At 62.0% G+C, this 55,942-nt stretch carries 58 protein-coding genes (1 of these 58 cut by a window edge); 27 read left to right on the top strand and 31 right to left on the bottom strand.

The features are described from left to right. The 5 genes from queA to coaD all read right to left on the bottom strand — a co-directional run. A protein-coding gene (gene queA / locus EN885_RS19785) for a tRNA preQ1(34) S-adenosylmethionine ribosyltransferase-isomerase QueA (protein WP_128242555.1) crosses the window boundary here: on the bottom strand, positions 1-451 show its 5' portion. 665 nt of this gene lie to the left of the window's left edge; the window shows 451 of its 1,116 coding nt (coding positions 1-451); its start codon is at positions 449-451; its stop codon lies off the left edge, out of view. 12 nt (positions 452-463) lie between these two features. Beyond that, complete coding sequence (locus EN885_RS19780; RefSeq protein ID WP_128242554.1) at positions 464-862, bottom strand: hypothetical protein; 399 nt, start codon at positions 860-862, stop codon at positions 464-466. Next, positions 859-1,371, bottom strand: coding sequence for a peptidylprolyl isomerase (locus EN885_RS19775; RefSeq protein WP_091593716.1), 513 nt, complete (start codon positions 1,369-1,371; stop codon positions 859-861). The genes EN885_RS19780 and EN885_RS19775 overlap by 4 nt, the downstream gene beginning before the upstream one ends. Before the next feature lie 27 nt (positions 1,372-1,398). After that, positions 1,399-1,989: a peptidylprolyl isomerase gene (locus EN885_RS19770; RefSeq protein WP_128242553.1), complete on the bottom strand. Its 591-nt coding sequence runs from the start codon at positions 1,987-1,989 to the stop codon at positions 1,399-1,401. A gap of 75 nt (positions 1,990-2,064) precedes the next feature. Next, a complete protein-coding gene (coaD, locus tag EN885_RS19765; RefSeq protein ID WP_128242552.1) occupies positions 2,065-2,565 on the bottom strand; it encodes a pantetheine-phosphate adenylyltransferase in 501 nt (166 codons plus the stop codon). A 296-nt stretch (positions 2,566-2,861) separates the two neighbouring features. On the opposite strand from coaD, the gene EN885_RS19760 reads away from it, so the two are divergent. Continuing rightward, a complete protein-coding gene (locus EN885_RS19760) occupies positions 2,862-3,014 on the top strand; it encodes a hypothetical protein (RefSeq protein WP_095485300.1) in 153 nt (50 codons plus the stop codon). A gap of 58 nt (positions 3,015-3,072) precedes the next feature. Here EN885_RS19760 and gyrA read toward each other — a convergent pair whose 3' ends face one another. Together gyrA and EN885_RS19750 are read right to left on the bottom strand one after the other, a co-directional pair. Next, positions 3,073-5,874, bottom strand: a complete 2,802-nt coding sequence (gene gyrA / locus EN885_RS19755; protein ID WP_128242551.1) for a DNA gyrase subunit A — start codon at positions 5,872-5,874, stop codon at positions 3,073-3,075. 191 nt (positions 5,875-6,065) lie between these two features. Further along, positions 6,066-6,920 carry an AraC family transcriptional regulator gene (locus EN885_RS19750; protein WP_128335207.1) on the bottom strand — a complete coding sequence of 285 codons (855 nt, stop codon included), beginning with the start codon at positions 6,918-6,920 and terminating at the stop codon, positions 6,066-6,068. 120 nt (positions 6,921-7,040) lie between these two features. On the opposite strand from EN885_RS19750, the gene EN885_RS19745 reads away from it, so the two are divergent. The 4 genes from EN885_RS19745 to EN885_RS19730 all read left to right on the top strand — a co-directional run bounded on the left by EN885_RS19745 (position 7,041) and on the right by EN885_RS19730 (position 9,176). Beyond that, complete coding sequence (locus EN885_RS19745; RefSeq protein ID WP_128242550.1) at positions 7,041-7,577, top strand: hypothetical protein; 537 nt, start codon at positions 7,041-7,043, stop codon at positions 7,575-7,577. Between the two features lie 32 nt (positions 7,578-7,609). Continuing rightward, positions 7,610-7,987, top strand: coding sequence for a VOC family protein (locus EN885_RS19740; RefSeq protein WP_128242549.1), 378 nt, complete (start codon positions 7,610-7,612; stop codon positions 7,985-7,987). A gap of 164 nt (positions 7,988-8,151) precedes the next feature. Then, positions 8,152-8,781 (top strand): MarC family protein, encoded by a 630-nt coding sequence (locus tag EN885_RS19735; RefSeq protein WP_029352879.1) that lies wholly within the window; start codon positions 8,152-8,154, stop codon positions 8,779-8,781. After that, positions 8,778-9,176, top strand: coding sequence for a DUF4440 domain-containing protein (locus EN885_RS19730; RefSeq protein ID WP_245493111.1), 399 nt, complete (start codon positions 8,778-8,780; stop codon positions 9,174-9,176). Before EN885_RS19735 ends, EN885_RS19730 begins: the two co-directional genes overlap by 4 nt. 53 nt (positions 9,177-9,229) lie before the next feature. On the opposite strand, the gene EN885_RS19725 is transcribed toward EN885_RS19730, so the two are convergent. Both EN885_RS19725 and ssb read right to left on the bottom strand, forming a co-directional pair. After that, positions 9,230-9,655 carry an OsmC family protein gene (locus EN885_RS19725; protein WP_128242548.1) on the bottom strand — a complete coding sequence of 142 codons (426 nt, stop codon included), beginning with the start codon at positions 9,653-9,655 and terminating at the stop codon, positions 9,230-9,232. A 126-nt stretch (positions 9,656-9,781) separates the two neighbouring features. Then, a complete protein-coding gene (gene ssb / locus EN885_RS19720) occupies positions 9,782-10,306 on the bottom strand; it encodes a single-stranded DNA-binding protein (protein WP_127204120.1) in 525 nt (174 codons plus the stop codon). Positions 10,307-10,471: 165 nt separating this feature from the next. Between ssb and EN885_RS19715 the strand changes: the two genes are divergently transcribed. The 9 genes from EN885_RS19715 to EN885_RS19675 all read left to right on the top strand — a co-directional run bounded on the left by EN885_RS19715 (position 10,472) and on the right by EN885_RS19675 (position 19,122). Beyond that, complete coding sequence (locus tag EN885_RS19715) at positions 10,472-10,903, top strand: cupin domain-containing protein (protein WP_245493110.1); 432 nt, start codon at positions 10,472-10,474, stop codon at positions 10,901-10,903. A 63-nt stretch (positions 10,904-10,966) separates the two neighbouring features. Further along, on the top strand, positions 10,967-11,281 hold the full coding sequence (locus EN885_RS19710) for a metalloregulator ArsR/SmtB family transcription factor (RefSeq protein ID WP_128242547.1): 315 nt from the start codon (positions 10,967-10,969) through the stop codon (positions 11,279-11,281). Next, on the top strand, positions 11,278-11,775 hold the full coding sequence (locus EN885_RS19705) for an SRPBCC domain-containing protein (RefSeq protein WP_128242546.1): 498 nt from the start codon (positions 11,278-11,280) through the stop codon (positions 11,773-11,775). The genes EN885_RS19710 and EN885_RS19705 overlap by 4 nt, the downstream gene beginning before the upstream one ends. Before the next feature lie 21 nt (positions 11,776-11,796). Beyond that, positions 11,797-12,402 carry an ATP-dependent Clp protease proteolytic subunit gene (locus tag EN885_RS19700; RefSeq protein ID WP_095485308.1) on the top strand — a complete coding sequence of 202 codons (606 nt, stop codon included), beginning with the start codon at positions 11,797-11,799 and terminating at the stop codon, positions 12,400-12,402. 121 nt (positions 12,403-12,523) lie between these two features. Continuing rightward, positions 12,524-12,787, top strand: coding sequence for a hypothetical protein (locus EN885_RS19695; protein ID WP_128242545.1), 264 nt, complete (start codon positions 12,524-12,526; stop codon positions 12,785-12,787). Positions 12,788-13,612: 825 nt separating this feature from the next. Next, complete coding sequence (gene uvrA / locus EN885_RS19690; RefSeq protein WP_128242544.1) at positions 13,613-16,534, top strand: excinuclease ABC subunit UvrA; 2,922 nt, start codon at positions 13,613-13,615, stop codon at positions 16,532-16,534. Positions 16,535-16,571: 37 nt separating this feature from the next. Next, complete coding sequence (locus EN885_RS19685; RefSeq protein ID WP_128242543.1) at positions 16,572-17,042, top strand: GNAT family N-acetyltransferase; 471 nt, start codon at positions 16,572-16,574, stop codon at positions 17,040-17,042. 26 nt (positions 17,043-17,068) lie between these two features. Beyond that, on the top strand, positions 17,069-17,875 hold the full coding sequence (locus tag EN885_RS19680) for a DUF72 domain-containing protein (RefSeq protein WP_127291620.1): 807 nt from the start codon (positions 17,069-17,071) through the stop codon (positions 17,873-17,875). A 95-nt stretch (positions 17,876-17,970) separates the two neighbouring features. Further along, complete coding sequence (locus EN885_RS19675; RefSeq protein WP_128242542.1) at positions 17,971-19,122, top strand: GGDEF domain-containing protein; 1,152 nt, start codon at positions 17,971-17,973, stop codon at positions 19,120-19,122. 40 nt (positions 19,123-19,162) lie between these two features. Here the strand turns inward: EN885_RS19675 and EN885_RS19670 are convergent, their stop codons facing one another. The 6 genes from EN885_RS19670 to urtA form a co-directional block, all read right to left on the bottom strand. Further along, positions 19,163-19,339, bottom strand: coding sequence for a hypothetical protein (locus EN885_RS19670; RefSeq protein ID WP_095485313.1), 177 nt, complete (start codon positions 19,337-19,339; stop codon positions 19,163-19,165). 482 nt (positions 19,340-19,821) lie between these two features. Further along, the gene (urtE, locus tag EN885_RS19665) at positions 19,822-20,517 is read right to left on the bottom strand and encodes an urea ABC transporter ATP-binding subunit UrtE (protein ID WP_095485572.1); all 696 of its coding nucleotides are present in this window, start codon (positions 20,515-20,517) and stop codon (positions 19,822-19,824) included. Between the two features lie 70 nt (positions 20,518-20,587). Continuing rightward, positions 20,588-21,334 (bottom strand): urea ABC transporter ATP-binding protein UrtD, encoded by a 747-nt coding sequence (gene urtD / locus EN885_RS19660; RefSeq protein WP_095485315.1) that lies wholly within the window; start codon positions 21,332-21,334, stop codon positions 20,588-20,590. Positions 21,335-21,337: 3 nt separating this feature from the next. Next, the gene (gene urtC, locus EN885_RS19655) at positions 21,338-22,570 is read right to left on the bottom strand and encodes an urea ABC transporter permease subunit UrtC (RefSeq protein WP_127291614.1); all 1,233 of its coding nucleotides are present in this window, start codon (positions 22,568-22,570) and stop codon (positions 21,338-21,340) included. Continuing rightward, the gene (gene urtB / locus EN885_RS19650) at positions 22,567-24,183 is read right to left on the bottom strand and encodes an urea ABC transporter permease subunit UrtB (RefSeq protein WP_095485317.1); all 1,617 of its coding nucleotides are present in this window, start codon (positions 24,181-24,183) and stop codon (positions 22,567-22,569) included. Before urtB ends, urtC begins: the two co-directional genes overlap by 4 nt. Positions 24,184-24,308: 125 nt before the next feature. Further along, positions 24,309-25,619, bottom strand: coding sequence for an urea ABC transporter substrate-binding protein (gene urtA, locus EN885_RS19645; RefSeq protein WP_095485318.1), 1,311 nt, complete (start codon positions 25,617-25,619; stop codon positions 24,309-24,311). A 301-nt stretch (positions 25,620-25,920) separates the two neighbouring features. Here urtA and EN885_RS19640 point away from each other — a divergent pair, with 301 nt between their 5' ends. Continuing rightward, positions 25,921-26,316 (top strand): hypothetical protein, encoded by a 396-nt coding sequence (locus tag EN885_RS19640; protein WP_127291800.1) that lies wholly within the window; start codon positions 25,921-25,923, stop codon positions 26,314-26,316. A 67-nt stretch (positions 26,317-26,383) separates the two neighbouring features. Here EN885_RS19640 and EN885_RS19635 read toward each other — a convergent pair whose 3' ends face one another. The 3 genes from EN885_RS19635 to EN885_RS19625 all read right to left on the bottom strand — a co-directional run bounded on the left by EN885_RS19635 (position 26,384) and on the right by EN885_RS19625 (position 29,007). Beyond that, positions 26,384-27,955, bottom strand: coding sequence for a GMC family oxidoreductase (locus EN885_RS19635; protein WP_127291611.1), 1,572 nt, complete (start codon positions 27,953-27,955; stop codon positions 26,384-26,386). Between the two features lie 45 nt (positions 27,956-28,000). Beyond that, a complete protein-coding gene (locus EN885_RS19630) occupies positions 28,001-28,531 on the bottom strand; it encodes a gluconate 2-dehydrogenase subunit 3 family protein (RefSeq protein ID WP_127204127.1) in 531 nt (176 codons plus the stop codon). A gap of 80 nt (positions 28,532-28,611) precedes the next feature. After that, entirely contained in the window at positions 28,612-29,007 is a 396-nt protein-coding gene (locus EN885_RS19625; protein WP_127204128.1) for a VOC family protein, read from the bottom strand. A 262-nt stretch (positions 29,008-29,269) separates the two neighbouring features. On the opposite strand from EN885_RS19625, the gene EN885_RS19620 reads away from it, so the two are divergent. Continuing rightward, entirely contained in the window at positions 29,270-29,575 is a 306-nt protein-coding gene (locus EN885_RS19620) for a ribbon-helix-helix domain-containing protein (RefSeq protein WP_126106434.1), read from the top strand. Here the strand turns inward: EN885_RS19620 and EN885_RS19615 are convergent. After that, a complete protein-coding gene (locus tag EN885_RS19615; RefSeq protein WP_128242541.1) occupies positions 29,572-30,282 on the bottom strand; it encodes a DeoD-type purine-nucleoside phosphorylase in 711 nt (236 codons plus the stop codon). The genes EN885_RS19620 and EN885_RS19615 overlap by 4 nt on opposite strands. An 84-nt stretch (positions 30,283-30,366) precedes the next feature. Next, the gene (locus EN885_RS19610) at positions 30,367-32,937 is read right to left on the bottom strand and encodes a PAS domain-containing sensor histidine kinase (RefSeq protein WP_128242540.1); all 2,571 of its coding nucleotides are present in this window, start codon (positions 32,935-32,937) and stop codon (positions 30,367-30,369) included. A gap of 306 nt (positions 32,938-33,243) precedes the next feature. Between EN885_RS19610 and EN885_RS19605 the strand changes: the two genes are divergently transcribed. Then, complete coding sequence (locus EN885_RS19605; protein WP_164547196.1) at positions 33,244-33,984, top strand: flagellar biosynthetic protein FliO; 741 nt, start codon at positions 33,244-33,246, stop codon at positions 33,982-33,984. A gap of 99 nt (positions 33,985-34,083) precedes the next feature. Here the strand turns inward: EN885_RS19605 and dksA are convergent, their stop codons facing one another. Further along, positions 34,084-34,500, bottom strand: coding sequence for an RNA polymerase-binding protein DksA (gene dksA, locus EN885_RS19600; protein ID WP_006202025.1), 417 nt, complete (start codon positions 34,498-34,500; stop codon positions 34,084-34,086). A 264-nt stretch (positions 34,501-34,764) separates the two neighbouring features. Between dksA and EN885_RS19595 the strand changes: the two genes are divergently transcribed. From EN885_RS19595 to EN885_RS19580, 4 genes are all read left to right on the top strand, one after another. Next, on the top strand, positions 34,765-35,268 hold the full coding sequence (locus tag EN885_RS19595) for a histidine phosphatase family protein (RefSeq protein ID WP_128242539.1): 504 nt from the start codon (positions 34,765-34,767) through the stop codon (positions 35,266-35,268). Between the two features lie 64 nt (positions 35,269-35,332). Continuing rightward, entirely contained in the window at positions 35,333-36,811 is a 1,479-nt protein-coding gene (locus tag EN885_RS19590; protein ID WP_128242538.1) for a YcjX family protein, read from the top strand. After that, on the top strand, positions 36,808-37,899 hold the full coding sequence (locus EN885_RS19585; protein WP_128242537.1) for a YcjF family protein: 1,092 nt from the start codon (positions 36,808-36,810) through the stop codon (positions 37,897-37,899). The genes EN885_RS19590 and EN885_RS19585 overlap by 4 nt, the downstream gene beginning before the upstream one ends. 188 nt (positions 37,900-38,087) lie before the next feature. Then, a complete protein-coding gene (locus EN885_RS19580; RefSeq protein WP_128242536.1) occupies positions 38,088-38,642 on the top strand; it encodes a hypothetical protein in 555 nt (184 codons plus the stop codon). 96 nt (positions 38,643-38,738) lie between these two features. Here the strand turns inward: EN885_RS19580 and EN885_RS19575 are convergent, their stop codons facing one another. Continuing rightward, positions 38,739-39,005, bottom strand: a complete 267-nt coding sequence (locus EN885_RS19575; RefSeq protein WP_095485329.1) for a hypothetical protein — start codon at positions 39,003-39,005, stop codon at positions 38,739-38,741. A gap of 247 nt (positions 39,006-39,252) precedes the next feature. Here EN885_RS19575 and EN885_RS19570 point away from each other — a divergent pair, with 247 nt between their 5' ends. After that, entirely contained in the window at positions 39,253-41,088 is a 1,836-nt protein-coding gene (locus tag EN885_RS19570; protein ID WP_126106427.1) for a monovalent cation:proton antiporter-2 (CPA2) family protein, read from the top strand. 17 nt (positions 41,089-41,105) lie between these two features. Further along, positions 41,106-41,654 carry a DUF924 family protein gene (locus EN885_RS19565; RefSeq protein ID WP_128242535.1) on the top strand — a complete coding sequence of 183 codons (549 nt, stop codon included), beginning with the start codon at positions 41,106-41,108 and terminating at the stop codon, positions 41,652-41,654. 48 nt (positions 41,655-41,702) lie between these two features. Here the strand turns inward: EN885_RS19565 and folK are convergent, their stop codons facing one another. The 3 genes from folK to folP all read right to left on the bottom strand — a co-directional run bounded on the left by folK (position 41,703) and on the right by folP (position 43,513). Continuing rightward, the gene (gene folK, locus EN885_RS19560; protein WP_128242534.1) at positions 41,703-42,215 is read right to left on the bottom strand and encodes a 2-amino-4-hydroxy-6-hydroxymethyldihydropteridine diphosphokinase; all 513 of its coding nucleotides are present in this window, start codon (positions 42,213-42,215) and stop codon (positions 41,703-41,705) included. Beyond that, the gene (gene folB / locus EN885_RS19555; RefSeq protein WP_095485333.1) at positions 42,199-42,558 is read right to left on the bottom strand and encodes a dihydroneopterin aldolase; all 360 of its coding nucleotides are present in this window, start codon (positions 42,556-42,558) and stop codon (positions 42,199-42,201) included. Before folB ends, folK begins: the two co-directional genes overlap by 17 nt. A 112-nt stretch (positions 42,559-42,670) precedes the next feature. Continuing rightward, on the bottom strand, positions 42,671-43,513 hold the full coding sequence (gene folP / locus EN885_RS19550) for a dihydropteroate synthase (RefSeq protein WP_127291589.1): 843 nt from the start codon (positions 43,511-43,513) through the stop codon (positions 42,671-42,673). Positions 43,514-43,597: 84 nt separating this feature from the next. Between folP and EN885_RS19545 the strand changes: the two genes are divergently transcribed. The 3 genes from EN885_RS19545 (at position 43,598) to EN885_RS19535 (ending at position 45,292) form a co-directional block, all read left to right on the top strand. Then, positions 43,598-44,215 (top strand): DUF922 domain-containing protein, encoded by a 618-nt coding sequence (locus tag EN885_RS19545; protein WP_164759056.1) that lies wholly within the window; start codon positions 43,598-43,600, stop codon positions 44,213-44,215. A gap of 484 nt (positions 44,216-44,699) precedes the next feature. Further along, complete coding sequence (locus EN885_RS19540) at positions 44,700-44,918, top strand: AbrB/MazE/SpoVT family DNA-binding domain-containing protein (protein ID WP_280953365.1); 219 nt, start codon at positions 44,700-44,702, stop codon at positions 44,916-44,918. Continuing rightward, positions 44,918-45,292, top strand: coding sequence for a type II toxin-antitoxin system VapC family toxin (locus EN885_RS19535; RefSeq protein WP_095485336.1), 375 nt, complete (start codon positions 44,918-44,920; stop codon positions 45,290-45,292). Before EN885_RS19540 ends, EN885_RS19535 begins: the two co-directional genes overlap by 1 nt. 95 nt (positions 45,293-45,387) lie before the next feature. Here the strand turns inward: EN885_RS19535 and EN885_RS19530 are convergent, their stop codons facing one another. The 3 genes from EN885_RS19530 to EN885_RS19520 form a co-directional block, all read right to left on the bottom strand. Continuing rightward, entirely contained in the window at positions 45,388-46,416 is a 1,029-nt protein-coding gene (locus EN885_RS19530; protein WP_128242533.1) for an NAD(P)/FAD-dependent oxidoreductase, read from the bottom strand. Between the two features lie 206 nt (positions 46,417-46,622). Further along, a complete protein-coding gene (locus EN885_RS19525) occupies positions 46,623-46,943 on the bottom strand; it encodes a 2Fe-2S iron-sulfur cluster-binding protein (protein ID WP_128242532.1) in 321 nt (106 codons plus the stop codon). A gap of 100 nt (positions 46,944-47,043) precedes the next feature. After that, a complete protein-coding gene (locus EN885_RS19520) occupies positions 47,044-47,412 on the bottom strand; it encodes an Hpt domain-containing protein (protein WP_095485577.1) in 369 nt (122 codons plus the stop codon). 275 nt (positions 47,413-47,687) lie between these two features. On the opposite strand from EN885_RS19520, the gene EN885_RS19515 reads away from it, so the two are divergent. Next, positions 47,688-54,149 (top strand): kinesin, encoded by a 6,462-nt coding sequence (locus tag EN885_RS19515; RefSeq protein ID WP_128335206.1) that lies wholly within the window; start codon positions 47,688-47,690, stop codon positions 54,147-54,149. Between the two features lie 79 nt (positions 54,150-54,228). On the opposite strand, the gene EN885_RS19510 is transcribed toward EN885_RS19515, so the two are convergent. From EN885_RS19510 to EN885_RS19500, 3 genes are all read right to left on the bottom strand, one after another. After that, entirely contained in the window at positions 54,229-54,672 is a 444-nt protein-coding gene (locus tag EN885_RS19510; RefSeq protein WP_029352946.1) for an SRPBCC family protein, read from the bottom strand. 151 nt (positions 54,673-54,823) lie between these two features. Then, the gene (locus tag EN885_RS19505; protein ID WP_126106419.1) at positions 54,824-55,219 is read right to left on the bottom strand and encodes a DUF2314 domain-containing protein; all 396 of its coding nucleotides are present in this window, start codon (positions 55,217-55,219) and stop codon (positions 54,824-54,826) included. 150 nt (positions 55,220-55,369) lie between these two features. After that, the gene (locus EN885_RS19500; protein WP_128335209.1) at positions 55,370-55,939 is read right to left on the bottom strand and encodes an ABC-type transport auxiliary lipoprotein family protein; all 570 of its coding nucleotides are present in this window, start codon (positions 55,937-55,939) and stop codon (positions 55,370-55,372) included. Positions 55,940-55,942 lie beyond the last annotated feature (3 nt).

Raw genomic sequence — 55,942 nt, 5'->3', positions numbered from 1 at the left:
GCGCCTCGTCGAGGAATGGACCTGACAGGTCAAAGCCAAGCAACGCCTCGCCGGCCTCGCCCTTCTCGATCACCGTGGCATCGAGCTGGCCAAGAAAGCAGGAATTGGTGTCATGGCCGAAATGGATGCGGTCGCCAACGGCGATGCGCTTGCCCGGCCGCATGAAAGCCAGCCAGCGGTCGGGAGCCACCCGCATGTGCAGCGTAGCTTCGACTTGCGCCGCCGCTTCGCCGCGCCGCCTGATGCCTTTCAACTGCGCCGGAATGACCTTGGTGTCGTTGAAGACCAGCACATCACCGGCCTCGAGCAGGGTCGGTAGCTCGCGCACCGTCCGGTTCTCAAGCCCCTCACCCGGCCTGACAACCAGCATTTTGGCGCTGTCGCGCGGTTCTGCCGGTCGAAGCGCGATGCGCTCCTCCGGCAGTTCAAAGTCGAAAAGGTCGACGCGCAAGGAAATCCCAACTCAAGGTTCCGGGCAGGTCACCGCCCAGGCGCCAACACCGTCGATGCTCAGCGTGCCGCCCATTGCGAAATTGGACTGTTCGCTGGCTTTGACCAGTCGCAATTTGGCGACGATCGAGTTGATGCCCTCATCGGTGAGATCGATCGCCATGTGCTGGTCGTCTTCGAATGCCTGTCCAACGATGACTTTCGTCGAACCCGGCTGACCGTCAGTGGTCCAGTTCCTGCCGCCGGCATCTAGCCATACCCGCGCAACCGCGATGACAGCAGTATGCCCCATCAGGATGTCGATCGATGCCGCCTCGCCTTCAGCGCTGCAAACGATCGATTCCGTCGCCAGCGCCGGAGTGGCCGCCGCGACAAGCATCAGAGTGATAGCCGCGACAGCCCGGTAGGTCATTTCACGTCGGCCGCGACCTTCAGCGACACGATCTTGTCGGGATCCGGAACCGGCTCGCCGCGCTTGATCTTGTCGACATTGTCCATGCCTTCGATGACCTGGCCCCAGACCGTGTATTGGCGATTGAGGAAGGCGGCATCGTCGAAGCAGATGAAGAACTGCGAGTTGGCCGAGTTCGGGTTCTGCGAGCGCGCCATCGAGCAGGTGCCGCGGCCGTGATTGGCGTTGGAGAACTCGGCCTTCAGGTCGGGCTTGTCGGAGCCGCCCGTGCCGGCACGGGCGGGCGCGAAAGAGGGCTTGCTGGAATTGCCGAATTTCACGTCGCCGGTCTGCGCCATGAAACCGTCGATGACGCGGTGGAATACGACGCCGTCATAGGCGCCTTCGCGCGCCAGTTCCTTGATGCGGCCGACATGGCCAGGCGCCAGATCGGGAAACAGTTCGATGACGACCTTGCCCTTGGTCGTTTCCATGATGAGCGCGTTCTCGCGGTCCTTGATCTCGGCCATGTCAAATATCCTTTGAAACTAATGGGTTTACTTGCCGTCAGCGGCGATGCGCACCTTGATCATGCGATCGGGACCGGTGACAACCCCGTTCTGCGCCTCGTCGCCCTTCTTTATCTGGTCCACCAACTCCATGCCTTTCTCGACATTGCCGACGATGGTGTACTGGCCATCGAGCGGCGGCGCCGGCGCGAACATGATGAAGAACTGCGAATTGGCGGAATCCGGGTTTTGCGAGCGGGCCATGCCGACCACGCCGCGCACGTAGCGCTCGGACGTCGAGAATTCGGCCGGCAGGTCGGGAAGATCGGAACCGCCGGTACCGACAGCATCGGCGTTGAAGCCGTTCTTCATGTTGCCGAACTTGACATCGCCGGTCTGTGCCATGAAGCCGTCGATGACGCGGTGGAAAGCGACGCTGTCGTAAGCGCCCTGGCGCACCAGCTTCTTGATCTGCTCGACATGCTTCGGCGCGAGATCAGGCCTGAGTGCGATGGTCACGTCGCCGCCCTTCAGCGTGATGATCATGGTGTTTTCCGGATCGGCGGCGAAGGCCGAAACGGATGCAGCCACAAGGCCGAAAAGAACGACAAAGCAGGTGGCGAGCCTTTTGAGCTGCATGGATCTTTCTCCGAAAACCTTTGTTTCATGCATATCGCTGTCCCGAAACCGGGTTCGACTTCTGGGCGACATGCCTTATTTCGCGAATTTGGCGGTGAGTACGCCAGCCACAGCCGCCGGCACGAAGGGGCGGATGTCGCCTCCCATCGAGGCTATCTGACGGACAAGTGTGGCGGTAATGGTTCGCACCGAAGGGCTGGCGGGCAGAAAAACCGTCTGTAGTTCCGGCGCCATGGTCTCGTTCATGCCGGCCATCTGCATCTCATAGTCGAGATCGGTGCCGTCGCGCAGGCCGCGGATCATGATCGAGGCGCCCTGCTTCCTGGCCGCTTCGATGACCAGCCCGTCGAAGGCGACCACCTTGATGCGGGCGCCGTCACGGCCGAATTCGGCCTTCGTCGCCGCTTCGATGAGGCCGACCCGTTCCTCGAAGGAAAACAGCGGCTTCTTGCCGGGATGAATGCCGATCGCCGCGTAGACCGTGTCCGCCACGGCCAGCGACGCCTTCAGCACGTCAAGATGGCCGTTGGTCAGCGGATCGAAGGAGCCGGCATAGAGGGCGATGCGTTCTGTCATTGCAGGTGCTTCTAGCGAGCCTCTCTCGCAAAGGCAATCCGATCAGCGAGCCGCCAATGCATGTCGCCCAAGTGCGCAGCGGTTTTGGGACAACGACATGCACCCAAACAGGGACTCAATGCGCATCGCCTGGGCCACGTTAATCGCGATGCGCTTTGAGTGAACCTTTTGACCGAAATGAACGACAGATGAACGGGCCGATCACAGAGGCTTCACGCAGCGTTCACTAGGCTGCAGCTTCAGAAGATGAAACCAAAACCCCATTTGAACGTTGTTAGGCGCAGGAGAACACGCACATGCTGATCTACATGCTCGCCGCCGCAATGACCGTCGCCATGCTGATTGCCACCGTATTCGGGTTGCATCAGGAAGCAGGGCGTGTCCGCGCCAAGGCCAATACCAAGCGGTTCGAGGGCTTCGGTATCCGCAAGCCTTATCGCCACTTCTGAGCCGGCCGTTATTTGTTGACGGCGCCGGCCCATCGGGCCGGCATTTCCCCATCAAGGCCTACTCGCCGCTGTTGTCCGGGTCAGCACCGGCATCCGGGCTGGCGTTGCCCTCAACACTCTCTTCGGCTTCCTCGTCCGATTGCGGTTCCGATATCCGCTCCACCGAAACGACCTTCTCGCCGTCGGCCGTGTTGAAGATGGTCACGCCCTTGGTGGCGCGGCTGGCGAAACGAATGCCGTTGACCGGCACGCGGATGACGGTGCCGCCGTCCGAGACAAGCATGATCTGGTCGTCGTTGCCGACCGGGAAGGTCGCCACCAGGCGACCGATCTCGGCCGCTTTCGACACGTCGGTGGCGCGAATGCCCTTGCCGCCGCGCCCTGTAAGGCGGAAATCATAGGAAGACGAACGCTTGCCGTAGCCATATTCCGTCACCGTCAGCACGAACTGCTCATGTGCTTTGAGGAATTCGTAGCGCTCGTCGGAAAGCTCCGTCTCCTCGCCAACCTCTTCATTGGTAAGCTGGATGTCTTCGTCCTCGCCGGCCGCAATGCCGGCGGAGAGCCGCCGTTCGGCCACCACCCGCTTGAGATAAGCGGCGCGCTCGGCCGGCGGCGCCTCGACATGTTCGATCACCGCCATCGAGATCACCCGGTCGGTGGCAGCCATGGCGATGCCGCGCACGCCGACCGAGTTGCGGCTCTGGAAGACGCGCACGTCGCTGACCGAGAAGCGGATGCACTGGCCGGAGCTTGCGGTCAAAAGCACGTCGTCATTGTCTGTGCAGGTCTCGACGCCGAGAATCTCGTCGCCTTCCTCTTCCAGCTTCATGGCGATCTTGCCGTTGCGGTTGACCTGGACGAAGTCCGACAGCTTGTTGCGGCGCACCGTGCCGCGCGTCGTTGCGAACATCACGTCGAGCTCGCCCCAGCTGGTCTCGTCCTCGGGCAGCGGCATGATGGTGGTGATGCGTTCGCCCTGCTCCAGCGGCAGCATGTTGATCAGCGCCTTGCCGCGCGACTGCGGGTTGCCGATCGGCAGGCGCCAGACCTTTTCCTTGTAGACGATGCCACGCGAAGAGAAGAACAGCACCGGCGTGTGCGTGTTGGCGACGAACAGCCGGGTGACGAAATCCTCTTCCTTGGTCGACATGCCGGAACGGCCCTTGCCGCCGCGACGCTGCGCCCGATAGAGCGACAGCGGCACGCGCTTGATGTAGCCGGAATGGCTGACCGTCACGACCATGTCCTCGCGCTGGATCAGGTCCTCGTCTTCCATATCCGCCCCGCCCTCGGACAGCTCGGTGCGGCGCGGCGTGCCGAACTCGTCGCGCACGGCGGCAAGCTCGTCCTTGACGATCTGCTGAATGCGGGCGCGGGACGACAGGATGTTCAGGTAATCCTTGATCTCGTCGCCGATCGTGTTCAACTCGTCGGCGATTTCGTCGCGGCCGAGCGCGGTCAGGCGCTGCAGGCGCAGTTCGAGGATGGCGCGGGCCTGTTCCTCGGACAGATTGTAGGTGCCGTCCTCGTTGATGCGGTGGCGCGGATCGTCGATCAGCAGGATCAGCGATTCGACGTCGCCCGAGGGCCAGCGCCGCTCCATCAACTGCTCGCGCGCCGTCTGCGGGTCCGGAGCGCTGCGGATCAGCTTGATGACCTCGTCGATGTTGGCGACAGCAATGGCAAGGCCGACCAGCACATGGGCGCGGTCGCGCGCCTTGCGCAGCAGGAATTTCGTGCGCCGGCTGATCACATCCTCGCGGAAGGCGACGAACGCCTTCAGCATGTCGGTTAGCGTCAGCAATTCCGGCTTGCCGCCGTTCAGCGCCACCATATTGGCGCCGAACGACGTCTGCAGCGGCGTAAAACGGTAGAGCTGGTTGAGGATGACGTCGGCGACCGCGTCGCGCTTCAGTTCGATGACGACGCGGTAGCCTTGGCGGTCGCTTTCGTCGCGGATGTCGGAAATGCCCTCGATGCGCTTGTCGCGCACAAGCTCGGCCATCTTCTCGATCATCGACGACTTGTTCACCTGATAGGGAACCTCGGTGATGATGATCGATTCACGGTCGTTGCCGCGTTGCTCAATATTGACGCGGCCGCGCATGACGATGGAGCCGCGGCCCGTCGAATAGGCGCTGTAGATGCCGGAACGGCCGAGCACGATGGCGCCGGTCGGGAAATCCGGCCCCGGAATGATCTCCATCAGCGCCGGCAGGTCGATCGCCGGATTGGCGATCAGGGCAATGGCGCCGTTGCAGACCTCGCCCAGATTGTGCGGCGGGATGTTGGTGGCCATGCCGACGGCGATGCCGCCGGAGCCATTGACCAACAGGTTCGGGAAGCGCGCCGGCAGGACTTTCGGTTCGCTGCCGGACGCATCATAAGTGTCCTGGAAATCGACGGTGTCCTTGTCGATGTCTTCCAGCAACTCATGCGCGACCTTGGTCAGCCGCGATTCAGTATAACGCATCGCCGCCGGCGGATCGCCGTCGATCGAGCCGAAATTGCCTTGCCCGTCGATCAGCGGCACGCGCAGCGACCAGTCTTGCGCCATGCGCACCAAGGCGTCGTAGATCGAGGCGTCGCCATGCGGATGGTATTTACCCATCACGTCGGCGACCGGGCGGGCCGACTTCACATATTTGCGGTTCCAGTGGTAGCCGCTCTCATGGGCGGCATAGAGGATGCGGCGATGCACCGGCTTCAACCCGTCGCGCACGTCCGGCAGCGCACGGCTGACGATCACGCTCATGGCGTAATCGAGATAGGAGCGCTGCATCTCCTCGATGATGGATATCGGCTCGATGCCGGTGGGGCCGCCGTCGGCGCCGCGCGGTGTCTTCTGGTCGGTCAAATCAGGTCACAATCTAATCAGGAATCACTCGGTGCTTATATAGGAAGCCGGGCCGAAACTCCAATGTCCGCGGCAGTTTTCCAGTGGCGATTTTTGTGGTGATTTCAAAAGGATATCACCGATTGCGACGATATGGCCGAGGCGCATTTCGTGGCGACCGGCGCAAAGCTCATTGTCAGGCCAATTTTGCTTCACAACGCCGGAACGGCAGATGTGCTCGGCGCTTTATCACCTCGCTGCCGGAGCCGGTAGGCGCCAGGCGCCTCCCCCATCACACGCCGGAAACGGCGGTTGAAGGTCGACAAATCATTGAACCCCGCCTCGAAGGCGATCGTCGAGATCGCCTCGTCCGACATGCGCAGCCGCACCGCCGCCCTGTGCAGCCGGGTCTTCAGCAGGAACTGGTAGGGCGTCACGCCCGCCACGTGCCGGAAGCTGCGCAGGAAATGGTAGGGGCTGGTCGCCGTCTCGCTTGCAAGCTCGGCAAGCGAGATCGGCCTTTCGGCGTCCTTTTCGATGCGCCGCACCGCCTCTGCGACACGTTTCTGGTCGCGGCGGCTCGGCACCCGGGCAGCAGGCGTGACGCCGGAGGCGACGGCCGCGCCGGCAATGCGCAGAGCGAGTTCCTCGAACGCGTCGATGTCGGCCATCTCGCGCGCGGCTTCCGCCTCGGCCAGCAGCGCTGCCAGCGCCGGCAAGGGCGGCAGGCGCGGCATCTTGAAATTCAGCTTCTTTGCATCCGGCATGCCGGCGACGATCTGTTCCATATAGGCCGGCTCGAAATGGAAGGAGAGGCAACGGTCGCCAGCGCCATGCTCGTGTCCGCATTCATAGCATGTGCCGGGGTTGCCGAGCAGAAGCGCGCCCGGCGCCAGCATCGCTGTTCCCTGTTGCGCTCGGTAGCGGAAGGTGCCGCTGGTCACCACGGCGACGCAGAACTTGCGATGCTCTTCCTCGAACGGGCGATCAGCGGCGCCGGCGGTGCAGACCACGTCCGACACCTGCCAGCCTCGTCCCGACGCCACTCTATGCGCGCTCGTTGTCATGGCTTGAAAGATAGCAATTTTTCCCAAGCACAGAACCCTGCCGCCGCCTATTCTTCCCAATCTCCTGACAAAAATGGGCTCCTGACAAAATGGGGCTCCTGACAAGATGAGGTCGAAATCATGCTCAATTCATCTTCCTTTGCCGAAGCCTTGCACAGCGAGGGGCCTGCGGGGGACTTGGCGGAAAAACTGAACCTTTACGGCCGCTTCGTCGGCGCCTGGACATTCGATGCCACGCGCCATCTCGAAGACGGCCAGGTGCTGACCGGGCGCGGCGAGGTGCATTTCGGCTGGGTGCTCGAGGGCCGCGCAATCCAGGACGTATGGATCCTGCCCGCGCGGAACACTGGCGCACAGAATTCCCTCGGCAAATGGACCTTCTATGGCACGACACTGCGCGTCTATGACCCCGGCGTCGACGCCTGGCACATCTTCTGGAGCGATCCGCGCACCCAATATTACAGCCGTCAGCTCGGCCGCGCCGAGGGCGACACCATCGTCCAGCAAGGCGCAGACGGCACCGGCGCCTCGGTGCGCTGGAGCTTTTCCCGCATTACCGAAAATTCGTTCCGCTGGCTGGGCGAACGCTCACAGAACGATGGCGCGACCTGGCGGCTCGAAGTCGAGTTCCTGGCGCGGCGCACGACTGGAAACTGACGGCCCAACGTATTGTAAAAAAGGAGAAAAAGATGCTGGATCATGTCTCGATCGGCGTCCGCGATACCGACGCCTCGAAGCGTTTTTATGATGCCGCGCTGAAGCCGCTTGGCTATACCTGTCTCAGCCAGTCGCCGGGCTCGCTCGGCTATGGTGCGGAGGCGGTGTCGCTGTGGGTGAACGAGGCTCAGCGCCCGGTTTCGGCCGACGGCGAGTCCGGCCTGCATTTCTGCTTTGCGGCGCCGACGCGGAGCAGCGTCGACGCTTTTCATGCGGGCGCCTTGCGTGCGGGCGGCAGTGACAATGGGGCACCTGGCCTGCGCGCCAGCTATGGCGAAAACTATTACGCCGCCTTTGTCGTCGACCCGGACGGCTATCGCCTCGAGGCCTATTGCGGAGCGGCCGGCTAGGCTCACCCTGCCTCATCAAGGTTGCCGAACTCCCGCTGCTCAAGCGGTTTCCACTGACCCTGCTTTGCTCTACCAATGCCAAGATTGGGCAATGCCAAGATTGGGCAATGCCAATATTGGGGCAATGCCAGTATTCGGGCACGGCCCGGCGGGGAGGGTCAGAGATGCCGAGCTTCGACAGCCTGTTCAACGCCTTCGTCACCATTCTCGTGACCATCGACCCGCCTGGCTTGGCACCACTCTTCCTCGCCGTGACCCGCGGCATGAACCGCGAGGAGCGCAACCAGGTTTCCGTGCGCGCCTCGATCATCGGCTTCCTGGTGATGGCGCTGTTCGCAATCGCTGGCGCATCGATCCTGTCGGTGTTCGGCATCACGCTGCCGGCTTTCCGCGTCGCAGGCGGCTTTCTGCTGTTTTTCATCGCCTTCGAAATGGTGTTCGAGCGCAGGCAGGACCGCAAGGAGAAGATCGGCGATGTCGCCATCACCAAGGATATGATCCACAACATCGCCGCCTTCCCGCTGGCGATCCCGCTGATCGCCGGTCCGGGCGCGATTTCAGCGACCGTCCTGCTGTCCGGCTCCTTTCCGGGCTTTGGCGCGCAGGCAGCTCTTGTCGGCATCATCGCGATCTGCCTTGTCATCACCTATCTGGTGTTCGTGCTGGCCGAGCGCATCGACCGCATCCTCGGCCAGACCGGCCGCTCCATCCTGACGCGGTTGCTCGGCGTCATCCTGGCGGCACTCGCCGTGCAGTTCGTCGCCGACGGCATCAAGGCGCTGATGGCGGCATGATGTCAGATACGGTAACCGACCCCAAGATCGTCGAGCTGGAACTCGCATTGTTGCGGGCGCCGACCCGCTATGACCCGGATTTTCTTGAAACCGTGCTCGACGACGGCATGATCGAGTTCGGAAAATCCGGCAATGAATATGACAAGAGATCGATTCTGGCAGCGCTTCCTGCGTCGAAAGCCGAACCGGCACCGGATGATGAGCTGGAAATGACCGACGTCAGAACAGTTCAATTGGCGCCTGAGGTGGTGCTTTTGACTTACCGGCTAAGGCCCAAGAAAGAAAAAGCTATTCCATCACTGCGCAGTTCCATATGGAAACGCACCGATGGGCACTGGCGATTGGTATTCCATCAGGGAACCCGAGCCGCGTCCGAAGAAACAAACGGTCCCTGAACGCGGGATTTTGTCATACGGGCTTCGTCGTCCAACTCGCGGGGGCGACGCTATTATTTCGCCGTCGTATCAATAACTTCGAAGTCGTGGGTGATCTCGGCGGTCTTGGCTACCATCGCCGAAGCCGAGCAGTATTTTTCGATCGAAAGGTTGATCGCCCGCCTCACCTTGTCGGGTGAGAGCGCCCGGCCTTTGACGACGAAATGCATATGGATGCGCGTGAATACTCTGGGATCGGCCTCCGCCCGGTCGGCGTCGAGTTCGACCACGCAGTCTTCGACCGCCTCGCGCCCCTTTTCGAGGATGTGGACCACATCATAGGCCGAGCAGCCGCCGGTGCCGAGCAGAACCAGTTCCATCGGGCTCGGCCCCGGCGTCTTGCCGTTCGGTCCGAACGCGGTCCCCAGCACCACCTTGTGACCGCTGCCGGACTCGCCGACGAAAGTGCGGTCCTCGACCCATTTGACCCGTGCTTTCACCTGATAAGTCCTTTCACCGCGCACTACTCAAACGCACAACGTCCCGAAAACCCAGGAGAGATTTCGGGACGCCAAAGCGTGGCCTCAAGTAGCTAGCGTTGTGGCAGAGCCGTTCGCTCCGAGGGATCAGAACGGAATTTCGTCGTCCAGTTCGCGCGACGAACCGCCGCCACCACCGCCCTTGTTGCCGCCACCGCCACCGCGATTGAAACTCTCGCCCGGGCCCGACTGGCCGAAATCGGAACCGCGGCTGCTGCCGCCACCGGCATAGCTGCCGACCTGACCGCCCTCGCCCTGCCCGCGTGCGTCGAGCATCTGCAGCTCGCCGCGGAATTTCTGCAGCACGATTTCGGTGGTGTAGCGGTCATTACCGGTCTGGTCCTGCCATTTGCGCGTCTGCAACTGGCCCTCGACATAGACCTTCGCACCCTTCTTCAGATACTGCTCGGCGACCTTGGCGAGCTGGTCGTTGAAGATGACGACGTTGTGCCACTCGGTCTTTTCCTTGCGCTCGCCGGACGTCTTGTCGCGCCAGCTTTCCGACGTGGCGATGCGGATGTTGACGACCGGCTCACCCGAATTCAAACGGCGGATTTCCGGGTCCGCCCCGAGATTGCCCACCAGAATGACCTTGTTGACGCTACCCGCCATGATACTTCTCCGCGCTCATCCGAAACTAATTTTTGTCGCTGCACCTTATAGAGTGTGGGTTCTCTCCGCTTGCTGTGGCTGGCTTTTCCCACAAGGTTTTTGTTCCCTTTTCGTTCTAGAACGGAGGTTCTGCGCTGTCAATGGTTGTCAGTAACAAGTAGTGTCTTGGCGTCGAATTTCCACGCCTATGGGATCGAGGGCGAAACAATGAAGACGGTTGCGCATGACGAACAGCCGCAAGAGGAGTGGCGAGCGGGAGTACAGACTCGCATGCACGTCTCGGCCCGCAATGGCGCAACTCAACTTTGCATATTTGAACAGTGGGTCGAACCGGCAGTTGGCGCCCCGACACATTGGCACCCGGTCGAGGAAGTGCTTACTGTGATCGCTGGGGAGGCCGAGATGTGGATCGATGAAGACCGTGTCGTCTTGACCACCGGACAGTCGCTTGTTGTCTCCGCGCACAGGAAACATGGCTTCCGAAACGTCGGCTCAGAAATGCTTCATATACAGGCCGTGCTCGCGTCACCAATTTTCGAGGCGACGTTCAACGGATCCACGGAGACGGTGAGGCGCTGGCTTCCAACGGCCTTGTAAAAAACCGCGCCTGCCTAAAAACACGGCTTGCCAAACCAATAAGTGTAGACTTATGCTTCTGCCATGATCGAAGCAGAGATTTTTCGAGCGCTTTCCGACCCGACGCGCCGCGCCGTCTACGAACGGCTCGCCGCCGGCGAGATGACCGTATCGGAACTGCGCAGCGGCATGACCGTGTCGCAACCGGCCGTGTCGCAGCATCTCGCGGTGCTGCGCGGCGCCGGCCTGGTGGTCGAGCGGCGAGCCGGCCGCCACGCCTATTATCGCGCCGATCCGCAAGGGCTTGACCCTCTGCTCGGCTGGATCGAGCGCTACCGTGCTTTCTGGCCCGAGCGTATCGAACGGCTCAAGGCGGTTTTGAAGGATATGGATCAATGACGGCAAAACAGCATTCGGACGCGACGGACTCGATCGAGTTCGAGTGCGAGCTTCCAGACCCGCCAGAAAAAGTGTGGCGGGCGCTGACGGTGCCGGACCTGCTCGCGGCCTGGATGATGCCGAACGACATCAAGCCCGAGATCGGCAGCCGCTTTGCCTTTGCCAAGCCGGACGCACCGATCGAGTGCGAAGTCCTCGACGCCGAGCCTGAACGCCTGCTGCGCTACTCCTGGCGGGAGCGGCCGGAGCCTGGCAATGCAGCGGATCCGCTCGCCAGCCCGCTGGATAGCCCAATGGATAGCATCGTCACCTTCACGCTCGACCGCACCGTGTCGGGCGGCACGCATCTGCGCATCGTCCACGATGGATTTGCGCGAGTAGCTACATCCGCGGTTGCGATGGTGGGCGGCGGTTGCCGGCTTTCGTTCAACGCACACAGCACCAAACAGACAATTGCCGCAAACACGCCTCGCCTGTTCCTGCGCGCGGCCTGAGCCACATAACGGAGAAAAGCGATGAGCGGTTTTGCCAATTTGGTGCCAATGGTGATCGAGCAGTCGAGCCGCGGCGAACGCGCCTTCGACATTTTTTCGCGGCTGCTGCGAGAGCGCATCGTCTTCATCAACGGCCCGATCGACGACAATGTGTCGGCACTGGTCTGTGCTCAGCTCCTGTCGCTGGAATCCGACAATCCCGACAAGGAGATATCCCTCTACATCAATTCGCCGGGCGGCGTGGTGACCAGCGGCTTCGCCATCTACGACACGATGCAGTATATCCGCAGCCCGGTATCCACCGTCTGCATGGGTTTTGCCGCCTCGATGGCCTCGTTCCTGCTGATGGCGGGCACGCCGGGACGGCGCATCGCGCTGCCTAACACCAGCATCGTGCTGCACCAGCCGCTGGGCGGCTTTCAGGGTCAGGCTTCCGATATCCAGCGTCACGCCGAAGGCATCCTGCGCACCAAGAAGCGCATGACCGAACTCTATGCGCATCACTGCGGCCGCACTTACGAGGAGGTCGAACGCACGCTCGACCGCGATTATTTCATGACCGCCGCGGAGGCAAAGACATGGGGCCTTGTCGATCATGTTTTCGATACGCGCAAACAGGCGGCGTGAAGGGGTAGCCGAACACCATGTGAGACAACAGCCAAGCCGTTCGGCAAGTTTGATCGCCACCGGTCTCGCTTCGGGCCCTGGGCGGCGATATGGTCGTCCGATGGTCGATAAAGATTCCCGCATGCGTTTGAACAGGCTTGTCGTCGGCATCGCTGCCGCGGCGATGACCTCCAGCACGGCGTTCGCCGAAGACAATTCAACGCCTTCGCACAAAGGCACGCTGCCCGGCGTGGCCGACGACTATCGCATCGCCAAGCCGGCTCCCGAGCCCGACGATGCCGTGCCCGGCAACGGCCAATTCAAGATCGGCGATACCGATGTCAGGATTTCCGGCAGCTTAACCTTCGATGTCAGCGCCGGCTCGATCAAGCCCTCCCGGCGATAGGCCATCTGCCTTCATCGCTGCCACAAGGCAGCCCGTGCGCTTGCGGTCATCTGAAACGAATAGCCCCGCCGTTGCTTCAGCAAAACGGTCGGGGCTTTCTTGGATTTAAAATCCAACTTGCCGGGAATATACTGCCGGCGTTCGATTTCGGATGCTTCGCGGTGTTCAGCCGCTGATCCGACTAGTGGTCTCTGATTTTTATAAGGATCGACAGGTCACGGTTTGTCGGGCGGCGCAAACGCCTGCCCTGGCACTTATGCCTGCCGCGGCTCCACCGACACGTGGAACCTCAAGGGACTGTCCGGTGGAGTCATTCCTTCTGCTCTCCTCTTCTGTCCATTGCGACCAGTGTCGTCCGAAGCACATATCGCAAAAGCCTGCGACGTCTAGCAGGCCACCTTAGGGTGGCGAGGCCATCGAAAGACGGCCGGCTTCGGTGACGTTTGGAGTCTGACTCTCTGAGGCTGAGACGTCAACAGTTGGATAGCCGATTACAAAAAATGTGATCGCTTATACGGCAAAACCGAAATCCGCTGCAGTTTTGAGCAGCGCGGCATCGGCCGTGCTGCGTTCGCGAGCTAGCAAACGCGTGGAACTTTAAATCCACCATGATGGGGCGGTTTGTGAAGCTGGTTTCATGGACGCTTTTGTCAGGAGCGTGTTCGGTCTTTGTTCTTTCCGCTTGCTCGCCTGCGCGAAAGACGGTTAAAGGCTTTGGTCGAGAGTTGTGGCGTCTCTCGAAAAGGTGACGAAATTACCTACATAGGGGATGGCCGGGACAACCCGCCATCCCATGAGATTCCAGATCTGAGGCGGCGACCGGCGATGGCCGACCATAAATATCTTTCCATTCGCGGGGCGCGCGAACACAATCTGAAGAATGTCGATCTCGACCTGCCGCGTGACAGCCTGATCGTCATGACCGGCCTGTCGGGGTCCGGCAAGTCGTCACTCGCCTTCGACACCATCTATGCCGAGGGCCAGCGCCGCTATGTCGAGAGTCTGTCGGCCTATGCGCGGCAGTTCCTCGAAATGATGCAGAAGCCGGATGTCGACCAGATCGACGGCCTGTCGCCGGCCATCTCAATCGAGCAGAAGACCACGTCGAAGAACCCGCGCTCGACTGTCGGCACCGTCACCGAGATCTACGACTATATGCGGCTGCTGTTCGCGCGCGTCGGCATCCCCTATTCGCCGGCCACCGGCCTGCCGATCGAGAGCCAGACGGTGTCGCAGATGGTCGACCGCGTGCTGGCGGTCGAGGAAGGCACGCGCCTGTTCATCCTGGCGCCGATGGTGCGTGGCCGCAAAGGCGAGTACCGCAAGGAACTGCTGGAGCTGCAGAAAAAGGGCTTCCAGCGCGTCAAGGTCGACGGTGTCTTTTACGAAATCGCCGACGTGCCGGCGCTGGACAAGAAGTACAAGCATGACCTCGACGTCGTCGTCGATCGCATCGTCGTGCGCGGCGACCTAGCGACGCGGCTTGCGGATTCCATCGAAACCGCGCTGAAGCTCGCCGACGGGCTGGCGGTGGCCGAATTCGCCGACCGGCCGCTCGATGCCAGCCAGACCGGCGAGGATTCGGTCAACAAGTCGAAGAACGAGACGCATGAGCGCATCCTGTTCTCGGAAAAGTTCGCTTGTCCGGTATCCGGCTTCACCATTCCCGAGATCGAGCCCAGGCTGTTCTCCTTCAACAACCCATTCGGCGCCTGCCCGACTTGCGATGGCCTCGGTAGCCAGCGTGCGATCGACGCCAGCCTGATCGTGCCCGACGACAATCTGTCCCTGCGTGCCGGCGCCGTCAGCCCGTGGGCGAAATCGACTTCGCCCTATTACGTGCAGACGCTCGAGGCGCTGGGCAAGGCGTATGGCTTCAAGCTCGGCGACAAATTCAGGGATCTGACCGAAGAGGCAAAGCAAGCCATCCTGCATGGCACCGGCGAGCGCGAGGTCACCTTCCAGTACGATGACGGCCTGCGCTCCTATAAGACGACCAAGACCTTCGAAGGTGTCATTCCCAATCTCGAACGGCGCTGGAAGGAGACCGAATCCGCCTGGATGCGCGAGGAGATCGAGCGCTTCATGTCGGCCACGCCTTGCCCGGCCTGCCGCGGCTACCGGCTGAAGCCGGAATCGCTTGCGGTGAAGATCGCCGGAAAGCACATCGGCGAGATTACCGAGCTGTCGATCCGCAAGGCCGACCATTGGTTCACCGAGCTACCCGCCTCGCTCAGCGACAAGCAGAACGAGATCGCGGTGCGCGTGCTCAAGGAGATCCGCGAGCGGCTGCGCTTCCTCAACGATGTCGGGCTCGACTATCTGACGCTGTCGCGTAATTCCGGCACGCTGTCGGGCGGCGAGAGCCAGCGCATTCGGCTGGCCTCGCAGATCGGCTCCGGCCTTACCGGCGTGCTCTATGTGCTGGACGAGCCGTCGATCGGCCTGCATCAGCGCGACAATGCGCGGCTCCTCGACACGCTGAAGCATCTGCGCGACATCGGCAACACGGTGATCGTCGTCGAGCATGACGAAGACGCCATCCTGCATGCCGACTATGTCGTCGATATCGGCCCGGCCGCCGGCATCCATGGCGGCCACATCATCGCGCAGGGAACACCGCAGCAGATCATGGCAAGCCCGGCCTCGATCACCGGCAAATATTTGTCCGGCGAGCTCGAAGTCGCGACGCCGGCCGTGCGGCGCGAGGCCAAGAAGAGCCGGCGCCTGAAGATTGTCGGCGCGCGCGGCAACAATCTGAAGAACGTCACCGCCGAAATCCCGCTCGGCACCTTCACCGCCGTCACCGGCGTCTCCGGCGGCGGCAAATCGACCTTCCTGATCGAGACCCTGTTCAAGGCGGCGTCTCGCCGCATCATGGGCTCGCGCGAGCATCCGGCCGAGCACGACCGCATCGAGGGCCTCGAATTCCTCGACAAGGTCATCGATATCGACCAATCGCCGATCGGACGGACGCCGCGCTCCAACCCTGCCACCTACACCGGCGCCTTCACGCCGATCCGCGACTGGTTCGCCGGCCTGCCGGAGTCCAAGGCGCGTGGCTATCAGCCCGGCCGCTTCTCGTTCAACGTCAAGGGCGGCCGCTGCGAGGCCTGCCAGGGCGACGGCGTCATCAAGATCGAGATGCATTTCCTGCCGGATGTCTATGTCACCTGCGACGTCTGCCATGGCAAGCGCTATAACAGAGAGACGCTCGACGTCTTATTCAAGGGCAAGTCGATTGCCGACGTGCTCGACATGACGGTCGAGGAGGGCGTCGATTTCTTCGCCGCCGTGCCCGGCGTGCGCGACAAGCTGGAGACGCTGAAGCAGGTCGGCCTCGGCTACATCCATGTCGGCCAGCAGGCGACGACCCTGTCAGGCGGCGAGGCGCAGCGCATCAAGCTCGCCAAGGAGCTGTCGCGCAAGGCGACCGGCAAGACGCTCTACATCCTCGACGAGCCGACCACCGGCCTGCATTTCCACGACGTCGCCAAGCTGCTCGAAGTGCTGCACGAACTGGTCGATCAGGGCAACACGGTGGTCGTCATCGAGCACAATCTCGAAGTGATCAAGACCGCCGACTGGGTGCTCGATCTAGGCCCCGAAGGCGGCGACGGCGGTGGCGAGCTGGTGGCCTCCGGCACGCCGGAGGACATCGTCCGCGAGAAGCGCAGCTACACCGGCCAGTTCCTGCGGGAATTGCTGGAACGGCGCCCCGGAGGCAAGCGCGAAGCGGCGGAGTGAATGAGGACTGGCTGGCGGCGTTTGGAAGAACCTTCAAATGAAGATCAGAAGAGCGCTTGCCGGTGATCTTGATGCTGTCGTTGAACTGAACACCGCTGCCTACGCGCCCTACACTGCGTTGCTGGGCGCGCCGCCGATCCCGGTGACAGAGGACTATGTGCCGCGGATCCTGCGCGATGAGGCCTGGCTGCTGGAAAGCGACGGCGAGCCGGCCGGACTGATTGTCCTCGAACGCCACCCAGATCACACGATGATCTTCTCCGTCGCCGTCTGCCCTGCCTTTCAGGGCAAGGGCTTTGGCATCGCGCTGCTCAACTTCGCGGACGAGCAGACACGGGCGTGGAGGTTGCCCGAGGTGCGGCTCTATACCAACACTAAGATGGAGCGGAACATCGCGCTCTACAAAGAGTATGGCTTTCACGAAACGGGTCGTCGGCCCAATCCATATCGGCCAGGGTGGACGATCGTCGACATGGCGAAGACTGTCGAGACGATCGCAACGGCCTGATCCATTTCAAACTCGGGAGGACGACAATGACCCAATCAGGAAAAATCCGCGCCGGCATGGGCGGCTGGACCTTCGAGCCGTGGGACACGTCCTTCTATCCGGACAAGCTGTCCAAGGCGAAGCAGTTGCACTACGCAACCCGGCAGGTGCCGAGCATAGAGGTCAACGGCACCTATTATTCGAGCTTCAAGGAGCCGACCTTCGTCAAATGGGCTGGTGAGGCGCCGGATGGCTTCGTCTATTCGCTGAAGGGCAACCGCTTCGTCACCAACCGCCGCGTGCTCGGCGAGGCCGGCGAGTCCATGATGCGCTTCCTGGGGTCGGGCGTCGCCGCGCTCGGCGATAAGCTCGGGCCGATCCTGTGGCAATTCGCGCCAACCAAAAAATTCGACCCGGACGATTTCGAGGCCTTCCTCAAGCTTTTGCCTGAAAAGCAGGACGGCGTGGCCCTGCGCCATGCGGTGGAGGTGCGCAACGACAGCTTCATCGTGCCGGAATTCGCCGCGCTGCTGCGCAAATACAAGGTCGCGATCGTCTACGCCGACCACGCCAAATATCCTGGGATCGCCGATGTCACCGGCGATTTCATCTATGCCCGGTTGCAGACCGGCAGCGACGACAATCCCGACTGCTACACGCCAAAGGCGCTCGACGAATGGGCGGCGCGCGCAAAAACCTGGGCGGGAGGCAAGGTGCCGGCCGACCTACCGCGCGCCGATCCGTCGACCGACGCACCGGTAAAACCGCGCGATGTGTTCGTCTACTTCATCACCGAAGGCAAGGTCCGTGCGCCCTTCGGCGCCATCGCACTGATGAAGCGCGTCACAGGCTGACGGCCTCGATTGTGACATCTTCACCACCATCGTAACCTTATCGATACCTCCTTGCTGCATGAATCCGCGGAGCTAGGGCAGCCGCGGGTTAGGGCATGTCGCTTGACTACCACTCACTTCTGCTGGCTGTCGGTTTTTCCGCCGCCTGCCTGAGCCTGACATTGTTCGGCATCTGGCTGACAGCACGAACCGAAAAGTTTCTGCTGACATGGGCGATCAGCGCTTTGTTGGTCGTCGGCGATGTTTTTATCTACCAGGATTATATCGAGACGCCGGGACGCATACTCGGCATTGCGACGTTCGCGCTGCTCCTTGTAGGGTTCTCGACCATGCTGGGTGCCGCCTACCAGTTCAGGTCAGGCCGATCGCCGATCCCGCTGACGGTTCTCGGCAGCTGCATCACGCTTGCCCTGGCGCTGCCGCCGATGGCGCTCGGATATGACGGGCTCGGCTTCATGTTCGAAAATCTCCTTGCCGCCTTGCTTCTGTTTGCAACGGCTTATCAGTACTGGATCGGGCGCACCGAAGCCCCTGTCCCGATCATCGGCCTCGCCGTGCTCTACTCGGCCACCGGCGTTTCCTTTGTGCTGTGCGCCGTGGCTCTTGCGTGGGATGGGAAGCTTGTCCTCGGACATGCGCCGAGCAACTGGGCCGAAGATCTGAGCCTCGTCATTGTCATCGCCAGCATGACCGGCATCGGTGCCCTTTCGCTGGCGCTCAACCAGGGTCGCCTGGCCCGACATCACCGTCTGGATGCGCTGACCGATCCGCTGACCGGCCTGCTCAATCGCCGCGCTCTGTTCGACCTCAACGGCGGCGCCCCGATCGGGGCTTTCACGGCGGTGGTCGTGTTCGACCTCGACGGCTTCAAGGCCATCAATGACGAATTCGGCCACGCCACGGGCGATCAGGTGCTGAAGGTGTTCGCCAAGGAACTCGTCGAGAACCTTCGCCCGACCGATGTCGCCGCGCGCATGGGCGGAGAGGAATTCGCGCTGGTTCTGAAGCGCACCCTGCCCGAAGCGGTGGAGTTCACCGCCGAGCGTATACGCACCGCCTTCGCCGCGCGTGTCATCGAGACCGAAACCCGTCACCTGACATGTACGGTCAGCGCCGGATACGCTTTCGGCAGCAAGGACGGCATGAACTTCGACAAGGTGCTCAGCGCCGCCGACAAGGCGCTCTATGCCGCCAAGCGCGGCGGTCGCAACCGCGTCGCGGCCTCAACCTTCCGACGCGCAAGCTAGCCGCTTGGCGGCATAGGGCAAGCCGCCCCTCCGCCAGCTCTTATGCCGCCATGACGACCTCGTTGTAGGCATCGAGATCGACGTAGAAGACCTTGGTGATCTCCGCAATCAGCTCGTCGTGGTCATATCCCTGCGATTTCAGGATGTTGATGGCGGTCATGATGTCAACGCGCTCGGTGAGCCGTCGTTTTTGGTAGTCCTCGACGTAACGTTCCATCGGCTGTCCCGGGCCAAGTGCCCACAAGCGTTGAACAACGATCAGATCACAAGAAGGAGGCGGCCTGCATGGAACATGCGGCTGAGCCTGCGCCTCACCCTTGATCTGTCAACGAGACTGATACGGAAGCGGCCGACTCAACAAGGCCAAGTAAAGATTAGCATGCAATCTTCGGCGCGCTAGAGTTGCAAACGATGTGATTGAAGAAAATCTAGTAGACCTTCGTGATTTCGTCATCCTTGGGCGCAGCGACGCGAAGCGGAGCGAAGACCCAAGGATCCATGCCGAAACTTCCGAGCGTCACAACGGCACAGAATCCAGGATGGTGTGCGCCGGAAAACGGCTTCTGTTCTTGACCGCTGCATTCTTTGACTGACGGCACGGCATGGATCCTGGGGTCTGCGCCGCGTCGCTTCGCTCCTTGCTTCGCCCCAGGATGACGAAGGGAGGGATGGTTCGGCTAATTCTAGAGGTTTGCGATACTAAACGGTCAGGAATTTCCTGACGTCCGCGCGGTCGAGATCCTCGGCCGGGCCGGTGTGGACGATCAGGCCGCGGTCCATGATGTTGACCTCGTCCGCCAGTTCACGGCAGAAATCGAGGTACTGTTCGACCAGCAGCACAGCGATGCCTGCCTGGTCGCGCAGATAGCGGATGGCGCGACCGATATCCTTGATGATCGACGGCTGGATACCTTCGGTCGGCTCGTCGAGCACCAGCAGCTTCGGCCGCATCACCAGCGCCCTGCCGATGGCAAGCTGCTGCTGCTGGCCGCCGGAAAGATCACCGCCCCGGCGGCCGAGCATCTGCTTCAGCACCGGGAACAATTCGAAGATGTGGCCGGGAATGTTGCGATCGGCGCGCTTCAATGGCGCAAAGCCCGATTCGAGGTTTTCCCGCACAGTGAGCAGCGGGAAGATCTCCCTGCCCTGCGGCACGAATGCGATGCCCGACCGGGCGCGATCATACGCCGCGCTCCGGTCGAGCGCCTTCCCCTCGAAGGCAACACTTCCGCTCGTCAGCCGGTGGTGGCCGACGATCGATCTCATCAAACTGGTTTTGCCGACGCCGTTGCGGCCGAGCACGCAGGTGATCTTGCCCGCGCCGGCCTTCAGCGAGACGCCGCGCAGCGCCTGGGCGGCGCCATAGTGGAGCGTGGCGTTGGAGACTTCGAGCATGGTCAGCGCCTTCTCCAACGCCTGAAGAACGAAAGGTCGAAATGATGAAACGGAACGCGCCAGACCATGATCATCTCCCCAGATAGACTTCGACGACACGCTCGTCGGCCGAGACGAAATCGAGCGAGCCTTCGGACAAGACCGAGCCTTCGTGCAGGCAGGTGACCTTGACGCCGAGCTCGCGCACGAAATGCATGTCGTGCTCGACGACGATGACCGAATGGTCGCGCGCAATATCCTTGAGCAGCCGCGCGGTCTCCTCGGTCTCGGCATCGGTCATGCCGGCGACCGGTTCGTCGACCAGCAGCAGCTTCGGATCCTGCGCCAGCAGCATGCCGATCTCCAGCCATTGCTTTTGTCCGTGGCTGAGATTGGCTGCGATTTCGTCGCGTTTGTCGCCGAGCCGGATGATGCCGAGGATGTCGTCGATCTGCCGCACTTCCGCGGCCGACCGGCGATGGAACAGTGCCGGGAAGATCGAGCGCGGGCCTTTCAGCGCCAGCATCAGATTCTCCTCGATCGTGTGGCTTTCGAAGACGGTCGGCTTCTGGAATTTCCTGCCGATGCCCATCATGGCGATCTCGGCCTCGTCATGTTTCGTCAGGTCGACCTCGCCGTCGAAATAAACCTCGCCCGCGTCGGGCCGCGTCTTGCCGGTGACAATGTCCATCATCGTGGTCTTGCCGGCGCCGTTGGGGCCGATGATCGCGCGCATCTCGCCCTTGTCGAGCACCAGCGACAGATTATTGATGGCGCGAAAGCCGTCGAAGGAAACCGAGACGCCGTCGAGATAGAGGATGGTGTTGCTCTTCGACATCGCTCACTCCGCCGGCTGCGGTTCGGGGCTGGATCCAGACCAGTCGCCAGGCGTTCTCGCGGCACCGCGAACGACCTTCGGCGGCGCCGGGACGTCAGGATCGGTGCCGGCTTCCTCGGCGATGGATGCCGCGCGCAGCGCCTTGGCATTGCCGCGCCAGGAATCCCACATGCCGATAATGCCCTTGGGCAGGAACAGCGTGACGGCGACAAACAGTCCGCCCAGCGCAAACAGCCAGAACTCCGGCAGCACGCCGGTGAACCAGGATTTGCCGGCATTGACCACGAGCGCGCCGATGATCGGCCCGACGATGGTGCCGCGCCCGCCGACGGCCGCCCATACCACGACCTCGATCGAATTGGACGGTTCGAACTCGCCCGGATTGATGATGCCGACCTGCGGCACGTAGAGCGCACCGGCAATGCCGGCCATGACAGCTGACACGGTGAAGGCGAACAGTTTGACGTTCTCCGCCCGCCAGCCGAGAAAGCGCGTGCGGCTCTCGGCGTCGCGCACCGCCATCAGCAGCTTGCCGTATTTTGAACCGACGATTGCCCAGGTGACGTAGACGGCGAGCGCGAGCGTGACGGCGCTGGCCGCGAACAATGCCGAGCGTGTTGCATCGGCCTGCACGTTGAAGCCGAGAATATCCTTGAAATCGGTCAGGCCATTATTGCCGCCGAAACCCATGTCGTTGCGGAAAAACGCGAGCAGCAGCGCATAGGTCATCGCCTGGGTGATGATCGACAGATAGACGCCGGTGACGCGGCTGCGGAAGGCGAACCAGCCGAAGACGAAGGCGAGCAGGCCGGGCACCGCAAGCACCATGATCGCGGCAAACCAGAAATGGTCGAAACCGTACCAGAACCACGGCAATTCCTTGTAGTTCAGGAACACCATGAAATCCGGCAGCAGCGGATTGCCGTAGACGCCGCGCGAGCCGATCTGGCGCATCAGGTACATGCCCATCGCATAGCCGCCGAGCGCGAAGAAGGCGCCGTGGCCGAGCGAGAGGATGCCGCAATAGCCCCAGACGAGATCGAGCGCCAAGGCGAGCAGCGCGTAGCAGAGATATTTCCCGGTAAGCGCGACGATATAGGACGGCACGTAGAACGCACTTGTCGGCGAGACCGCAAGATTGAGCAGCGGCACGACGATGGCGACCGTCAGCAGGATGAAGATCGTGATGGCGATGCGGCGGTCGGCGCCAGCGGCGAAGAAGCGTCCCGTGATCATGCTTCCACCGATCTGCCCTTCAGCGCGAACAGGCCGCGCGGGCGTTTCTGGATGAACAGGATGATGAGGACCAGGACGACGATCTTGCCGAGGACTGCACCGGCATATGGTTCGAGGAACTTGTTGACGATGCCGAGCGAGAAGGCACCGACCAGCGTGCCCCAGAGATTGCCGACGCCGCCGAAGACGACGACCATGAAGCTGTCGATGATGTAGCCGCGGCCGAGATTGGGCGAGACATTGTCGATCTGGCTGAGCGCGACGCCGGCAATGCCAGCTATGCCGGACCCCAATGCAAAGGTCAGCGCGTCGACCCATGGCGTTCTGATGCCCATCGACGCGGCCATGCGGCGGTTGGCGGTGACGGCGCGCATCTGCAGGCCCCAGGGCGTGCGCTTCATCACATAGAGCAGCACCGCGAACACGCCGAGCGAGAATACCAGTATCCAGAGCCGGTTCCAGGTCACGGCAAGCTGGCCGATATCGAATGATCCGGACATCCATGACGGATTGCCGACTTCCTGGTTCGTCGGCCCGAAGATGGTGCGCACGGCCTGCTGCAGGATCAGCGAGACACCCCATGTCGCCAGCAGCGTCTCCAGCGGGCGGCCGTAGAGGAAACGGATGACGCCGCGTTCGATGACGAGGCCGACGAGCGCCGCGACGAGGAAGGCGAGCGGCAGTGCGATGGCCAGCGACCAGTCGAACAGGCCGGGAAAGGAATTGCGGATCACTTCCTGCACGACAAAGGTCGTGTAGGCGCCGAGCATCACCATTTCGCCATGCGCCATGTTGATGACACCCATGACGCCGAAGGTGATGGCAAGGCCAATCGCTGCCAGCAGCAGCACCGACCCCAGCGAAATGCCGTACCAGATGTTCTGGCCAGCATCCCACAGCGCCAGCGTCGAATTGATGTTGGCGATCGCCGCCGTCGCCGCGTCCTTGACCGCGCCCTCGGAATTGGCCTCGACGGAGGTGAGCAGGGACAGCGCGTCGCGGTCGCCGCGCGCGCCGATCAGGGCGATCGCCGCCAGCTTGTCGGCCTCCGGCCTGTCCGACACCAGAACGGATGCGGCGCGGGCCTGTTCGAGCAGCGCTTTGACGCTTGCCACCGTTTCGCTGGCGATTGCGGCATCGAGTGGCTCGATATTTGTGGCATCGGGCGTCTTGAACATGGTGTCAGCGGCAGCGATGCGCGCAGCCGGGTCTTTCGCGCCGAGCGTCAGCGTGCCCAAAGCATCGCGGACGGCGCGGCGCAGCGTATTGTTGACCTTGATCTTGGTGATCTCGCCCTTGGCCGCATCGCCGGACTTTTCACCGCTCAGCGGGTCGAGCAGCTCAACGCTACCGCCACCTTCCTTACCGATGAAAACCTGCGAATCGGTCTTGCGGACGTAAAGATCGCCCTCCGCAAGCGCGCCAAGCGGGCGCTCGACGGCGGTATCACCGGTGGCCGCGAGCTCGCGCACGACAGCTTCGATCGCCGAAAAATTCGAGGCAGTGGCGAATTTGGCGATGATGGCACGCAGATCCGCTTCGGCAGCATTCGACGGCGACAGCATCCCCAAGAGGAGCAGCAGCGTCAGCCCAATTGCGCGGATGAAGGTCATCGGTTTCTGGAGGCTCTCGAAGGGTTGAAATTCGCGTCCGGGCGGACTCGAGGAGAGGAGGAGCTCGCCCGGACGCTTCGCGGTCTAGGTCGTGGAGAAATCCACGACCGTCAGACCCGGGAGGATCAGTTGGTTCCCTTGCCGCCGCACTTGCCGGTAGCGACATTGAAGTTGCCGCAGGACAGAGGCGCGCGCCAATCGGAGATCAGGTCCTTGGAATCAGGCAAGTAGTCGGACCACTCGTCGCCCATCACCAGGCCGGGCGTCTGCGAGACGGTCTCGAACTGGCCGTCGGCCTGGATTTCGCCGATTAGCACCGGCTTGGTGATGTGGTGGTTCGGCATCATGGTCGAATAACCACCGGTCAGGTTCGGCACCGAGACGCCGACCACGGCGTCGATGACTTTGTCAGGATCAGTGGTGCCGGCCTTCTCGACAGCCTTCACCCACATGTTGAAGCCGACATAGTGGGCTTCCATCGGGTCGTTGGTGGTGCGCTTGTCGTTCTTGATGAACTTGTGCCAGTCGGCAATGAACTTCGCATTCTCCGGCGTGTCGATGCTCTGGAAGTAATTCCAGGCGGCGAGATGGCCGACGAGCGGCGTGGTGTCGAGACCGGCAAGCTCTTCCTCGCCGACCGAGAAGGCCATGACCGGGATATCCTCGGCCTTGATGCCCTGGTTGCCGAGTTCCTTGTAGAACGGCACGTTGGCGTCGCCATTGACGGTCGAGACGACGGCGGTCTTCTTGCCGGCCGAGCCGAACTTCTTGATCGCCGAGACCTCGGTCTGCCAATCGGAGAAGCCGAACGGCGTGTAGTTGACCATGATGTCTTCGGCGGCGACGCCCTTGGCCTTCAGATAGGCCTCGAGGATCTTGTTGGTGGTGCGCGGATAGACGTAGTCGGTGCCTTCAAGCACCCAGCGCTTCACCGAACCGCCATCCTCGCTCATCAGATAGTCGACGGCCGGAATGGCCTGCTGGTTCGGCGCCGCACCGGTGTAGAACACGTTGCGTTCGCTCTCCTCGCCCTCATACTGGACGGGATAGAACAGGATGTTGTCGAGCTCGCTGAACACCGGCAGCACCGACTTGCGCGACACTGACGTCCAGCAACCGAACACCGCCGCGACCTTGTCCTTGGAGATCAGCTCGCGCGCCTTTTCGGCGAACAGCGGCCAGTTGGAAGCCGGATCGACGACGACCGCTTCGAGTTTCTTGCCAAGCAGGCCGCCCTTTGCATTCTGCTCTTCGATGAGCATCAGCATGGCGTCCTTCAGCGTCGTCTCCGAAATCGCCATGGTCCCCGACAGCGAATGGAGAATGCCCACCTTGATCGTGTCGTCAGCCGCTCTGGCGGGGACGCTCATCAGCAGGCCGGCCGTGACCACGCCTGCCGAAAACATTTTTGTTATTGTCGAGAAACTGCCCCTCATATTTCAAACTCCCAAGCTGGTTGATCGCATCGCAAACAGAACATGCAACGGCTGTGCCAACCGCAGGAGCAAAATTGAGTGGGCTGAGATTTCCTAGCTCTATCAGCTGGTTAATATATTAGCCGCTAAAGATGAGCGCCGCCGCCGGGGTTCTGCTTGAGAGAAAATGACCCGCCGCCGCCTAAATTTTTCTCACATGCCAACTAATGCACTTTTTTTGAGCAACGACACATCGACGAGTGCGAACCGTTGCAGCGCTGCAGGAAAATGGGGCAAGTTCGATCTTCAAAAGAGCGACGTCATGGCCCCCAGGATTTCTCGTATTGTCAGCATAGTGCTCCTGGCTGCGGCCACCGGCGGCGCACACGCCGACTTCACCGACGGCAAATTGCCCGACGGCACCTATCACTGCGAAGTCTATCTGCTTGGCATGTTTCTCAGCCTTGGCGATATCACCATCAAAGGAAACGTCTATAGCGGCCCGGTGACCTTCGGGACCGCTCCGCAGGCTTACAATTATCAGATGAATGCAAACGGCGAGATCACCTGGCTAGGCCCGTTGGGCGGCTACACGACCGGCGGCAACTCGATCTCGCTTACGCAAGCCACCCTGGACGGCCAAACCAGCCCATCCTTCGACATCATCATGAAGCAGCCTGACGGCGCCTTCACCGCCTCGACCTGCACGAAGCGTTGAGCGACGACAAAAAGAGGCGCGGAACCTTGCGAGGCTCCGCGCTAGCAGGCAGCCGGGAGGGCTACGGCTAGATGCTCTTAGCCGACATCTGTTCAGCGATATAATCGGCCTGACGGATCGCCAGCGACACGATCGTCAATGTCGGATTTTCAGCACCGCCGGTGGTGAACTGGCTGCCGTCCGACACGAACAGGTTCTTGATGTCGTGCGCCTGGCCATGCTTGTTGACGACCCCGTCGGCCGCCTTTTCGCTCATCCGGTTGGTGCCGAGATTGTGGGTCGACGGATAGGGCGGCGTCGGGAAGGTCCGCGTCGCCCCGACCGCCGCGTACAGCGCCGAGCCCTGTTTGTAGGCGTGGTTGCGCATCGCGGTGTCGTTGGCATGGTCGTCAAAATGGACATCCGCCACCGGCATGCCGTGCTCGTCCTTGATATCGGCATGCAGAGTGATGCGGTTTTCCTCGCGTGGCATGTCTTCGCCGACGATCCACATGCCGGCCATATGGTCGTAGTGGTCGAGCGCCGTGGTGAAGGAACGTCCCCATCCGCCGGGATCGAGGAAGGCGGCCATGAACGGCAGGCCGAGCGACAGCGTCTCCAACTCGTAGCCGCCGACGAAGCCGCGCGAGGGATCGTTGCGGGCTTCGTCGCGGATGATACCGGCCATGGTGGTGCCGCGATACATATGCACCGGTTTGTCGAAGATGCCGTAGACCGAGCCCGTGGTGTGGCGCATGTAGTTCTTGCCGACCTGTCCCGACGAATTGGCAAGGCCGTCGGGAAACTGGCTCGATGCCGAATTGAGCAGCAGCCGTGGGCTCTCGATCGAGTTTCCGGCGACGGCGACAATGCGGGCCTTCTGTTCCTGAAGCTTGCCGTCCTTGTCGGCATAGACGACGCCGGTCACCTTGCCCGACGCATCGTGGTTGATCTTGATAGCCATGGCATTCGGCCTGACCTCGAGATGGCCGGTCGCCTCGCCCTTCGGGATTTCGGTATACAGCGTCGACCATTTGGCGCCCCATTTGCAGCCTTGGAAGCAGAAGCCGGTTTGCTGGCAGGCATTGCGGTCGTCGCGCGGCTCGGAATTGATCGCCATCCGGCCGGTGTGGCACTCCTTGTAGCCGAGCTTGTCGGCGCCGGCCTTCATCACCTTGAAGTTGTTGTTGCCGGGAAGGCCTGGGATGTTGTTGGTGAGCGTCACGCCGAGCTTGTCTTCGGCTCTTGCGTAGTAGGGTTCAAGATCGGCAAGCGTGATCGGCCAGTCGAGCAGGTTGGCGCCTTCCAGCTTTCCGTAGGTCGCGAGCGTCTTGAATTCGTGCTCCTGTAAGCGCAGCGAGGCACCCGCCCAATGCGTGGTCGAACCGCCGACCGACTTGACGATCCAGGCCGGCAAGTTTGGAAAATCCTTCGCCACCCGCCAGTCGCCCGAGGTCGTGCGCTTGTCCGTCCAGGCGAGCTGGGCGAATGAATCCCACTCGTCGTTGATGAAATCCTCGTATTCGTGGCGGGCGCCCGCCTCCAGGATGACAACATCGATGCCCTTCTGGGCGAGTTCATTGCCGAGCGTGCCGCCGCCGGCGCCCGAGCCGATGATGACGACCACGCCATCGCTCTTAAGATCAAATGGTGCTGCCATGGTTTCCTCCCATGATGTCTGTTGTGTGCGGTTGCGACGAGAGGCTCAGAGCCACTCGATATCGTCGAACCCGCGCGCCATGTAGCCGCCCTTGGAGTAGGACTCGCCTTCGTAGCCAAAAATCGGCCAGACCTCCTTCTGGTTGTAGAGGCCGACGACAAGTCCGCCGCGGACCGCCTGGAAGAACGGCGTGTCCTCGATCTCTCTCAGCACCGCGACGCGCTGCTCCTCCCAGCCGAGACCGGTGTAGCCGTCCTTGCCAGACTTCAGGTCGAGATCGGCGATGCCCTTTTCGATGAGATCCTTGTGGGCCGGGTCTTTGCCTGCCTGCTCATCGTGGGCCTTGACGGCGATTGCGTAATATTTGTCAGGCACCTGGTCGTGCGGATAGATGTCGCGCGCCATCTGGATCAGGGTCGCCATGGTTTCGGGCTTTAGCGCGGATGTTTGGAGACCCCAGGCATGTTGCGGACTGATGACGGCGCTGCCTGAAATGACCAGCAATGCGCCGACACCGCCGCGTTTCAGAAGCTCGCGGCGCGACAGCCCGGGCTTGCTTTCGTAAATCGTGACCATTTCTTCCTCCCTTGCTTGCTATTTGCACCGTGAAGGTGCCGTTGCTGGCGCCGCGCAGGTCGGCGCGGCCGCGATATCTCCTATTTGAACCGGCCCCGACGCTGCAGGACCTCGATCTTGTAGCCGTCGGGATCCTCGATGAAGAAGAAGCGCGCGAGCAGCGCTCCGTCGCGATTGAACTCGACGATCTTTTTCGGGTTCAGGCCAAGCGCGCCAAGCCGGTCGTGTTCGCTGTCCAGATCGATGACCGAAACCGCGAGATGGCCGTAGCCCTCACCGAGCGCATAAGGCTCTTCACGGCCCTTGTTGACGGTGAGCTCGAGCTCGAACTCCGCCTCGGCATTGCTCAGATAGACGAGCGTGAAAGTATCGAAATCGAGTCGTTCGGCGACATCCATCCCAAAGGCTTTCCGGTAGAAATCGACGGACCGGGCCTCTTCCAGAACCCGGATCATAGTGTGGATCGCCTTCGCCAAATGACACTCCCTTGCAGCAGCGCCATATGCGCGTCGGAATGATTATGCGCGCGTTTCGGCAAAGATGGTGGCAGCCGATTACCACGCGCTAATCTAACGACCGCGTGGCATCCTGCTTAAGGACGAAAGTCCGATTGCTGTTTTCCGCTTTCCAGCTGAAGATAATTGGTCACGATAGGCACTGCTCAAAGGCGCGAATCACTGCTGATTGCGCCCAAAAATCAACAAGAATGGCCAAAGCCAACAAGAAGGGAGGTAACCGATGTGCAGGGTTTTTGCCGGGCAGGATCCGGAGGGCTATCGACAGATCAACCGATCGATCCGTATCGACGGGCACTCGACCAGCATCCAGCTCGAGGCGACGTTCTGGGCTTTGCTCGACGAGATCGCCGACAGCCAGGGTCTGACGACGCCGAAATTCATCTCGAAGCTCTATGACGAGGCTATCGAGATCAACGGCCAGATTCCAAACTTCGCGTCGATGTTGCGCACGACCTGCGCTCTCTATCTGAAAGGCCATCGGCCAGGCATCGAAGAACACACGACGCCCAAGCGGCAAGCAGCCTAGTTTTCGGCTGCAACATCGAGCGCCAGCCGGGTCATATCGGTGAAAAGCGCCTGGCGCTCGGAATAGTCGGTTTGCTCGCCGGTCACCACATTGTCGACGACGGTCAGCAACGACAGCGCCCGGGCGCCGAAATGCGCCGCGATGCGATAGAGCGCGCTGGTCTCCATATCCACCGCTAGCGCGCCTTCAGCCTGCACCTCGGCAAAGCGGGTCCGTCCCTGGGGATGATAGAATATGTCGCTGCAGGCCGTCAGCCCGGCCTGATGCTCGATGTCGAGTTCGGCAGCCTTGGCCAAGGCGCGGACGAATAGTGCCGGATCGGGGGCGGCAGCATCGTTGTAGAGCCCGAAAACCTGGCCGCTCTCTGCACTCTCACCTCGTACCGACTGCGAGATCACCAGGCTGCGCAGTTTCAGCCCGGCGGTCAGAGCGCCACAGGTACCGGTGCGGATCAGCGTCCTGACGCCGTAGAAGTCGAGCAGCTCATGCACGTAGATCAGGAACGACGGGACACCGATGCCCGTTGCCTGGATGCTGATGGGCTTACCGCGAAACAGGCCGGTAAAACCGAGGGCCTCCCTGCGACGGTTGACGCAGCGCGGCGCCTCCAGAAAGGTTTGCGCCATCCATTCGGCGCGTTGCGGATCGCCTGGCAACAGCACTGTTGCGGCGTAATCACCCTTGCCTGCCTCGTTGTGCGGCGTCACGGCATGCTCCCCAAAACCCGCCGTCCGTTTCACCCGCAATCATGGCAGCCTCGCGTCATTACGCAAGTGCGAGATTAGCAAACCCTAAGATTCAAGCACATCCTTCACGATTGTGGCCAGTTGCTTGAGCGAAAACGGCTTCGGCAGGAAACCGAAATGCGCGTCTGCCGGCAGGTTTTTGGCGAACGCATCCTCGGCGTAACCAGAAACGAAGACGAATTTGATGTCCGGTTGCCGCTTGCGCAATTCGCCAAGCAGCGTCGGCCCGTCCATTTCAGGCATCACCACGTCGGAAACGACGATGTCGACCTTGCCGCCAAGCGCCTCGAAGACTTCCAGCGCCTCGACGCCCGAGGACGCTTCGTGGACAGTGTAGCCGCGCGACGTCAACGCTCGCATGCCGCCCATGCGCACGGCATCCTCGTCCTCGACGAGCAGCACCGTGGCCGAGCCCGACAAATCCTTGGCTGCGTCGGCGATCTTTGCCGGTGCAGCCGGCGCCTCGCCGGGTTCGCCTGCCTTTCTCGCCTCTGCAATGTAGCGCGGCAAGAAGATGCGGAACACGGATCCCTTGCCGACTTCGGAATCGCAGAAGATGTAGCCGCCCGTCTGCTTGATGATGCCATAGACCATGGACAGGCCGAGGCCGGTGCCCTTGCCGACCTCCTTGGTGGTGAAGAAAGGTTCGAAAATCTTCTTGAGCACTTCGGTGGCGATGCCGCTGCCGGTGTCTTCGACTTCGACCACGACATAGTCGGCCGGCGCAAGCTCTCGGTAGGAAAGGCTCTTGCTCTCCTCGGTGGTCACGTTCCGGGTGCGCACGGTGAGGTCGCCGCCGGCCGGCATCGCATCGCGCGCATTGACCGCCAGATTGACCACCACCTGCTCGAACTGCCCGATATCGACCTTCACCGGCCACAGGTCGCGGCCATGATCGACCTTCAGCTTGATGTCGTTGCCGACCAGGCGGGCCAGCAGCATCCGGAGATCGGCAAGCACATCGGTCAGGTTGAGCACCTCCGGCCGCAGCGTCTGCTTGCGTGAGAAGGCCAGAAGCTGCCGCACCAGCGAGGCCGCCCGGTTGGCATTCTGCTTGATGTTCATGATGTCCGGGAAGGACGGGTCCGACGGGCGGTGGTTGGTCAACAAAAGGTCCGACGCCATGATGATGGCGGTCAGCACATTGTTGAAGTCGTGGGCAATGCCGCCGGCAAGCTGGCCGACCGCCTGCATCTTCTGGCTTTGCGCCATCTGGCCTTCGAGCGCCTTCTGCTCGGTGGTTTCGACGGCGTAGACGATGGCCGATTCTTCGGCGCCCTCGCTGGTGCCGTCGGCAACCGCGTTGACGTAGAAGCGCATGTGCCGCTCCTCATTGCCGGGCAGCAGCGTATCGATCGGTTCGATGTCGGCCTGCCGTTGTCGCGCCTTTTCAAACGCCACGGCAAAGGCGGGCCGGTCGCGCTCATGGATCACCGTGTCCAGCCGCACGCGCCGATCGACCGCGTCCCCATCGACGACGGAGGAAAACAGCGACAGGAAAGGCGCGTTGGTGCGCAAGATGCGTCCGCCGTTGTCGACAGCCGCTATTGCCATCGGCGTCGAATTGAAGAAGCGGGTGAAGCGTATCTCCGAGGCGCGAAGATCGGCGGAAGCGTCCTCGCCTTGCGTCCGGTTGAGCACGATGGTGCGCGTCGGACCGTTGACGCCCTCGCGGCTGGCCGAAACCCGATGCATGAAACGCACGGGCAGCGCCTCGCCCTTCACTGTCGTCAGATCGAGATCGATGACCGCGTTGCGCGTGGTGCCGGGATCGGCCTTGACCGAGCGGACCAGCGCCATGCCGTCGCCGGCGACAATCTCCGGAAGCGTGACGGCACCGGGCGTGAAGCTCGTCAGGTCGATGCCCAGCCATTCCGCAAGCGTGGCATTGATGTAAGTGACGCGCCCTTCCTGGTCGGCCGAAAAGAAGCCGGCCGGCGCATGGTCGAGATGGTCGATAGCCTTTTGCAAGTCGAGGAAGAACCGCTCCTGCTCGGCCCGTTCTTCCGAGATGTCGGCGAGTTGCCAGGCGAGCAAAGGCAGCCGCTGGCCCGGGACGCTGAAGGCGCGGGCGCGGGCGCGATACCAGCGCGCGCCCGGCTCGGCGCCGGGTCGAATGGATTGAGCAAGCCGAAACTCCCCGTCGCCGGGCTGGCCGTCGCGCAGGCCGGAGGCGAGCCGGTATATGGTCACCGAGGCCTCGGGAACATCGGACAGCAACCCTTCGACCGTCTTGAGATCCGCCGCCGACGCCGCGCCCGTCATGTCGGCATAGGCCCGATTGGCGTAAACGACACGCCCTTTGGTGTCGGTGACGAGAAGACCTTGCGACATTGAATCGACGAAGGCTTTCGACAGCTCGTCGCTCGTCGAGCGCGGTGTGATCTGCACGAAGCCGATGGCGGTGGCGAACAGGAAGCCGACGCCGATCATCGCCAGCACACCAAGCATTCCAAGCAGGAATGGATCGCCAAGATGCTCGCGGAAAAGGCCGAAGACGATCGCGGCGCCCGTCAAGACAACGATGAAGATGATGAGCCGGGTTACCGCACCCGGTCGCGTGTTCTGGTCGACGATCGGTACCGGATAGAAATCGCCGCGCGCTTCCTTGGCCATGTGCCCCCTGCTCGTGAATTCCGGTACTTGCCCCTGCCCGGTTGAATCACATTCTCAGGGTCCGGAAAAGGCCTTGGCGGCAAATGTCCGCTAAAAATGAGGCCGTTCGGCGCCCGGTGTGGTGAATTCGAAATTCGCGTCACCTTGCTGCAGCGCCAGGCGAATTTTCGGATTCGTCACACCAGCAACTTGCTGAAAATCCAGTGTGGTGTTTCAAGCTGTTCACGAAGCATGAAAGGCAACTTGCAGTGGCCTGCCGCAACAGTTTAGTGTCGCGTCTTCTTCGAAAGACGATTGGGGGCACCAATGCTGCAGTGGCTGGATAGCGTGGCGGGTCCTGGTTATGCCGCGGCGATCCTGTGGACGCTTGTCGCGCTTGTCCTTTTGGTCATCATTCTCCTTATCATCAAGCTGATCCGCAATCTGACCTTCGGAACATTCGTCGCCGGCGGCAGGAACCGCAAGACACGATTGGCCGTCATGGACGCCACCGCTGTCGACAGTCACCGCCGGTTGGTGCTGGTGCGCCGCGACGATATCGAGCACCTGCTGCTGATCGGAGGTCCGACCGACGTCGTCGTCGAACGCGACATCAGGCTGTCGGCGCTGCGCCGTCCTGCACTGACCGGAGATGGCGGCGGCCATCAGCTGGCACCGCGGCCGCCAGCCCCTCAACCCGCTCCTGCGCCAGTGAGGCAAGCACCGCCTCCGCAGCCGGTAAGCGCGGCCCCAACGCCTGTCCGGCCCTATCAGACGGCGCAGGCGCCGAAGCCAGCAGCGCAAAGCCATCAGTCGGCGACCATCACGCCGCTGCCCGCCTATGGATCGGCGAACGCCAATGCCGTTCGACACGCGCCATCGCCGGCAAGACAGGATTCCCCGGCAAGGCAGGATTCTATCGACGATACGTTGATGAGGGAACTCGAGGTCTCGCTTGACGAGCCGCAACCCGCCAAGCCGGAGAGTAAGCCGGCGGCAAAGGTGCCGCCGTCTCTCGATGACGAGATGACGAAGCTTCTCGGCGAGCTCTCCAGCCAGAAACGGTAACCGGCCAGGAACCGGCCCAGCGAATAGCCAACAAAAATGGCCGGACCGGCCATGACAAAGTTCGCTATTTGACCGCTTTTTAGACGCCTCGCCTGTGCTTCAGTCGTCGCGGTAGACCTTCTCGCGGCGCTCGTGGCGCTCCTGCGCCTCGATCGACAAGGTCGCGATCGGACGCGCATCGAGCCGCTTCAGCGCGATGGGCTCGCCGGTTTCCTCACAATAGCCGTAAGTGCCTTCATCAATGCGCTGGAGCGCGGAATCGATCTTTGAAATGAGTTTTCGCTGGCGATCGCGAGCGCGAAGTTCGATGGCGCGGTCGGTTTCCGAAGAGGCGCGATCGGCGAGATCGGGGTGGTTGGCGTTTTCCTGCTGCAGGATTTCGAGGGTTTCGCGCGCTTCGCGCAATATGTCATTCTTCCAGGTGACGAGCTTCAGGCGAAAGTAGGATTTCTGCCGCTCGTTCATGAACGGCTCGTCTTCGGAGGGTACGTAATCGGCGGTAACGATGTCGTTCATTCGACTCACCCAAACTGCCCCAATTTTGGCGCCTATATATTCGCGGAGCGAATGCTGCACAAGCGTAATCGACGACAGTTTCACGCAATTGTTAATGTCGGGCAAAACGGCACTGGCCGCATCATTCGCATGAAGGGCGCGGCCGAATTCGTTTATGATTCGTTGGGTTTGAAGGGTATCAGCCATTGTGCAAGAGGGCTTTCTCATGGCTAATCCTGCAGCGCCTTTTGACGAGTTTCGGTGTTAGGCACAAGCGAGGGGCCGGTGAGCAAGCTTTATCTGTTGAGGCATGCGAAGGCTGGATGGGCCCTGCCGGGCATGCGCGATTTCGATCGTCCGCTCGACGCATCCGGCCTCGCCGACGCCGAAACGATGGGTGCGGTCATGCGGGCCCGCAACTACATTCCGGACCTCACCCTTTGCTCCAAAGCAAAGCGAGCGCTGCAAACGCTGGAAGGCCTTGCCGGTCACACCGATACCGGCCGGGTCCTGTTCCTGGACACGCTCTATAGCGAGGATGCCGCCTTCTATCTCAACCTCATCCGCGGCAATGGCGGGCCAGGCTCGCTGCTCGTCATCGGCCACAACCCGATGACGGAAGATCTCACTATCGCGCTTTCGGGCGACGGCGAAGAGGCTGCGAGGGGAATGCTGAACCACGGCTTCCCGACCGCTGGCCTTGCGGTCGTCCGTTTTCCAGGCAGTCTTGCCGACGCCGCGCAAGGCACCGGCTATCTCGAAGCCTTCTTGACGCCGGTTGATCTCTGACGCCGTTTCAAATCCAGGTGGCAGCGTCTATATCGGAGCGTACCGAAGCCCCGAGAGAACCGATTTGGCATCATCGCTGACCACTTTCACCGACGAGGCGAAGATTGCCCTGGATACGCTGTCGGGGCGCGCTACCGGGCTTTTTTCGCCGTCGCTGCGGCTGGGGGTGACAGGCCTTTCTCGCGCCGGCAAGACGGTGTTCATCTCGGCGTTTGTCCACAATTTGCTCCATGGCGGGCGCTTGCCGCTATTCGCCGCGCAGAAATCGGGACGCATCGCCCGTGCCTTCCTCGAAGAGCAACCGGATGATGCGGTACCGCGATTCCAGTACGAGGATCACATCGCGGCCCTCGTCAACGACCGCCTCTGGCCGGATTCCACACGTGCCATTTCCGAACTGAGGCTCACCATCGAATATGAATCGGCCTCCGGCTGGAGCCGCATGTTTTCATCAGGCAGATTGTCGGTCGATATCGTCGACTATCCCGGAGAATGGCTGCTTGACCTGCCGCTGCTCGGCAAATCCTACGGCGATTTCTCACGCGAAGCCTTCGAGATGGCCGTGCTGCCGGTGCGCGTCGACCTTTCGCAGGAATGGCGCGCGCTCTCCGCCGCAGTCGACCCGAAGGCGGACGCCGACGAAATGACGGCGCGCCGCCTCGCCGAGAGCTTCGCCGCCTATCTCAAGGCATGCAAGCTCGACGAGCGGGCGCTTTCGACCTTGCCACCCGGCCGTTTCCTAATGCCCGGCGATCTTGAGGGCTCACCGGCGCTGACCTTCGCGCCCTTGCCGGACCTGAGCGAGCGGCGAGCGCGTTCGGGGTCGCTGCAGGCGATGATGGAGCGCCGCTACGAGGCCTACAAGACGCATGTCGTAAAGCCGTTCTTTCGGGAGCACATCACGCGCCTTGACCGCCAGATCGTGCTGATCGACGCCTTGCAGGCCTTGAACGCAGGCCCCGGCGCGATGGCCGATCTCGAACGCGCGGTGACCGAAATCCTCGCCTGTTTCCGCCCCGGCCGCGGCAATTTCCTGACAGACTTTTTTTCAAGGCGCATCGACCGCATATTGGTGGCGGCGACGAAGGCGGACCATCTGCATCACGAAAGCCACGACCGGCTGCAGGCGATCGTGCGGCGGCTTGCCGACCGTGCCGTGGCGCGGGCAAATTTCACCGGCGCCGATGTCGACGTGGTCGCCCTGGCGGCCGTGCGCGCGACCCGGGAGGGCACGGTCAAGCAAGGCCGTGAAACACTGCCGGTCATCATTGGCATACCGTTGAAGGGTGAAAGGATCAACGGCGAAGCATTTGATGGAAGGACCGAAACAGCCATATTTCCCGGCGACTTACCGGAAAAAATTGATGCAGTGTTCGATGTCTCTGGACCAGACCATCGGCAGGGCAACGACGACCCGGCGATCCGCTTTGTGCGCTTTCGCCCGCCAAAGCTCGAACGCACCGCTGAAGGCGTCACGCTGTCGCTGCCGCATATCAGGCTCGACCGCGCCCTGCAGTTCTTGATCGGAGATCATCTGGCATGACCGCGCCCCGCAAGCCGGCGGCATTTCGCATCGAGCCGGAAGCCGCGCCGAGGGAGGAACAGGCATCCTTGCGCCAGACCGACGCCCCGTCAGCGCGAAAGCCACGCGCGGTGAAGACGGATGGCGCGGTCGTCGTGCCGGCCGAGATCGACGTCTTCGACGAGCCCGACATCGTCGTCGCCGAACCGCCGCCAGCGATCGCGACGCGGAAGCGTTCGTTGTTCGGCAGCCTGTTCTTCGGCGCATTGGGCGTTCTGGTTTCGCTGGCTGTCGGACTTTGGACCGACCAGCTGATTCGCGATCTGTTCGCGCGCGCCGAATGGCTGGGCTGGCTGGCCGCCGGGATGGCCGTGATCGCGGTGCTGGCGCTTCTGGTCATCCTTGTCCGCGAATTCCTGGCGATCGCCCGCCTCGCCGAGGTTGAAAAACTTCAGAAGCGGGCACTCGATGCCATCGCCCGCGACGACCCGAAAGCCGCTCGTGCAGTGGTCGACGAACTCTCGGCCTTTGTCGCGGCCAAGCCCGAAACCGCGGCAGGCAGACGCGCGCTGGCTGAGCTGCGCGACGAGATCATCGACGGTGGCAATCTGGTGCGCCTGGCCGAGACCGAGATCCTCGGCCCGCTCGATGCGCGCGCCAAGGTTATGATCCTCGAAGCGGCAAAGCGTGTGTCGCTGGTGACGGCGGTCAGCCCTCGCGCCCTGGTCGACGTCGCCTATGTCGTGTTCGAAGCAGGCCGGCTGATTCGCCGCCTGTCGGAACTTTATGGCGGCCGGCCGGGCACGCTGGGGTTCTTCCGGCTGGCGCGCAGCGTTCTCGCCCATCTGGCGGTGACCGGCTCGATCGCCGTTGGCGACAGTTTCGTGCAGCAGATCGTCGGCCATGGCCTCGCTGCCCGGCTCTCGGCAAAACTTGGCGAAGGCGTCGTCAACGGCATGATGACCGCACGCATCGGCATTGCGGCGATGGAAACCGCGAGGCCCCTGCCCTTCAGCGCCACGAGACGGCCCGGCATGGGTGATTTCCTGTCCGCCCTGACATCGTTTGCGACAAAAAAGCAGAAGGAAACGTCCGCTTCCGATACGTGACAATTGCCTACAGCGCTGCGTCCTTTTGGACGCGCAAAGGACGTTGTAGCGCTTTGATTCTGCGGATGATCCTCAACGCAAATCGATTCTGATTTTCGGGTCACGCGCTAGCGGTGACGAAGCATTAACCAATCTTGTCCATGGTCGGACGGGTTCCAAACCAGTCTCTTTGTTGCCGGGTGTCGTCGATGAAAAGCGTGATCTTGTCTAGCGTCCTGCCCCTGGCAGTCGTGGTTTCAACAACTGCCGGCCTGGTCGAAAAGGCTTTTGCAGCAGAACCGGACAAGCAGTTCTTTAAATCGGTGGAAGGCAAATGGGTCGGCCCGGGAGAAATCGTCGCCGGCAAGTACAAGGGGACGAAATTCACCTGCAGCTTCACCGGCTCGACACCTGACGGCAAGATCGGCATGTCGCTCGACGGCGGTTGCCGGGTCGGCATGTTCACCCAGCAGATGTCGGCGACAATCCAGCACAAGGGCCGCGAAGGCTATAAGGGCAGCTTCATGGGCGGTGCCGCCGGTTCCGGCCTCGACATCGTCGGCGGCAACGTGGTCAACGCCAACAAGGTCGTCTTCACCATCAACCGCAACCAGTTGCGCGGCGTCATGCAAGCTCTTGTTCCCAACGACAATTCGATGACGGTGACGGTTGCGGTGCGCGTCGACCAGCAATTGGTGCCGGTCATCGGCATGAAGCTGAAGCGCGTCGATACACTCGAAGTCGGCTCCATCGCGCCGAACTGAGCGATTATTTGCGCCGGCAGGCCGTGCGATGCCCTACTCTGGCTGCAAAAAAGCGGCAGCCACGGCCACCGCTTTTTGCAAAACTCAAACCGATGCTCAGCTCTTGATGGCAGTGGTCAGCTCATCGTAGGCCTTGCAGGCCTCGTCGGCCGTCGTAGTGCCTTGAAACTTGGTCGTGATCGCCTGGACCTTGGCGGTGAGATCGGCTGCCTTGGCCGGATCCTTGGTAATTGCCTCCTGAAGGGCAGCAGTCATGTCCTGAGCCTTCTTAGTCAGCATTTCGGTCGTGCATTCAGGTGCCTTCGAACAGGCCGAGCCGGCAAGTGCCGCGATGCCGACGGCAACAAGCAAAAACGTCTTCATGTCAGTCTCCCTCAAAAAGGGCCGCGACTTGATCGTCGCTCGCCCTCCACTGGCCGAAGCCGGGCGTCCTTAGCGCCCGATTGCCGAAACAAGCAACGCGGCCGGCGCATAAACTTGTGGAGCGCGCCTGCAACACTGCCGCACCGGTTTCCGGATTCGGACTGTTCGATTTCCGCCGAAGCCCCTATCTTGGCCGCTCGATGCCGCAGCGCGTGCAGCGGTCCTTAAAAAGAACGGAACGGCAGGCATGGCGGCAGAAGCAGCGGGCAGCGATCTGATCCACGTGGTGGCGCTGCTCGCCGCAGGTGTTGTCGCCGTGCCGATCTTCAAGCGCATGGGGCTTGGTTCCATCCTTGGCTATCTGGCGGCCGGCGTGGTCATCGGCCCGTTCGGCATCGGCATCTTTTCCGAATCGGAAGCCATTCTTCACGTCGCCGAGCTCGGCGTCGTCATGTTCCTGTTCATCATCGGGCTGGAGATGCAGCCGTCGCGGCTGTGGGGCCTGCGCCGGGAGATATTTGGTCTCGGCGCGCTGCAGGTCGGCGTCTGCGCGCTGTTGCTGACCGGCGTCGGACTGGCGGGAGGTTTTCCGATCGCGCAATCCTTCGTCGCCGGCGCCGGCTTCGTGCTGACCTCGACGGCGATCGTCATGCAGCTCCTGGAAGAACGTGGTGAGATCGCCGTGCCCAAAGGCCAGCGCATCGTCTCTATCCTGCTACTCGAGGACCTGGCGATCGTGCCGCTGCTGGCCCTGATCGCCTTCCTGGCACCGGGCGGCGCCGATATGAGCCTGACGCAGCGGCTGACGGAGGTGGGCATCGGCCTTGCCGCCATCCTCGGGCTGGTGCTGGCCGGGCGTTTCCTCCTCAATCCGTTCTTCCGCGTCCTGGCGGATGCCCGCGCCCGCGAGGTGATGACCGCAGCCGCCCTTCTGGTTGTTCTGGGGTCGGCGCTTGCCATGCAGCTCAGCGGCCTATCGATGGCGATGGGGGCTTTCCTGGCCGGCGTGCTTTTGTCGGAATCCACCTTCCGCCATCAGCTCGAGGCCGACATCGAACCGTTCCGCGGCGTGCTGCTCGGGCTGTTCTTCCTTGCGGTCGGCATGTCGCTCAACCTGCAAGTGGTCGTCGAGAACTGGCGGCTCGTCGCCGTCTACGTCGTCGCCTACATGGTGATAAAGGCGATAGGCATCTATCTCGTCGCCCGCATCCTCAAGGCTGGTCACCGGGAAGCGATCGAGCGGGCCGTCTTCATGGCGCAAGGCGGCGAATTCGCCTTCGTTCTCTATTCCGCCGCCGCGACCGTCGGCATCATCGACAGCCAGGCCAATGCGACCCTGACGGCGATCGTCATCATCTCCATGGTGCTGACACCGCTGGCCACCTTGGCGTTGCGGTACTTGACGCCGCGCGACGAGCAGTCGCTCGAAGGCGTCGATATCGCCGATGGCCTTACCGGCAGCGTGCTGATCATCGGCTTCGGCCGCTTCGGCCAGATCGCCAGCCAACCGCTGCTGTTGCGCGGGATCGATGTGTCGATCATCGACAATGAGGTCGAAATGATCCAGGCGGCGGCCGATTTCGGTTTCAAGGTCTATTATGGCGACGGCACGCGGCTCGACATTCTGCGCGCCGCAGGCGCCGGCCGCGCGCGCGCCGTGTTGATCTGCGTCGACAAGCCCGACGTCGCCGTCCGCATCGCAGAGCTCATCAAGGCAGAGTTTCCCCTGCTGACCGTGCTGGCACGCGCCTTCGACCGCGGAACCGCACTGCAGTTGATACGTGCCGGCGTCGATTTCCAAATTCGCGAAACCTTCGAATCAGCGCTTGTCTTCGGCGGCTCCACACTGGAAGCGCTGGGCGTCGACCCGACGGAAGTCGCCGAGGTGATCGAGGATGTCCGCCACCGCGATGCCGCGCGTTTCGAGTTGCAACTCGCCGAGGGCGTTCGCGCCGGAGCGCGCTTCCTCAAGGGCAATATCGGCACGCCCATTCCGACACCGCTCAGCCAGCCGCGCCACGCCGGTCAGGCGCTCAATGAAGAGACCGCCGGCGTTCTGCATAAATCCGAGCCTGCGGACTGAACTTGTGGAGCAAACAGATGACCGAACTGGACGAGCGCGCGCTTTCCGTCACCAAATTCTGGCGTGACGCCGGGAAGGATGCATGGTTCGAGAAGCATGACGCCTTCGACGAAGAGTTCCGCAACAGGTTTCTCGATCTGCATTACGCTGCCGCCCGGCGCGAATGTGACGACTGGTCGGAGCATGCCGAAGGCTCACTGGCGCTGATGATCCTGCTCGACCAGTTTCCGCGAAACTGCTTTCGTGGCACTGGCCATATGTATGCCACCGACCCGCTGGCAAGGCATTTCGCCGAAAAGGCAATCGCCGCCGGCCAGGATCTGGCGCTCGACGAAGACCTGCGCGCCTTCCTCTATTTGCCGTATGAGCATTCGGAGCATCTCGCCGACCAGCTCAAATCGATGAACCTCTTTACCGCCAAAGCCCAATCCAACCTGAAATATGCGGTCGAGCACCTGGAGATCATTCAGCGCTTCGGCCGCTTTCCGCATCGAAACAGGATGCTTGGCCGCGAGACGACGCCGGAAGAACAGGTCTTCCTCGACGGGGGCGGATTTTCCGGCTGAACTCAGTGCGTCGGACCCAAAAGTGGCTACCGGTCTTGCGTCCGATGCTTAGGCCCGCCACCAATCCCGACCAGACGGCAATTGCTCGATGCCGGCGCTGTCGAGAGCGGCAAGCCGCTCCTGTACGCTTCTGCCGCCGACGGTGAGGCCAGGCGCGATCTCGGCCAGCGGTGCCAGAACGAAGGCGCGCTCCAGCATGCGCGGATGCGGCACTTCCAGCCCGGTTTCGTGGATGATCCGATCGCCGAACACCAGAATGTCGATGTCGATCAGGCGTGGCCCCCAGCGCTCCTCGCGCACCCGCTTCAGTCTGCGCTCGACGTCGAGACAGAGATCGAGCAATGCATTTGGTGCGAGCGCAGTCGAAATTTCGGCAGCCGCATTGAGAAAATCCGGCTGGTCGAGCTTGCCCCAGGGTGGCGTGCGGTAAAGCGAGGAAACGACCGCGACGCGCGTATTCTTGTCGGCATCCAGCATGCGCAGCGCCGCGCCCATCGACCTTGCCGGGTCGCCAAGATTGCCGCCAAGGCTGAGATAGACAGTGTTATTCGGGCCAGACAACGGTCACCTCGACATGATCGAGCACGCCGGGCACCGGCGCGTTCGGCTTGCGCACAGTGATCTCGGCCTTTTTGATCTGGGGAAACCGGGCCGTCAGCGCCCGGGCCACCTCCAACGCCAGCGCTTCTATCAGAAAACGCCTCTCCCCGGTTATGATCCTTTCGATCACCCCGAAGGCGATACCATAGTGGACGGTATCCTCGATGGAATCATCGACCAGCGCGCGGCCGGGTTCGACGGTGAGCGCAGCGTCGACATAGAAGCGCTGGCCGAGTGTCTCCTCCTCATCCAGCACGCCGTGCCGGGCGAAAAAGGCGCAGTTCTTCATGCGGATGACATACATCGCTCAGCGTCCCGCTCGATTAGAGCGAGGCGCGTCCACTTGGATGCACAAAACGACGCTCTAACGCTTTAAATCTACGCACAGGCTCGAAAATCGATTCCGATTTTCGAGCCTATGCGGTGGTTTCACGCGCCAGCATAGCATCCGCAAGCGCCAGCGCATCCACATTGATTGCGACATCGTGGACGCGAAAAAGCTGCGCGCCCTTGAGTCTCAGGATGACGCTCGTCGCCGCTGTTCCGGCACCCCTGGCCGAGGCGTCGCGGCCGGTGACAGCGCCGACGAAGCGCTTTCGCGATGTGCCCGCCATCAGCGGAAAGCCCAAGGCATCGAGTTCGGAAAACCGTGCCATCAGGTCGAGATTTTCCTCCGCTGTTTCCTTGGCGAAGCCAAATCCCGGATCGAGCACGATTTGGTCGTCGGCAACGCCGCTTCGCCGGGCGATTTCCAACGATTTCCTGAGGAAGAAAAGCTGATCCTCGATCACGTCGGGCAGTTTTTGCCGGTCACGCCCGGTGTGCATGATGATAAGCCCGGCGCCGGTCTCTGCCGCGATGCGCGCGATGCCGGGCTCGCGCTGCAGGCCCCAGACATCGTTGACGATATGCGCGCCGGCGGCGACGGCAAGCCGGGCGGTGTCCGCGCGATAGGTGTCGACCGAAATCAGCGTCTCGCCAAGCCTGGCCAGCGCCTCGATGACGGGCAGCACGCGGGCCTGCTCTTCTTCGATGGTTACCGCAGATGCGCCGGGGCGTGTCGATTCCCCGCCGACATCAATGACGGAGGCCCCCTCCTCCACCATCCGGCGCGCCTGGGCCATCGCCTGTTCGGGCGCAACGAACAGCCCGCCGTCGGAAAAACTGTCCGGCGTGACATTGAGGATACCGACGACCACGGCCTTGCTGCCAAGGTCGAGATGGCGCCCATGCGCCAGCTGCCATCGCCCTGTCGTCATTGTCCATCAACCATGTATGATCCGCCAAAGATCAATTCCGTTGCGCCGGCAACGGCCGTAACGCAAGGTGGGCAAAGAGGCAACATGATGAAACGATCCCTGCTTTGCGCCCTGATGCTCGCTTTTTCCGCCTTGCCGGCGGGCACAGCGAGCTTGGTAAAGACATATAGCTACTTCAGCATCGGCGGCAGAACGCTCGATGATATCGGAACCCAGCTTACGAAACTCGGGCCCCAGGTGAAAAGCACGGGGATGCGGCATCCAGGCGCCACACAGATGGCGTTCACCACCCGCGTAAGCTACGCGGAAAAATCGAATTCCTGCCGGATTGCCGACGCCAACGTCACTGTCAAGGTCAAGGTCATCCTTCCCGAATGGCGCCGCTCGGGCAAGGCCGATGCGGGCGTAAGGCTTTTCTGGGACACGTTGTCGGCCGACATCAAGCGCCATGAGGACCGCCATGTCGAAATCGCCAAGAACCATGCCCGCGAACTCGAGGATGCGCTGAAGGCGACCTACCCGCGGAAGAATTGCCAGGAGGCCAAGACCAAGGCCGCGGAAATCGCTGCCGCTATTCTTGCCAAGCACGACCGGGCCCAGGTGCAATTCGATCGCGTCGAAACCATCAATTTCGAAAGCCGCATCCTGCGGCTGCTGCGCTATCGCATGGAGCGCATCGAGAACGGCCGGCTGCCGGGTTAGTTTGGGCCAGATGATAACGATTTAGGCACTGGCAGGGCCTTCGCCTCGACACATCAGGCATCGCCTGCTATTGCCACGCCGCTGTTATACGAAACGCATGCCGGCCGGCGATCCCGCCTGGCGGGATTCGAAGCCCCGTTGCCCTAACGAGGTCCACAGCCCAAATTCAGAGGGTCCGATTTCCGGCCTATCGCCGTCACCGGCGCTTAGACGGACGACCTCGGCTCTTCCTCTGGAAACGGTGCCGCCGGCGGACGGACGGAGTGGATCGATTGACAGATCTGTCAGCGAAGCGGCCACGGCGCCGATAGCGGCGCCGTCTCACTTTTCTCCTGCGTGCCCCACGTCTGCATTTGACATCCCCAAGCCGGGCTACCGTATATCCGTGATGTCTCAATAATGTACCGAGGCCAGACGGCTGCCGTAAGCTCCTTGCACTGGCCCTCATTGCGTCTTACGTTTGGCGCATCGATTAAGTAAGGGTATGATAATGCCGGAGACTGCAACCCTGTCCTCGAAGTTCCAGATATCGATCCCCAAGGCGATCCGGACCGCCCAGCATTGGGAAGCGGGTTTGACCTTTGCCTTCATCCCGAAGGGAACGGGCGTGCTACTCGTCCCTGTGCCGAAGCGGGAAGCGCTGAAGGGGCTGGCGAAGGGCGCTTCGGCGACGGAATATCGCGACCGGTCGGACCGTTTGTGATGGTGCTCGTCGATACCTCGGCTTGGATCGAATGGCTGATAGGCTCTCCAACGGGAGAGCAGGTGGCCGAGCATCTGCCCGAGCAAGCCGACTGGCTCGTTCCGACCATGGTGCAGTTGGAACTCGCAAAATGGCTCACTCGCGAAGTAGGCGAAGACAAAGCCGATCAGACCATCGCCTTTACGCAGGTCTGCACGGTGGCCCCGCTTGACACGGAAATCGCCCTAGCGGCCGCCGAAGCCTGCCGGAAGCACAAATTGGCGACCGCAGATGCGATCATTTTCGCAACCGCTCGGGCGCATGACGCGACGCTCCTGACTTGTGACAAGCATTTCGAGAGCCTGCCAGTCGTCACCCTCATCGAAAAGATCTAGCGCTGACATTGTTGGCCGCAGGGTGATGTCGGCTCCGACAGCTCACGACCCATTGCTGCCCTACGCGTCGGGTACCAAGCGTCAGGCTTTCACCACTAGCCGGCGACGCCGAGCTTCTTCTGCAGGCTGGTCGACGAGGTCGTATACTGGAATACGATGCGCTCGCCGGGGCTGACGATGCGCTTGGCTGCCTGCGCCATCAGGGCGACCTCATGGAAGCCCGATAGGATCAGCTTCAGCTTGCCGGGATACCAGTTGATGTCGCCGACGGCAAAGATGCCCGGTACCGACGTCTGGAATTTCTCGGTGTCGACCGGGATCATGTTCTCATGGAGATTGAGGCCCCACTCGGCGATCGGTCCGAGCTTCATGGTCAGGCCGAAAAACGGCAGCATCCGCGTGCACGGCACCTCGGTTTCACCGTCCGGTCCCTTGATGGTCGCGGAGGAAAGCTGGCCGTCCGTGCCGGTCAGTCCCGTCACCTGCCCGACCTGGAAATCCAGTTCCTTCATTTCTTGCATGGCATACATCTTGTTGACGCTGTCGGGCGCCGCGCGGAATTCCGGCCGCCGGTGGACCAGCGTCACGCTCTTGGCCACCGGCTGCAGGTTCAGCGTCCAGTCGAGCGCCGAATCGCCGCCACCGACGATGACGAGGTCGTGGCCGCGGAATTCCTCCATCCGGCGAACCGAGTAGAAGACGCTCTTGCCTTCATAAAGCTCAATGCCCGGAATCGGCGGCCGCTTCGGCTGGAAGGAGCCGCCGCCGGCGGCGATAACCACAACCTTGGCGTCAAACACCTCGTTCTCGTCGGTGACGACGCGAAAGCTGCCGTCCTCGAGCTTTTCGAGGCTTGAGACCATGCGGTTAAAGGTGTAGTCGGGCTTGAACGGCGCGATCTGCTCAAGCAGCTTGTCGACCAAGCCCTGCGCCGAGATCGATGGCCAGCCGGGAATGTCGTAGATCGGCTTTTCCGGATAGAGTTCGGCGCATTGCCCGCCGGGCCGGTCGAGTATGTCGATCAGATGGCATTTCATATCGAAGAGGCCGAGCTCGAACACGGCGAACAAGCCGACAGGCCCCGCCCCGACAATCAATACGTCCGTCCTGGTGATATCGGTCATGAATGCGCCTTCGATGCGCAGGGCCTCGAAAACCGGAATCGATTTTCGCTGGGGATCATGCGCCAATCACAGTGCTACAGCGCCCTTTGCGCGTCCAAGCGGACGCACGGCGCTGTAGAGAACGGCGCGACACTGCATGACCATTGGCCCGCTGCCAAGCCGGGGCCGGAAAAATCGGCTATAAACCCGGCTTCAGCCTTCACGCCTCAGCCTTGGCGGGCGGGCACGCGCACAACCAGGCCGTCGAGTGCGTCGCGCACCTTGATCTGACAGGAGAGCCGCGAGTTCGGCTGGACGTCGTAGGCGAAGTCCAGCATGTCCTCTTCCATGGCTTCCGGCTCGCCGACCTCCGCCGTCCATGCCTCGTCGACATAGACATGGCAGGTCGCGCAGGCGCAGGCGCCACCACATTCGGCCTCTATCCCCGGCACGGCGCTGCGGATCGCGTTTTCCATGACGGTCGAGCCGTTTTCGGCATCCACGTCAAAATGTGTGCCGTCATGGGCGATGAAGGTCAGCTTGGTCATTTGTCACCTGAAGGGAGTCTCAGCCGAGATAATCACTCCGGCAGACAAGTCAACTGCCGCGCAAAAGCGGCGCTCTATGCCGTTTTTTTCGGAAATGGGTTTAACGGCTGATGGCGGCGACGAAATCGCGGACTTCTTCGATCAGGGAGCCAAGCCGCTTGAGGGTATTGGTATCTTCAGGCTGAAGTTCGATCGCGCTGGCGCAATCGGCAATGGCGAAGGCGCCGATGCCGCGCGCCGAGCCCTTCAGCCCGTGCGCCAGAAGCAGTCGTTGCCTCACATCGGCGTCGACGATCTTGTCGCGAACGGACAGCGCCTGCTGCACGAACAGCGCCAGCACCTCCTGCTCGAGGCTGCGGTCGCCCATCGTCTGGCGCGCGAGATGCGCCAGGTCCACCGGCCGCGACCCGGCCGTTCCCGATACGTCGCCGCCGGGCATCGAGAAGGCAATGCCGTTTTCGCCACGCATGAATCTGCAACTCCATTGTTCGACTGCCGAAAAAAAAATAGGCGCATCCTGTGGACGGCGGGTTAATGATTGGCCCGGAAAAATGTTGCGATAACGGCGCCGAAATCACAGTTCTGTTAACCTTATATTTAAAGTTTTACGTATCGCGCCGAATGCATGTTTTCTTTACCCCGGTGTGTCATTACGATACGACAGGTCCATTTTCAGCCTCTTGCGTGGGACACGACAAGCAGAATCAATAAGTCCCGCGGCAGCTTGTACAGGGTAGCGAAGGCATGGCGAAGAAAACAACGACGACAAGAACGCTCGATAGCGACGTAGCCAGGGAACTCGAAAAAGCGCTTGATATCGACCTGAGCGGGGATGCCGGCGGCGACCTCGACATCGCGGCGTCGATGGAAGACCTGGAAGCGCAGATATCGCAGGCTGCCGACGAGTTGGCACGCGAAGGCCGTAACCAGAATGCCGAGCCTGTCGCCAACCAAGGCCAGAATGCCGAGCCTTTCGCCAACCAGAGCCAGAAGGCGGAGCCTGCCGCCAACCAGGACCAGAAAGCCCAAGACCAGAAAGCAAAGCCCGCGGCAAAGGCCAAGCTGGCTGAACTGCGCCCTGTGGAAACGCGCAATAGCCAGCAGCCGGCCGGTTTCACACCAGCCAATGACCCTCTTCAAAAAGATTACAAAACGCTGCTGCACACCCTCAATCGGCGTGCCTCGAACACGATCTACTGGGTCGTTGCGCTCGTTTCGCTCGCCTGGATCGCGGGCGCCGGTGCGCTGGCCAATCTGCTGTTTGGACCGGGCATCTGGCAAATCCGCACGCCCGACCAGTTTTTCGCCCGTCCTGAACTGATCGGCCTGGCGGTCGCTGCGATCCTACCCGTCCTCCTGTTCTGGGCGTTTGCAGCCATGATTCGCCGCGCCCAGGAAATGCGCATTGCCGCTCAGTCGATGACGGAAGTGGCCTTCCGCCTGACCGAGCCGGAAAATATCGCCCAGGATCGTGTCATGATGATCGGGCAGGCCGTTCGCCGCGAGGTGGCGGCCATGGGTGAAGGCATCGAGCGCACGCTTGCGCGAGCCGTCGAACTCGAAACCCTGGTCCACAGCGAAGTCAACCAGATCGAACGCTCCTACTCGGAGAATGAATCCCGCATCCGTTCGCTTGTCGACGGGCTGGGCAGCGAGCGCGAAGCGGTGGTCACCCACGCCGAACGCGTGCGCGCCTCGATCACCGGCGCGCATGAGACGCTGAAGGACGAAATCGGGGCTGCCAGCGACATCATTCGCGACAGCATTCTCAACGCCTCGACCAACCTGTCGATGACCATCACCAATTCCGGCGACACGCTGATCGACAGGATCAACCAGAGCTCGATGTCGATCTTCGATTCGGTGGAAGGCCGGCTCGAATCGATCACGGACCGGCTGTCGACCTCCGGCGAAGCCTTCGCCAGCCTTCTCGATACACGCATCGCCAAGCTGACGGACACGACCGACGGCCTCACCCGGTCGCTGACCGATCTGCTCGACGATCGGACCTCCGGCATGGTGTCGCTGCTCGGCGGCGCCGCGCGCACGCTCAACTCCGAATTTGAAGCCAGCCTTAACGGCATTGAGCGGACGCTGGCCGAACGCGGCCAGACGCTGATTAGTGAGTTCCAGACCCGCGCCGAAGCGCTGGACACCGGCACCCAGAAGCTCAACGCCGCGCTCGAGGCCCGTGCACGCCAGATCAACGAGACCCTGGTCGAGCGCGCGCGCGAAATCGCCCACACCTTCCAGGAAAGCAAGGAGACGCTGTCGGCGATGATCGATCAGGGCAAGACCCAGATCGGCGCCGACATGGCCGATATCGTTTCGTCGACCTCGTCCATGCTTGAAGCACGCGCCGGCGATTTCGCCGGGCGCATGGAAGCGGCTCGTCATGTGGTGTCACGCTCCTTCGATGCCGATATCCAGCGGCTTGCCGATGCCCGCGTCGGCATCGAGGAAGCCGTCGAGAACCACAGCCGCAAGCTTTCCGAAAGCCGCGAACGCATGGCGGCGGCAATGCAGGCCGATCTGGCGAAATTCGCCGAAAGCCGCGCCGGCATCGACGCGGCTGTCACCGATCAGGTGCAGAAGCTTGCCGAAGGTCGCAGCCTGATCTCGCGCGCGCTCGAAGAGGATCTGCGCAAGGTCAACGAGTCGCGGGCCACCATCGATGCTTCGCTCGGCAGCCATCTCGAAAGCCTCGAAGAGGGCCGTAACAGGCTTTCACAGGCCTTGAACGAAGACTCCGGAAAACTTGTGCAAGCCCGCACGATCATTGATGAAATGGTTGCCGGCCATGTTGGCAAGCTGGCCGAAGGCCGCAGCATTCTTTCACGCGCTCTCGAGGCCGATCTCGGCAAGCTGGCCGACAGCCGCGCCAGCATCGACGGCCTGGTCGCCGGTCAGGTCGAGAAGATCGCCGAAGGTCGCGCCATCCTCGCCAAGGCGCTGGAAAGCGACATCGTCGGCATCAAGGGTCTCATCGAGAACCATTCCGCCAAACTGGCGGAAGACCGCACCGAGCTTTCGCGTTCGCTTGAAAACGACCTGTCCGGCATCAGGGGCCTGATCGAGCAACATTCGGGCAGGCTCGCCGACGATCGCAGCCTGCTTTCGCAGACGCTCGAGGCTGACCTCGCCAAATTGGCGGACAGCCGGTCGAGCATCGACGGGCTGGTCGCCGGCCAGGTCGAGAAGCTGGCCGAAGGCCGCGACATCCTCAAGCGCGCGCTTGAATCCGATCTCAACACGATCAAAGACGTCATATCGAGCCAGTCGGAAAAGCTGGCGGAAGACCGTGGTCAGCTCTCAAGGGCGTTGGAAATCGACCTGCAGAGCGTGAATGGCCTTATCTCCGATCACATGAACAGGCTCGCAGAGGACCGTTCGACCCTGTCGAAGGCGCTCGAAGACGACCTCGCGAAACTGGCCGAAAGCCGGTCGAGCATCGATGGTCTGGTTACCGGCCAGGTCGAGAAGTTGGCCGAAGGCCGCGACATACTCAAGCGCGCGCTGGAAGCCGATCTCAACACGATCAAGGACGTCATATCAGGTCAGTCCGAAAAGCTGGCGGAAGACCGCTCGACCCTGTCCAAGGCGCTCGAAGACGATCTCGCCAAGCTGGCGGAAAGCCGGTCGAGCATCGACGGGCTGGTTGCCGGCCAGGTCGAGAAGCTAGCCGAAGGTCGCGACATCCTCAGACGTGCGCTGGAAGCCGATCTCAACACGATCAAGGACGTCATATCAAGTCAGTCCGAAAAGCTGGCGGAAAACCGCTCGACCCTGTCCAAGGCGCTCGAAGACGATCTCGCGAAGCTAGCGGAAAGCCGGTCGAGCATCGACGGGTTGGTTGCCGGCCAGGTCGAGAAGCTATCCGAGGGCCGCGACATCCTTAGACGTGCGCTGGAAGCAGACCTCAATACGATCAAGGGTGTCGTCGCCGATCAGTCCCAGCAACTGACCGACAATCGTGCACAGTTTACGCGGGCCCTGGAGGCCGATCTCGGCAGCGTCAACGGTCTTGTAAACAGCCATGCCGAGAAGCTGATCGAGGACCGCTCGATCCTTTCCAAGGCGCTCGAAGACGATCTCGCCAAGCTGGCGGAAAGCCGGTCGAGCATCGACGGGCTGGTTGCCGGCCAGGTCGAGAAACTGGCCGAAGGCCGCGACATCCTCAGACGTGCGCTGGAAGCAGACCTGCAGAAAATTGCAGCGAGCCGCAGCGACGTAGACGACATCATCGCCGGCCATGTCGGAAAGCTGGCCGAAGGCCGCGACGCGCTGACCCGTGCGCTGGAGGACGATCTCTCCAAGCTCGCCGACACCCGCAAGGATGTCGACCGTTCGCTGTCCGGCCATATCGACCAGATCGCCGCCAGGAGCACCGATATTTCCGCGGCAATCGCCGCCGACGTCGAAAAAATCGAGCAGGCGTTCAGCCGGCAGACCGGCATCATCGAGGAGCGCGCCGGAACCATGGAGCGCGCGCTGTCGACCGGTGTCGACAACGTCCGCAGCGTGCTCGAAAAGAGCGCCGTCTTCGTTGCGGGAGCGCTGCGTGAAAAGGTCATGGAAGTCACCAGCGCGCTGCATGAGCAGGCGGGTGCTGCGTTCAGCGACGCCGATCGCAAGATCGCCGAACGTGCCGAGCAGACCTCGGCCGCCTTGCTCGCCAGGGCGGAGGATATCGCCCGCACCTTCGAGGAGGCGGATCGCCGCCTCGCCGCACGTGCCGAGGATACGTCGAGCGCGCTCATTGCCCGCGCCGAGGACACATCGAGCACCATCATGGCTCGTGTCGACGATACGTCGAACTCCTTGCTGGCGCGCGCCCAGGAAACGGCCGACCAGCTCGCAGCCCGTGCCAGCGAGATCGCCGGCACATTCGATGCGGCGGACCAGAAGCTGGTTGCCCGCGCGGTCGAAACGGCGCAGTCGTTGGCCGCGCGCGCCGGCGACATCTTGCGCAATTTCGAAGGCGCCGACGAACGGCTCGGCGTGCGCATCGGCGAATCGGCCGAAGCGCTCGCGGCGCGGGCATCCGACCTTGGCCGCATTTTCGATGCCGCCGACCAGCAGCTGATATCGCGCATTGCCGAAGGTTCGGAAGCGCTGTCGGCCCGCGCATCCGAGATCGGCCGTATCTTCGACGAGGCGGATCACCGTTTGGTGTCCCGCATCGCCGACAGCTCGTCGACGATCGGAGAGCATACCGAGAACATCGTCGGGGCATTTGCCAGCACCGAGCAGCGGGTTGCCGAACGTGCGAGGCTGACCGGTCAGGAACTTGCCGTCCACGCCCGCGAAATCGAGCAGGCGCTGGCCGGCGCCGACGAGCGTCTGGCATCCAGCGCAGCAGCGGCGGCGGCTCGTGTCGAGGAGCAGGTTGCCGGCGTCGAAAACCGTCTCGTCTACACCACCGAGACGATAGGCCAGAAGCTCAACGAGCAGGTTTCGACTGCCGAGGCGCAACTCATTTCTCGCGCCAACGCGATTGCCGAAACCTTCACCGCGGTCGGCCAGCATATCGGCCAGAGCACCAACGACGCCGCAAAGACCATCGGCACCAACACCCGCGAGCTCAACACCATGCTTGCGGCACGTTCGGCCGAGATCTCGAAAATCCTCGACGAAACGGCACGGCCGCTGGTCGAGCGTTTCGCCCAGGGCGGCTCGGAGCTGCAAAAGAGCATGGAAGAGGTTACCGAGCGCGCGACCGAGAAGTTGCGCAGCGAAAACGCCGCCTTGGTCGACGCGCTCGCCAGCCGCACCGCCGAAACATTGTCGGCCGTCGAAGGCGCACGCTCGACGCTCGCCGACAGTGTCGCCGATCTCATCGGCCGCATGAGCACCTCGAGCTCGCAGCTCGGTCAGTTGATCGAGCAGGCGGCGGCCAATCTCGGCCAGGTCGACGAACGCCTGACCGGCAGCACGCAAAGCTTTGCGGCAACAACGGAAAAAGCCGCGCAAACCTTCGCCAGCTCGGCGCGCCTGGTCGATTCGAACACGACGCGGCTTACCGAATTGTCGTCTTCCACCTTGCGCGAGGTCGCCTCGATCGCCACCAAGTTCGACGAGCACAGCCGTCTGCTGTCCAGTGCTTCGGACCTGTTGAGTTCGGCGCAGAGCAACCTCGAACACACGCTCGAGAGACAGTCGTCGCTGGAGGACCTCGCCGTCGGCCTGGTCAAGAAGTCGGAGGATCTCGAAAAGGTCATGCGCTCGTTCGAGACGCTGGTCGGCCAGACGTTGCAGAACGCCGAAGGCAAGACGCTGGAGTCGGCGGACAAGATCCGTACCGCCATTTCCGACGTCGTCGATTCGGCAACGAAGCGCTTCGCCGACGCGACCGAGGAGATGCGGCGCACCGCCGGCTCGATCAAGAGCGAGCTCGACCTCACCCGCGCCGAGCTTAAGAAGGGCGTCATCGAGATGCCGGAAGAGGCAAAGGAATCGACCACGGCCATCCGCCGCGCCGTTTCCGAGCAGATCAACGCGCTGAAGGAACTCTCGGATATCGTTGCGAAATCGGGCCGCAGCACCGACACCTCGGAGCCGCGCAACCTGCGCCCGGCGCCGCAAGCGCCTATCGCACGCGCCGCTGAGCCGCAGCGCCGTCCTCCGGCCCCGCAACCGGAACCTCGTGCCCCGCAGGCGCCATCGGGTGACACCGCACTGCGCGGCACGCTCGACCTGGAACGCCCGGCTGAGACGGCGCAGCGCCAGCGCGACCCCAATGGCCGTACGCCGCAAGGCGGCTGGGTGCGCGATCTCTTAACTGGGGCGTCGCGCGAAGAGGCCGCCAAGCCCGCGCCGTCGGAAGCGCCACGCTCGGCCCCTGCCCAGCGCTCGCCGCTTCATGTCGTGGAGTCACTCAACTCGCTTTCCGTCGACATCGCCCGCGCCATCGATCACGATGCCTCGATCGAGTTGTGGAACCGCTACCGGCGCGGCGAGCGTGACGTGTTCACGCGGCGTCTCTACACGCTGAAGGGCCAGCAGACTTTCGATGAGATCCGCCGCAAATATCAGATGGAGGCGGAGTTCCGTGCCGCCGTCGACCGTTACTGCGATGATTTCGAAAAGCTGCTCAAGGACGTGTCGCGCAACGACCGCGACAACATGATGGCGCAGACCTACCTGACGTCGGACACCGGCAAGGTTTACACGATGCTGGCGCATGCAAGCGGCCGCCTGCATTGATCAGGCGATAAACGAAACAAGAAAGGCGGGAGATGTTCCCGCCTTTTTTATGCAGTGCCGACGTCCTCGGGATGATGCTCTATTGATTGATCTCCGGCTCGACGAGCCTTGCCAGGTTTCGCAGCGACTCCTGCCAACCGAGATAACAAGCCTCAGCTGGAATGACGTCCGGAACACCTGCCTGCGTGATATCCAGCTCCGTGCCGACCGATACTTTCTTCAAGATCACTGTCACCTGCATCTCACCGGGCAAGTTAGGATCGTCGAACTTGTCCGTATAGCGCAGGCGTTCGCCAGGAACGAGCTCGACATATTCACCGCCAAACGCGTGGCTTTTGTCCGTTGTGAAGTTGCGAAACGACATTTTGAATGTGCCGCCGACTTTGGGTTCCAGATGATAGACCGTGCAGGTAAAGCCGTTGGGCGGTAGCCATTTCGCGAGCGCGTCCGCCTCAAGGAATGCGCGATAGACTTTTTCTGGGCTGGTTGCCAGAACGCGGTGCAGGCGTACGGTACTGGGCATATCATCTATCCCTATGGTTGGAGTGTCGATCCATGCCAAGGACGAACGCGGCTTGACCGATCCGACAACAAGTTAGGATTTTTTGGAACCGGGGCCGCAGACCTTCATGTTGGCGACTGCTATCGGACCCGTTGCAGACATGAGACCGCGATCACGTTTGAGGCCAACGCTTCTTCGGTGTTTGTGCGGCCAAGGCAATGGTTTCCTCGCCACGTTCGCGAATATCGATCACATGACGGGCGGAAAACGGTAACTCAATCCCACTCCAAAGCTCATCATTCTGAGCAACTGCATACGGATCGTTATTGAGGACCCCCAAGTAGGCTCCGTCGATCCGCTCGCGCACCAGCACCCACATGCGCTCTACGGCGACGGGTTCATTCTCATCATCGACCGAAATTCGAAAGATCAGTTTCGCGTGATCTCCCGGTTGCAATCCTTCTCGTTCATGCGAATCGGGTATCCAGAATGTGTCCGGCGACGCCTGACGATATTCCTCGCCATCATCCAGGCACCACCCGTCCAATTGGAAATCCGGTTCACGCATTGCTCTATCTTAGCGGCCACATGGATGTCGGGAAACCACCCGAAACCGACTGTCGTCGACTACCGAGTTTTCGCACGGTGGTCGCAATCAAAGGAACCTGTTGACCATCATGCCGCCGCCAAGTAGCTGCGCCCGGCGTCCCTGGCTGTGTCAGATCACCGAATCGGTCCAGCGGACGATGTCCTTCGCCGCTTGGCCGAACGCCTTGTCGAGCGCGCCGACATAGGCCTGATTACCGCTGCCGGAGACGGGCGCGGTCGCGGTAAAGCTCTTTGAGGCGCGCACCTCGCCATTGCGGTCGTTCAGTATCCGCACGAACAGGTCGACCTCGGCATGTTCGCCGCCGTCGACCCGGACTTCGAAGGAACGGACCTCGACGATCACCTGGTAGTCGATCGCCAGCCCCTCGCCCGGCTTGCCGACACCGGCGAAGCTGCCCGAGCGCTGGAATGTCTCGGCCAGCCGCGCCTGCACGATCAGCGGCAGCCGATCGGCCCATTGCGCGCCCTTGAGGTACTGGATCGAACGCACGGTCGGCTTGATGACGATGTTCTGGCTGTCCAGCGCCTTGAGCGCGGAAGGCTGGGCGATGAGAATCTGGCGGCGGCTGTGGCCGCGCGCATCGAGCGGCGGTGCCGACAGTTCGAATGTGTCCAGGGCCGCCGGCCCGCCGCCCGGCAAAAACGCGCAACCGGCTAGCAAAAGCGTAAGCAATGCCACACC

The organism is Mesorhizobium sp. M6A.T.Cr.TU.014.01.1.1 (genome assembly GCF_004022765.1).
In the GTDB taxonomy this organism is placed as follows: domain Bacteria; phylum Pseudomonadota; class Alphaproteobacteria; order Rhizobiales; family Rhizobiaceae; genus Mesorhizobium; species Mesorhizobium mediterraneum.
This window is presented reverse-complemented; position numbering and strand designations above follow the sequence as displayed.

Bases quoted from the DNA above. Each gene is read 5' to 3' on its own strand.
- EN885_RS19780 (WP_128242554.1), bottom strand. From the start codon at position 862: ATGACCTACCGGGCTGTCGCGGCTATCACTCTGATGCTTGTCGCGGCG.
- EN885_RS19775 (WP_091593716.1), bottom strand. From the start codon at position 1,371: ATGGCCGAGATCAAGGACCGCGAGAACGCGCTCATCATGGAAACGACC.
- EN885_RS19770 (WP_128242553.1), bottom strand. From the start codon at position 1,989: ATGCAGCTCAAAAGGCTCGCCACCTGCTTTGTCGTTCTTTTCGGCCTT.
- coaD (WP_128242552.1), bottom strand. From the start codon at position 2,565: ATGACAGAACGCATCGCCCTCTATGCCGGCTCCTTCGATCCGCTGACC.
- EN885_RS19760 (WP_095485300.1), top strand. From the start codon at position 2,862: ATGCTGATCTACATGCTCGCCGCCGCAATGACCGTCGCCATGCTGATT.
- EN885_RS19750 (WP_128335207.1), bottom strand. From the start codon at position 6,920: ATGACAACGAGCGCGCATAGAGTGGCGTCGGGACGAGGCTGGCAGGTG.
- EN885_RS19745 (WP_128242550.1), top strand. From the start codon at position 7,041: ATGCTCAATTCATCTTCCTTTGCCGAAGCCTTGCACAGCGAGGGGCCT.
- EN885_RS19740 (WP_128242549.1), top strand. From the start codon at position 7,610: ATGCTGGATCATGTCTCGATCGGCGTCCGCGATACCGACGCCTCGAAG.
- EN885_RS19735 (WP_029352879.1), top strand. From the start codon at position 8,152: ATGCCGAGCTTCGACAGCCTGTTCAACGCCTTCGTCACCATTCTCGTG.
- EN885_RS19730 (WP_245493111.1), top strand. From the start codon at position 8,778: ATGATGTCAGATACGGTAACCGACCCCAAGATCGTCGAGCTGGAACTC.
- ssb (WP_127204120.1), bottom strand. From the start codon at position 10,306: ATGGCGGGTAGCGTCAACAAGGTCATTCTGGTGGGCAATCTCGGGGCG.
- EN885_RS19710 (WP_128242547.1), top strand. From the start codon at position 10,967: ATGATCGAAGCAGAGATTTTTCGAGCGCTTTCCGACCCGACGCGCCGC.
- EN885_RS19705 (WP_128242546.1), top strand. From the start codon at position 11,278: ATGACGGCAAAACAGCATTCGGACGCGACGGACTCGATCGAGTTCGAG.
- EN885_RS19700 (WP_095485308.1), top strand. From the start codon at position 11,797: ATGAGCGGTTTTGCCAATTTGGTGCCAATGGTGATCGAGCAGTCGAGC.
- EN885_RS19695 (WP_128242545.1), top strand. From the start codon at position 12,524: ATGCGTTTGAACAGGCTTGTCGTCGGCATCGCTGCCGCGGCGATGACC.
- uvrA (WP_128242544.1), top strand. From the start codon at position 13,613: ATGGCCGACCATAAATATCTTTCCATTCGCGGGGCGCGCGAACACAAT.
- EN885_RS19685 (WP_128242543.1), top strand. From the start codon at position 16,572: ATGAAGATCAGAAGAGCGCTTGCCGGTGATCTTGATGCTGTCGTTGAA.
- EN885_RS19680 (WP_127291620.1), top strand. From the start codon at position 17,069: ATGACCCAATCAGGAAAAATCCGCGCCGGCATGGGCGGCTGGACCTTC.
- EN885_RS19675 (WP_128242542.1), top strand. From the start codon at position 17,971: ATGTCGCTTGACTACCACTCACTTCTGCTGGCTGTCGGTTTTTCCGCC.
- EN885_RS19670 (WP_095485313.1), bottom strand. From the start codon at position 19,339: ATGGAACGTTACGTCGAGGACTACCAAAAACGACGGCTCACCGAGCGC.
- urtE (WP_095485572.1), bottom strand. From the start codon at position 20,517: ATGCTCGAAGTCTCCAACGCCACGCTCCACTATGGCGCCGCCCAGGCG.
- urtD (WP_095485315.1), bottom strand. From the start codon at position 21,334: ATGTCGAAGAGCAACACCATCCTCTATCTCGACGGCGTCTCGGTTTCC.
- urtC (WP_127291614.1), bottom strand. From the start codon at position 22,570: ATGATCACGGGACGCTTCTTCGCCGCTGGCGCCGACCGCCGCATCGCC.
- urtB (WP_095485317.1), bottom strand. From the start codon at position 24,183: ATGACCTTCATCCGCGCAATTGGGCTGACGCTGCTGCTCCTCTTGGGG.
- urtA (WP_095485318.1), bottom strand. From the start codon at position 25,619: ATGAGGGGCAGTTTCTCGACAATAACAAAAATGTTTTCGGCAGGCGTG.
- EN885_RS19640 (WP_127291800.1), top strand. From the start codon at position 25,921: ATGGCCCCCAGGATTTCTCGTATTGTCAGCATAGTGCTCCTGGCTGCG.
- EN885_RS19635 (WP_127291611.1), bottom strand. From the start codon at position 27,955: ATGGCAGCACCATTTGATCTTAAGAGCGATGGCGTGGTCGTCATCATC.
- EN885_RS19630 (WP_127204127.1), bottom strand. From the start codon at position 28,531: ATGGTCACGATTTACGAAAGCAAGCCCGGGCTGTCGCGCCGCGAGCTT.
- EN885_RS19620 (WP_126106434.1), top strand. From the start codon at position 29,270: ATGTGCAGGGTTTTTGCCGGGCAGGATCCGGAGGGCTATCGACAGATC.
- EN885_RS19610 (WP_128242540.1), bottom strand. From the start codon at position 32,937: ATGGCCAAGGAAGCGCGCGGCGATTTCTATCCGGTACCGATCGTCGAC.
- EN885_RS19605 (WP_164547196.1), top strand. From the start codon at position 33,244: ATGCTGCAGTGGCTGGATAGCGTGGCGGGTCCTGGTTATGCCGCGGCG.
- dksA (WP_006202025.1), bottom strand. From the start codon at position 34,500: ATGAACGACATCGTTACCGCCGATTACGTACCCTCCGAAGACGAGCCG.
- EN885_RS19585 (WP_128242537.1), top strand. From the start codon at position 36,808: ATGACCGCGCCCCGCAAGCCGGCGGCATTTCGCATCGAGCCGGAAGCC.
- EN885_RS19580 (WP_128242536.1), top strand. From the start codon at position 38,088: ATGAAAAGCGTGATCTTGTCTAGCGTCCTGCCCCTGGCAGTCGTGGTT.
- EN885_RS19575 (WP_095485329.1), bottom strand. From the start codon at position 39,005: ATGAAGACGTTTTTGCTTGTTGCCGTCGGCATCGCGGCACTTGCCGGC.
- EN885_RS19570 (WP_126106427.1), top strand. From the start codon at position 39,253: ATGGCGGCAGAAGCAGCGGGCAGCGATCTGATCCACGTGGTGGCGCTG.
- EN885_RS19565 (WP_128242535.1), top strand. From the start codon at position 41,106: ATGACCGAACTGGACGAGCGCGCGCTTTCCGTCACCAAATTCTGGCGT.
- folB (WP_095485333.1), bottom strand. From the start codon at position 42,558: ATGTATGTCATCCGCATGAAGAACTGCGCCTTTTTCGCCCGGCACGGC.
- folP (WP_127291589.1), bottom strand. From the start codon at position 43,513: ATGACGACAGGGCGATGGCAGCTGGCGCATGGGCGCCATCTCGACCTT.
- EN885_RS19545 (WP_164759056.1), top strand. From the start codon at position 43,598: ATGATGAAACGATCCCTGCTTTGCGCCCTGATGCTCGCTTTTTCCGCC.
- EN885_RS19540 (WP_280953365.1), top strand. From the start codon at position 44,700: ATGATAATGCCGGAGACTGCAACCCTGTCCTCGAAGTTCCAGATATCG.
- EN885_RS19535 (WP_095485336.1), top strand. From the start codon at position 44,918: ATGGTGCTCGTCGATACCTCGGCTTGGATCGAATGGCTGATAGGCTCT.
- EN885_RS19530 (WP_128242533.1), bottom strand. From the start codon at position 46,416: ATGACCGATATCACCAGGACGGACGTATTGATTGTCGGGGCGGGGCCT.
- EN885_RS19525 (WP_128242532.1), bottom strand. From the start codon at position 46,943: ATGACCAAGCTGACCTTCATCGCCCATGACGGCACACATTTTGACGTG.
- EN885_RS19520 (WP_095485577.1), bottom strand. From the start codon at position 47,412: ATGCGTGGCGAAAACGGCATTGCCTTCTCGATGCCCGGCGGCGACGTA.
- EN885_RS19515 (WP_128335206.1), top strand. From the start codon at position 47,688: ATGGCGAAGAAAACAACGACGACAAGAACGCTCGATAGCGACGTAGCC.
- EN885_RS19510 (WP_029352946.1), bottom strand. From the start codon at position 54,672: ATGCCCAGTACCGTACGCCTGCACCGCGTTCTGGCAACCAGCCCAGAA.
- EN885_RS19505 (WP_126106419.1), bottom strand. From the start codon at position 55,219: ATGCGTGAACCGGATTTCCAATTGGACGGGTGGTGCCTGGATGATGGC.